Origin of the sequence: Bradyrhizobium sp. NAS80.1 (assembly GCF_001908205.1) — a bacterium.
In the GTDB taxonomy this organism is placed as follows: domain Bacteria; phylum Pseudomonadota; class Alphaproteobacteria; order Rhizobiales; family Xanthobacteraceae; genus Bradyrhizobium.
Genome location: NZ_LGHL01000074.1, coordinates 1 through 55,756 on the forward strand (window position 1 = coordinate 1; position 55,756 = coordinate 55,756).

55 protein-coding genes and 2 pseudogenes (1 of these 57 cut by a window edge) are annotated in these 55,756 nt (G+C 64.7%); 23 read left to right on the top strand and 34 right to left on the bottom strand.

Annotated features, from left to right (window positions below; all coding sequences use genetic code 11):
- On the bottom strand, positions 1-1,423 hold a 1,423-nt coding region (locus AC629_RS17995; protein WP_143199218.1), incomplete at its 3' end, for a heavy metal translocating P-type ATPase.
- Positions 1,424-1,512: 89 nt separating this feature from the next.
- On the opposite strand from AC629_RS17995, the gene AC629_RS18000 reads away from it, so the two are divergent.
- On the top strand, positions 1,513-1,755 hold the full coding sequence (locus AC629_RS18000) for a MerR family transcriptional regulator (RefSeq protein WP_245331909.1): 243 nt from the start codon (positions 1,513-1,515) through the stop codon (positions 1,753-1,755).
- Positions 1,756-1,828: 73 nt separating this feature from the next.
- On the opposite strand, the gene AC629_RS18005 is transcribed toward AC629_RS18000, so the two are convergent.
- Positions 1,829-2,113: a hypothetical protein gene (locus tag AC629_RS18005; RefSeq protein WP_084806380.1), complete on the bottom strand. Its 285-nt coding sequence runs from the start codon at positions 2,111-2,113 to the stop codon at positions 1,829-1,831.
- Positions 2,114-2,730: 617 nt separating this feature from the next.
- Between AC629_RS18005 and AC629_RS18010 the strand changes: the two genes are divergently transcribed.
- Both AC629_RS18010 and AC629_RS18015 read left to right on the top strand, forming a co-directional pair.
- Positions 2,731-3,033, top strand: a complete 303-nt coding sequence (locus tag AC629_RS18010) for a hypothetical protein (RefSeq protein ID WP_084806381.1) — start codon at positions 2,731-2,733, stop codon at positions 3,031-3,033.
- A 158-nt stretch (positions 3,034-3,191) separates the two neighbouring features.
- Positions 3,192-3,425, top strand: a complete 234-nt coding sequence (locus tag AC629_RS18015) for a hypothetical protein (RefSeq protein WP_084806382.1) — start codon at positions 3,192-3,194, stop codon at positions 3,423-3,425.
- Positions 3,426-3,484: 59 nt separating this feature from the next.
- Here the strand turns inward: AC629_RS18015 and AC629_RS18020 are convergent, their stop codons facing one another.
- From AC629_RS18020 to AC629_RS18035, 4 genes are all read right to left on the bottom strand, one after another.
- Entirely contained in the window at positions 3,485-4,117 is a 633-nt protein-coding gene (locus tag AC629_RS18020) for a hypothetical protein (RefSeq protein ID WP_084806383.1), read from the bottom strand.
- Positions 4,118-4,206: 89 nt separating this feature from the next.
- A complete protein-coding gene (locus AC629_RS18025; RefSeq protein WP_084806436.1) occupies positions 4,207-4,914 on the bottom strand; it encodes a hypothetical protein in 708 nt (235 codons plus the stop codon).
- 132 nt (positions 4,915-5,046) lie between these two features.
- Positions 5,047-5,295: a hypothetical protein gene (locus tag AC629_RS18030; protein ID WP_084806384.1), complete on the bottom strand. Its 249-nt coding sequence runs from the start codon at positions 5,293-5,295 to the stop codon at positions 5,047-5,049.
- A 275-nt stretch (positions 5,296-5,570) separates the two neighbouring features.
- The gene (locus AC629_RS18035) at positions 5,571-6,536 is read right to left on the bottom strand and encodes an NAD(P)H-dependent flavin oxidoreductase (RefSeq protein ID WP_084806437.1); all 966 of its coding nucleotides are present in this window, start codon (positions 6,534-6,536) and stop codon (positions 5,571-5,573) included.
- A 125-nt stretch (positions 6,537-6,661) separates the two neighbouring features.
- Between AC629_RS18035 and AC629_RS18040 the strand changes: the two genes are divergently transcribed.
- A complete protein-coding gene (locus tag AC629_RS18040) occupies positions 6,662-8,224 on the top strand; it encodes an AMP-binding protein (protein WP_084806385.1) in 1,563 nt (520 codons plus the stop codon).
- A 370-nt stretch (positions 8,225-8,594) separates the two neighbouring features.
- Here AC629_RS18040 and AC629_RS18045 read toward each other — a convergent pair whose 3' ends face one another.
- From AC629_RS18045 to AC629_RS18075, 7 genes are all read right to left on the bottom strand, one after another.
- A complete protein-coding gene (locus AC629_RS18045; RefSeq protein WP_084806386.1) occupies positions 8,595-9,368 on the bottom strand; it encodes a thioesterase family protein in 774 nt (257 codons plus the stop codon).
- Between the two features lie 177 nt (positions 9,369-9,545).
- Positions 9,546-10,514 (bottom strand): NAD(P)H-dependent flavin oxidoreductase, encoded by a 969-nt coding sequence (locus tag AC629_RS18050; RefSeq protein ID WP_084806387.1) that lies wholly within the window; start codon positions 10,512-10,514, stop codon positions 9,546-9,548.
- Positions 10,515-10,774: 260 nt separating this feature from the next.
- Positions 10,775-12,178 (bottom strand): aspartate ammonia-lyase, encoded by a 1,404-nt coding sequence (locus AC629_RS18055; RefSeq protein WP_084806388.1) that lies wholly within the window; start codon positions 12,176-12,178, stop codon positions 10,775-10,777.
- Positions 12,179-12,205: 27 nt separating this feature from the next.
- Positions 12,206-12,739, bottom strand: coding sequence for a hypothetical protein (locus AC629_RS18060; protein WP_084806389.1), 534 nt, complete (start codon positions 12,737-12,739; stop codon positions 12,206-12,208).
- Between the two features lie 105 nt (positions 12,740-12,844).
- Complete coding sequence (locus tag AC629_RS18065) at positions 12,845-13,447, bottom strand: YqaA family protein (protein ID WP_084806390.1); 603 nt, start codon at positions 13,445-13,447, stop codon at positions 12,845-12,847.
- A 168-nt stretch (positions 13,448-13,615) separates the two neighbouring features.
- Complete coding sequence (gene hisE / locus AC629_RS18070) at positions 13,616-14,020, bottom strand: phosphoribosyl-ATP diphosphatase (protein WP_084806391.1); 405 nt, start codon at positions 14,018-14,020, stop codon at positions 13,616-13,618.
- Between the two features lie 116 nt (positions 14,021-14,136).
- Positions 14,137-14,520 (bottom strand): hypothetical protein, encoded by a 384-nt coding sequence (locus AC629_RS18075; RefSeq protein WP_084806392.1) that lies wholly within the window; start codon positions 14,518-14,520, stop codon positions 14,137-14,139.
- A 228-nt stretch (positions 14,521-14,748) separates the two neighbouring features.
- On the opposite strand from AC629_RS18075, the gene AC629_RS18080 reads away from it, so the two are divergent.
- From AC629_RS18080 to AC629_RS18105, 6 genes are all read left to right on the top strand, one after another.
- Positions 14,749-15,798 (top strand): ABC transporter substrate-binding protein, encoded by a 1,050-nt coding sequence (locus AC629_RS18080; RefSeq protein WP_084806393.1) that lies wholly within the window; start codon positions 14,749-14,751, stop codon positions 15,796-15,798.
- 85 nt (positions 15,799-15,883) lie between these two features.
- On the top strand, positions 15,884-17,680 hold the full coding sequence (locus AC629_RS18085; protein WP_084806394.1) for a glucan ABC transporter ATP-binding protein/ permease: 1,797 nt from the start codon (positions 15,884-15,886) through the stop codon (positions 17,678-17,680).
- Positions 17,681-17,869: 189 nt separating this feature from the next.
- The gene (locus AC629_RS18090; RefSeq protein ID WP_084806395.1) at positions 17,870-19,342 is read left to right on the top strand and encodes a D-alanyl-D-alanine carboxypeptidase family protein; all 1,473 of its coding nucleotides are present in this window, start codon (positions 17,870-17,872) and stop codon (positions 19,340-19,342) included.
- A 184-nt stretch (positions 19,343-19,526) separates the two neighbouring features.
- Entirely contained in the window at positions 19,527-21,212 is a 1,686-nt protein-coding gene (locus AC629_RS18095) for a long-chain fatty acid--CoA ligase (protein ID WP_084806396.1), read from the top strand.
- A 16-nt stretch (positions 21,213-21,228) separates the two neighbouring features.
- Positions 21,229-21,783 (top strand): DUF924 family protein, encoded by a 555-nt coding sequence (locus tag AC629_RS18100; protein WP_084806397.1) that lies wholly within the window; start codon positions 21,229-21,231, stop codon positions 21,781-21,783.
- Positions 21,784-21,891: 108 nt separating this feature from the next.
- A complete protein-coding gene (locus tag AC629_RS18105; protein WP_035706686.1) occupies positions 21,892-22,377 on the top strand; it encodes a peroxiredoxin in 486 nt (161 codons plus the stop codon).
- Positions 22,378-22,537: 160 nt separating this feature from the next.
- Here AC629_RS18105 and rnhA read toward each other — a convergent pair whose 3' ends face one another.
- Genes rnhA through ispH form a run of 3 tightly spaced genes read right to left on the bottom strand, consistent with a single transcriptional unit; the run spans position 22,538 to position 24,957 of the window.
- Complete coding sequence (gene rnhA, locus AC629_RS18110; protein ID WP_084806398.1) at positions 22,538-23,002, bottom strand: ribonuclease HI; 465 nt, start codon at positions 23,000-23,002, stop codon at positions 22,538-22,540.
- Positions 22,999-23,982, bottom strand: a complete 984-nt coding sequence (locus AC629_RS18115; protein ID WP_084806399.1) for a homoserine kinase — start codon at positions 23,980-23,982, stop codon at positions 22,999-23,001. Before AC629_RS18115 ends, rnhA begins: the two co-directional genes overlap by 4 nt.
- Before the next feature lie 6 nt (positions 23,983-23,988).
- Positions 23,989-24,957 carry a 4-hydroxy-3-methylbut-2-enyl diphosphate reductase gene (ispH, locus tag AC629_RS18120; RefSeq protein ID WP_084806400.1) on the bottom strand — a complete coding sequence of 323 codons (969 nt, stop codon included), beginning with the start codon at positions 24,955-24,957 and terminating at the stop codon, positions 23,989-23,991.
- Between the two features lie 265 nt (positions 24,958-25,222).
- On the opposite strand from ispH, the gene AC629_RS18125 reads away from it, so the two are divergent.
- On the top strand, positions 25,223-25,918 hold the full coding sequence (locus AC629_RS18125; RefSeq protein ID WP_084806401.1) for a DUF1013 domain-containing protein: 696 nt from the start codon (positions 25,223-25,225) through the stop codon (positions 25,916-25,918).
- 106 nt (positions 25,919-26,024) lie between these two features.
- Here AC629_RS18125 and AC629_RS18130 read toward each other — a convergent pair whose 3' ends face one another.
- The 6 genes from AC629_RS18130 to AC629_RS18160 form a co-directional block, all read right to left on the bottom strand.
- Entirely contained in the window at positions 26,025-26,771 is a 747-nt protein-coding gene (locus tag AC629_RS18130) for an OmpW/AlkL family protein (RefSeq protein WP_084806402.1), read from the bottom strand.
- 285 nt (positions 26,772-27,056) lie between these two features.
- Positions 27,057-27,263 carry a DUF6494 family protein gene (locus tag AC629_RS18140; protein WP_063708629.1) on the bottom strand — a complete coding sequence of 69 codons (207 nt, stop codon included), beginning with the start codon at positions 27,261-27,263 and terminating at the stop codon, positions 27,057-27,059.
- A gap of 25 nt (positions 27,264-27,288) precedes the next feature.
- Positions 27,289-27,558, bottom strand: coding sequence for a hypothetical protein (locus AC629_RS18145; RefSeq protein WP_084806404.1), 270 nt, complete (start codon positions 27,556-27,558; stop codon positions 27,289-27,291).
- 257 nt (positions 27,559-27,815) lie between these two features.
- Positions 27,816-29,738 carry a propionyl-CoA synthetase gene (locus AC629_RS18150; RefSeq protein ID WP_084806405.1) on the bottom strand — a complete coding sequence of 641 codons (1,923 nt, stop codon included), beginning with the start codon at positions 29,736-29,738 and terminating at the stop codon, positions 27,816-27,818.
- A 395-nt stretch (positions 29,739-30,133) separates the two neighbouring features.
- A complete protein-coding gene (locus tag AC629_RS18155; protein ID WP_084806406.1) occupies positions 30,134-31,519 on the bottom strand; it encodes a tetratricopeptide repeat protein in 1,386 nt (461 codons plus the stop codon).
- A 249-nt stretch (positions 31,520-31,768) separates the two neighbouring features.
- Entirely contained in the window at positions 31,769-32,530 is a 762-nt protein-coding gene (locus tag AC629_RS18160; protein WP_084806407.1) for a tetratricopeptide repeat protein, read from the bottom strand.
- A gap of 101 nt (positions 32,531-32,631) precedes the next feature.
- Between AC629_RS18160 and AC629_RS18165 the strand changes: the two genes are divergently transcribed.
- Together AC629_RS18165 and AC629_RS18170 are read left to right on the top strand one after the other, a co-directional pair.
- Positions 32,632-34,176, top strand: coding sequence for a cation:proton antiporter (locus tag AC629_RS18165; RefSeq protein WP_084806408.1), 1,545 nt, complete (start codon positions 32,632-32,634; stop codon positions 34,174-34,176).
- A 285-nt stretch (positions 34,177-34,461) separates the two neighbouring features.
- Positions 34,462-35,232 carry a hypothetical protein gene (locus AC629_RS18170; protein WP_084806409.1) on the top strand — a complete coding sequence of 257 codons (771 nt, stop codon included), beginning with the start codon at positions 34,462-34,464 and terminating at the stop codon, positions 35,230-35,232.
- A gap of 180 nt (positions 35,233-35,412) precedes the next feature.
- On the opposite strand, the gene AC629_RS18175 is transcribed toward AC629_RS18170, so the two are convergent.
- The 5 genes from AC629_RS18175 to AC629_RS18195 all read right to left on the bottom strand — a co-directional run bounded on the left by AC629_RS18175 (position 35,413) and on the right by AC629_RS18195 (position 40,565).
- Complete coding sequence (locus AC629_RS18175; protein WP_084806410.1) at positions 35,413-36,219, bottom strand: SDR family NAD(P)-dependent oxidoreductase; 807 nt, start codon at positions 36,217-36,219, stop codon at positions 35,413-35,415.
- Positions 36,220-36,259: 40 nt separating this feature from the next.
- The gene (locus AC629_RS18180) at positions 36,260-36,637 is read right to left on the bottom strand and encodes a DUF1850 domain-containing protein (protein ID WP_245331910.1); all 378 of its coding nucleotides are present in this window, start codon (positions 36,635-36,637) and stop codon (positions 36,260-36,262) included.
- Entirely contained in the window at positions 36,634-38,745 is a 2,112-nt protein-coding gene (locus AC629_RS18185) for a TRAP transporter permease (protein WP_084806412.1), read from the bottom strand. The genes AC629_RS18180 and AC629_RS18185 overlap by 4 nt, the downstream gene beginning before the upstream one ends.
- Before the next feature lie 153 nt (positions 38,746-38,898).
- Complete coding sequence (locus AC629_RS18190) at positions 38,899-39,846, bottom strand: TAXI family TRAP transporter solute-binding subunit (RefSeq protein ID WP_084806413.1); 948 nt, start codon at positions 39,844-39,846, stop codon at positions 38,899-38,901.
- A 239-nt stretch (positions 39,847-40,085) separates the two neighbouring features.
- On the bottom strand, positions 40,086-40,565 hold the full coding sequence (locus tag AC629_RS18195; protein ID WP_084806438.1) for a hypothetical protein: 480 nt from the start codon (positions 40,563-40,565) through the stop codon (positions 40,086-40,088).
- A 195-nt stretch (positions 40,566-40,760) separates the two neighbouring features.
- Here AC629_RS18195 and AC629_RS18200 point away from each other — a divergent pair, with 195 nt between their 5' ends.
- The gene (locus AC629_RS18200; protein WP_084806439.1) at positions 40,761-41,069 is read left to right on the top strand and encodes a hypothetical protein; all 309 of its coding nucleotides are present in this window, start codon (positions 40,761-40,763) and stop codon (positions 41,067-41,069) included.
- 195 nt (positions 41,070-41,264) lie between these two features.
- On the opposite strand, the gene AC629_RS18205 is transcribed toward AC629_RS18200, so the two are convergent.
- Positions 41,265-42,494 (bottom strand): hypothetical protein, encoded by a 1,230-nt coding sequence (locus tag AC629_RS18205; RefSeq protein ID WP_084806414.1) that lies wholly within the window; start codon positions 42,492-42,494, stop codon positions 41,265-41,267.
- A gap of 56 nt (positions 42,495-42,550) precedes the next feature.
- The gene (locus AC629_RS18210) at positions 42,551-43,180 is read right to left on the bottom strand and encodes an NUDIX hydrolase (RefSeq protein ID WP_143199222.1); all 630 of its coding nucleotides are present in this window, start codon (positions 43,178-43,180) and stop codon (positions 42,551-42,553) included.
- Between the two features lie 67 nt (positions 43,181-43,247).
- Between AC629_RS18210 and AC629_RS18215 the strand changes: the two genes are divergently transcribed.
- The 4 genes from AC629_RS18215 (at position 43,248) to AC629_RS18230 (ending at position 47,067) form a co-directional block, all read left to right on the top strand.
- Positions 43,248-43,673: a PaaI family thioesterase gene (locus tag AC629_RS18215; protein WP_084806440.1), complete on the top strand. Its 426-nt coding sequence runs from the start codon at positions 43,248-43,250 to the stop codon at positions 43,671-43,673.
- 268 nt (positions 43,674-43,941) lie between these two features.
- Positions 43,942-44,964 (top strand): aldo/keto reductase, encoded by a 1,023-nt coding sequence (locus AC629_RS18220; protein WP_084806416.1) that lies wholly within the window; start codon positions 43,942-43,944, stop codon positions 44,962-44,964.
- Between the two features lie 15 nt (positions 44,965-44,979).
- Positions 44,980-46,293 (top strand): tetratricopeptide repeat protein, encoded by a 1,314-nt coding sequence (locus tag AC629_RS18225; protein ID WP_084806417.1) that lies wholly within the window; start codon positions 44,980-44,982, stop codon positions 46,291-46,293.
- A gap of 198 nt (positions 46,294-46,491) precedes the next feature.
- A complete protein-coding gene (locus AC629_RS18230) occupies positions 46,492-47,067 on the top strand; it encodes a hypothetical protein (protein WP_084806441.1) in 576 nt (191 codons plus the stop codon).
- Here AC629_RS18230 and AC629_RS18235 read toward each other — a convergent pair.
- Positions 47,060-48,889 (bottom strand): AMP-dependent synthetase/ligase, encoded by a 1,830-nt coding sequence (locus tag AC629_RS18235; RefSeq protein WP_084806418.1) that lies wholly within the window; start codon positions 48,887-48,889, stop codon positions 47,060-47,062. The genes AC629_RS18230 and AC629_RS18235 overlap by 8 nt on opposite strands.
- A gap of 112 nt (positions 48,890-49,001) precedes the next feature.
- On the opposite strand from AC629_RS18235, the gene AC629_RS18240 reads away from it, so the two are divergent.
- From AC629_RS18240 to AC629_RS18250, 3 genes are all read left to right on the top strand, one after another.
- On the top strand, positions 49,002-49,349 hold the full coding sequence (locus AC629_RS18240) for a DUF3088 domain-containing protein (RefSeq protein WP_084806419.1): 348 nt from the start codon (positions 49,002-49,004) through the stop codon (positions 49,347-49,349).
- Between the two features lie 295 nt (positions 49,350-49,644).
- Positions 49,645-50,220 carry a cysteine hydrolase family protein gene (locus tag AC629_RS18245; protein WP_084806420.1) on the top strand — a complete coding sequence of 192 codons (576 nt, stop codon included), beginning with the start codon at positions 49,645-49,647 and terminating at the stop codon, positions 50,218-50,220.
- Between the two features lie 129 nt (positions 50,221-50,349).
- Positions 50,350-50,667, top strand: coding sequence for a hypothetical protein (locus AC629_RS18250; protein ID WP_084806421.1), 318 nt, complete (start codon positions 50,350-50,352; stop codon positions 50,665-50,667).
- 33 nt (positions 50,668-50,700) lie between these two features.
- On the opposite strand, the pseudogene AC629_RS18255 reads toward AC629_RS18250, so the two are convergent.
- The 3 genes and pseudogenes from AC629_RS18255 to AC629_RS18265 all read right to left on the bottom strand — a co-directional run bounded on the left by AC629_RS18255 (position 50,701) and on the right by AC629_RS18265 (position 53,404).
- Positions 50,701-51,970: pseudogene (locus AC629_RS18255) on the bottom strand (flavin monoamine oxidase family protein).
- Between the two features lie 9 nt (positions 51,971-51,979).
- Positions 51,980-52,690: a RibD family protein gene (locus AC629_RS18260; protein ID WP_084806422.1), complete on the bottom strand. Its 711-nt coding sequence runs from the start codon at positions 52,688-52,690 to the stop codon at positions 51,980-51,982.
- 42 nt (positions 52,691-52,732) lie between these two features.
- On the bottom strand, positions 52,733-53,404 hold the full coding sequence (locus tag AC629_RS18265; RefSeq protein ID WP_084806423.1) for an FABP family protein: 672 nt from the start codon (positions 53,402-53,404) through the stop codon (positions 52,733-52,735).
- 164 nt (positions 53,405-53,568) lie between these two features.
- Here AC629_RS18265 and AC629_RS50595 point away from each other — a divergent pair, with 164 nt between their 5' ends.
- Together AC629_RS50595 and AC629_RS18270 are read left to right on the top strand one after the other, a co-directional pair.
- Positions 53,569-53,913, top strand: a complete 345-nt coding sequence (locus tag AC629_RS50595; protein WP_502693026.1) for a hypothetical protein — start codon at positions 53,569-53,571, stop codon at positions 53,911-53,913.
- A 49-nt stretch (positions 53,914-53,962) separates the two neighbouring features.
- Positions 53,963-55,628 (top strand): annotated as a pseudogene (locus AC629_RS18270) (hybrid sensor histidine kinase/response regulator); the annotation flags it as partial.
- A 57-nt stretch (positions 55,629-55,685) separates the two neighbouring features.
- Here AC629_RS18270 and AC629_RS18275 read toward each other — a convergent pair.
- Positions 55,686-55,756 carry the 3' end of a VOC family protein gene (locus tag AC629_RS18275; protein WP_210419062.1) on the bottom strand. It continues 799 nt past the right edge of the window, so the window shows 71 of its 870 coding nt (coding positions 800-870); its start codon lies off the right edge, out of view — the gene reads right to left on this strand; the stop codon is at positions 55,686-55,688.

Sequence of the window (55,756 nt, forward strand, 5' to 3'; positions counted from 1 at the left end):
CTTCCAGCGACAGTCCAAGCTCGCCGAGACCCAGCGCGACCGACCAGCCCAATTCGCTCATCAGTGCTCGGTTGCCAGCCACCACGACTTGTCCGTCTGCATTCCCTCGGATGCCGCGGCCGGGCAGAATCCGGACGTCGCCGATGACCACCGGGTCGAGGCCACGCGCTGCCGCCGCCTCCGTGATGGCATGGCCGAAGCCATGTTCGGAATGGCGCTCCAGCCCGGCAGCCCGTGCGAGCACCTTATCGGCCACCACGTCGTCGGTTTCTATCCTCACAACATGTGCTCTGCCCGACGTGAGCGTGCCCGTTTTGTCGAAAGCAACCAGGCGCGTGCGGGCAAGTTCTTCGAGCGCGCCAGGCTCTCGGACCAGGCAGCCTCGCCGCGCCAGCCGCCCGATGCCGAGCGAGGTCGCAAGCGGGGCGGCAAGGCCTACAGCACACGGGCAGGCGATCACGAGCACGGAAAGACCGATGAGCAATGCCCGATCGAACGGCAGCCACTGCGCCCAGTAGAGCACCGTCAGCACGCCGAGGGACAGAACCAGAGGGACGAAGACGCCGACGACGCGGTCGGCAAGGCGTTGGGTCGGACTGCGCCGGCTCAGCGCGTCCCGCACCGATCGGCAAATCTGGGCCCATCGGGTCTCCGTCCCCGCACGATTGCTCCGGATCAAGAGCGGGCCGTCCATATTGATGGTGCCGGCGATGACCGGGGATCCGACGCCCTTCGGCACGAGGCGATTTTCTCCCGTTATCACAGCTTCGTCCGCGTGGGATTCGCCCTCCATCACCGTGCCATCGAGGGGAATGCGCTCCCCTGGTCGCACCCGCACCAGCGTGCCGATGCCAACCTCCCGCACCGGACGGCGCGTCTCCAAGCTGCCTTCGACCACGGTCGCGCACTCGCTCTCCGCGGCCAGCAGCGGTTCGAGGTTGCGGGCGGCTCGGGCGCGGCCTGCCGCCTCGAGATAGCGGCCTACGGTGAACAGCATCAGCACCATAGCAGCGGTATCAAAGTAGACGTGCGGGCCACGCTCGAGGACGGCAAATGCCGAATAGAGATAGGCGGTACCAACGCCAAGCACGATGAGCGCAGCGGACGTCACGTGCCCGTCGCGGGCCTCACGCCAAGTTTCTGCAAAGAATGGTCCGCCGAGAATAATGACAGCCGGCGTGGCGAACACCCAGAGAAGAAGATGAATCCAAGGAAGCAGCCTCGCATCGGCACCCGTAAACGCCCCTGCATATAGCAGCAGGCTGAACAGCATGATGTTCATGGACAGAAAAGCGCCCACACCGAGCCTGATGAGGAGCCACGCGGCTTCCCATTCCTCGCTCTTGCCGTTCTTCACCTGAAACGCGATGCAACAGCCATAGCAGCAGAATGCATGGCTCTCACCGTTCACTGTGCGCTGCATCGCCCGTATGCCGACGGGAAGCAGGCAATGGCTGCACAGGATGCCGCCGTTGGAGATGCCGATCTCGCTCAGCAGGGCTTGATCCGATTATGGCGGAGATCATCGAAGCACATGCAGGAACCATGGTTGACAATGATAACAACAAGCGGCGTCGGCTCATCGAGTTCAAGGACGGTTGCCGCTATGGCAAATTCGGAAAGACTAAGGCTTATGAGCTGATCGCCCACGATAGGATCAGGGCCTACAAGATGGGCGGCAAGACCATGATCGACCTCGACAGCGTGGATGAATATCACGCTTCGCTGCCGAGAGTCGAAACGAGAGCAAGCTAGGCCGCCGATCTGTGCAGCGAGACGGCGGGCGCACCGTCGCGCAGGCTGTCGAGGCGGCCAGACCAATGCTGAATTAAACGCTTGCGTTCGGCTCAATAGGCAGCACGGTTATAGATGCTGCGAATCTTGTTCTTGTCGTCATTGCCAAGCTGGCGCCGCACCACCTCGTCGCATCGCCGGTGCTTTTTTTCTTCGTGTCGCGGGCGAGTTGGGCTTCCATTACATCGCCGTCAAACGCGCCCTCCTCATTAAGCAGGGTCGACGCGGTCGAGCGGAAACCGTGCGTGCAGTGGTCGCCGCCGGAGCCAGTATCGCGGGCCATGATCCGCAGCGCCATGTCCAGTGTGTTGTCGGACATTGGCACGCCATTGTCATTGGAAGTCCAGCAGATCGTGGATCAGCGTCGCGCGATTGGCGCTTTCGGCGTCGGTCTCGCGCGAAGCGAACCAAGTCGCCCCCGAAGTCGTCCAGCTCGAGGTTTCGCTCGGCATCGTAGATGCACGATGAATGGGGTACCCATAACTCTCCCCTGACCTCGCGATATTATGCTCGGTCGAATTCGCCGGGATTTCGAGTAAGAGCTGGGTTCGATTCCGGTCGGAGCGATTGTGGAGATCTGAATGGCATGGGGCGGGCCTGCTGCCGCGGAGCCTGTTGTTGAATTTTTCTAGTTAGTGGCGTGCGTCAGCTTGTTGGTATTTCTGTTGGTATCGACAGCAATAAGCGACAAAAATTATTGCAAATTCAATTGGTTGTAGTACTAGGCGATTGTCGGCCAGGGGCACCAGCCTTCGCTGCTTCGCAGCTACGGCTGGGCAAGCCAGGCGCAATTCTATCGATGCGAAGCAGCGAAGGCTGTCCCGCCGAAGCCTTGGCGAAGGCGGACTGGTTCAACGATGAACCGTCCCCTCCCTAGCAATCGTTACATCCGCACTGTATGAGCCCTTAGCTTCTTCACTCACAGAAGAGGCTCACATGAACGACCTGCACGCGTGGCTTTCCGAACAGCACCACGGTTTGCGGACCTTCCGGATCTTTCAGCAAAAGCTCGAGACGCTCGGCCGGGACGATCCCGCCCAGCGCGGCCTGTGCCGCCTGTTGAGCGGTCTCGTCGGCAGCTATGTCGAGGCCTTCGACGAGGCCCCGCTGCCGGTCGAAATTGCTGACGGCGCCTATCACCGCCTGCTGACGCTGGTCGAGAGCATCGACTTCAAGGGTGATGCAAATCGCCGGCTCGCCGATATCAATCGCGTGGCAGGGAGCGAGCTCTGGCAGTGACGCCGAGGCGCCGTCATGTGGCGGAGGCCGGCGCGCCGGATACGCCGTGCGGCACACGTCGCGCGCTTGCCGGCCCGGACCACCGCCAAGGCCTTCGACTTCACCGAGCCGGTACCTATATCCCGCAGTAACGCGTATCGATGCAGTGAGCAGCCTTGATGGCCAGGAGACACACGACGGAAGCGGACGCCGACGACCTCCCCCGCTATTTCGTCTGGGTCCGAGGCCTCGAAGGCCCCGAGCCGCAGAAATGGATGGCGATGGATTTCGGCGTCGGTGACTGGAAGCGGCGGCTTGTACTGGCCTTTCTGGAGCTGCCGGAGGACGAACGGCGCCTGTCGCTGTCGATGCTGGCACGGCGCTATCCGCCGCCGAGGGAAGACGTTTTGTAACACACCCCACGACAGGGCGGGATGATCGCGCGCGCCACGGCGAATAGAGGTTATCGGGGCTAGTTGTTATCGGAGCCAAACAGCATCATCCGCGGGAAGCCGCCGCGCGGGCGGCTGGCGACATACCGCGAATCGGAATCTTCGCGGATATTGCGCCCAACGTCATCCCAATCGGTGCCGTCGCGCATCCAGTGTTGCTCGCGGGAATCGTAACGGTGACGCTCGGCCCAGCGCTCGCGGCGCTCCGCCCGGCGCCGTTCGGACGCGGCACGCTTCACGTCGGAATCCTTGGCCCTGGCAATGGCATTGTCAGGTGAGGACACCGGCTCAGTCGAAGCCTGCTGTTCAGCGGGTGTTGCGGCCTGCAGGGGCGATGCTGGTGCCGGCTTGAACTGCTCCTTGGGCGGCTCGACCACGGCCGCTTGCGAAGGCTGCGGCGCTGGCGATTCAGCGCTAGCCTGAGTGGTCTGCGTGCCCGGCCTTGCTTCGCCCTGTGCCTGGGCGGGCGCGGCAATCATTGCGCCGAAGGCTTGCGAGCCGGTGAGATATTGCACGCGCTCGGACGGCGCGGCGGCGTCAGTGCGCCACTCGATCCTGCTAGTATCGGTGCCCTGCTTGGGCGCGATCGGATTCATGATATTGCCGGCGACGATTGTTCCGGCACCGACGAAATAGGCTGTCGAGGCGTGCATTGGTCCACTCCCTGTCTGGAGCGGGCAACGCCTGGGGATTGGCGGATGTTCCCGATGTGGAGCGGGGAGTCGCGGAAGGAGACCGCGGGTCAGATTTGCTGCGCGACCTTCTCCAACCCGATGATGCGGGCGAGCTTGCGCACTTCCTCTTTCTGGTCGTCACGCAGCTGGAACAGCAGCGGCATCGCGGCCGACTTCAACTGCTGGACCTCGTCGCAGTTCGGATCGATCGGCACGCCCGGCGCATTCGGATTGGAGAGCTTGTTTGCCGAGATCTTGCGGACAACATTGCGCAGCGCGGTCTCGACCGAGGGCCAGTAATATTCTTGCGACGACGACAGCTTCAGGCGATCCCTGATGCCCGAGATCTGTGCGTCCGATAGCAGCGAATAGGATTTCTGCGGCTGCGGCTTGGCGACGACCTTCGGCTTGGCCGGGACTTCGACGGCGGGAACCTCTGCGGCAGCGGGCGCCTCAGACGCACTTGCTTTCGGCATCGGAAGATCGGCGGGCGTCGCGGCGGCAAAGGCCTGGCGCAGCGGCTCGGTCAGCGCCGGCGCCTGTGCAAGCTGGTCGGCGGGCACCTGCCCCGGCTCGATTGCCGCCGAGGCCAGTGCCAACGCCGGAACCAGACGGTCGGCCTTGGCGGCGCGGTTGGTCGCGAGCGGCTTCGGCGGGGCCTGCGTGATCATATCGGCGCTGACGCTGGGCACGCTGTCGCGGCCGAGAATGGCGGTGGCGGCGGCGCCGAGAACGAGGAAACAGGTCAGCGCGATGATGGTGATGGCTCTGGACAAACGTCTCTCCGCGCCCAACTTCAAGTCCATGTGATCACTGCCCGGAAACTGGGCGATAATTAAGGCTGTACCGTGCTATTGCGGCGGCAATCGCGCGGACCACGGCGACATCGCCCGGAAAAATCAACCAAATCAGGCGGCTAGCGCCAGGTCGTAGGCATCCTGGATGTCGGCGACGATCTCGGAGGCTTCCCAGACCGCGCGCGGCTCGACCGATTGCAGCGTCACAGTCCAGTTGCCGCCCCGGCGGGTGCGGGGGACGCTGACGATGTCGAAGCGGACGTTGCGGCACAACGGATGACGGGCCAGCGCATGGGCGACGCGGACGCGGATTTCGTCCAGCGATGCCGCCGTCTTGGTGTTGAGAAACTCGAAGTCCATCGCCTGTCCCTCTCGGCCCCGATTGGCGGCCTCAAGGGGGATTCTTGGCGGGCGTTGGTTAATCTGCCGTTAAGTGCGGTGGACCGCGGGAGTGCGGGATTAACTGTGAACGGGATGACGGCGCCTCCTCTCCCTCTCCCCGTTCTGACGGAGAGAGGGCGGGGTGAGGGGCTGTCTCGGCAATCACAACAACAGTTTGACTCGCGGAGGCCCCCCTCACCCGCCGCGCGTTCCGCGCGTCGGCCTCTCCCCGCAGGCGGGGAGAGGCGAAGAACCTACCGCCCACCTGCCTCGCGATATTCCGCGAGGGTCCGCGCGACGAGATCGTCTACGGCAGGCACGTCCGTCACCCCCGACGTCGAGTGGCCGCCGCTCCAGATATCGCGCCAGCGCTTCGGGCGGTTCTCACGTGCGGTAACGTCGATGTCCTTGGCGATGTCGATCGCGCCACGCGCCGGCAGGTCGTCGGGATCGAGACCGGCAGCCACGATAGACGGCTTGAGCATGCTGGTCTGCAAGCCCGTGAACGCCGTGGTGAGCAAAATGTCGTCGGCGCTGCTGTCGACCAGCATCCGCTTGTAGCGCTCGTCGGCCATGCTCTCGCGCGTGGCGATGAATTTGGTGCCCATATAGGCGAGATCGCAGCCAAGCACTTCGGCGGCAAGCAGCGCGCGACCGTCGCTGATGCCGCCCGCGAGCACGATGATGCCATCATAGAACGCGCGCACGGCGCGGACGAAGGCGAACGGGTTGAGCCAGCCGGTCTGGCCGCCGGCCCCCGCGGTGAGCAGCACGAGCCCGTCGGCACCTGCTTCCGCCGCGCGCTCGGCATGGCGGATCGAGGCAACGTCGGCCAGCACCAGCGCGCCGGCATCGTGCAGCGGCTTCAACACCGGCGCGGGCGAACCGACCGAGGTGATCACGATCTCCGGTCTGTGCTGCAGCAGCACGGCGAGATCCTGTTCCAGCCGCGCATTGGAGCGGTGCACGATCAGGTTCGGGCAGAGCTGCGCCGCCTTGCGGCCGGTATGCTCTTCGTGCTGCCGCAGCCGCGTTTCGATCTCGGTGAGCCACGCATGCAGTTGTTCCGTGCTGCGGCAATTGGCGGTGGGGAAGCTGCCGATCACGCCGTTGCGACAGGCCGCAACCATGAGTTCGACGCCCGACACCAGAAACATCGGCGCCGCGATCAAGGGCAGAGCGAGACGATCGCGGAAATGTTGCAATCGATCGGATGTCACCCAAGCCTCCCTGTCACTCATGCCTCCCTGCGCGGGCTTTGTCGTTCCATCCCGCATTCTCTGTGCTAGCGTTGCGCGCAAACATTGGCACGCTAGACGCCGATGACAAAGCAACGAGGAAACATATGTCCGATCCGCTCCACGCATCGTCCCCGGCTTGCGCGCAGACGCTACGGGCGCTATCGCGCTATCCTGGCCGCACCGCGTTCGCGTGGCCCGGCGGATCGCTGAGCTATCAGGGCACCATCGACCTGATCGGGCGCATCCAAGGTGTGTTCATTCGGCTCGGATTGCAGCCCGGCGCACGCGTCGCCTTCCTCACCGCCAACCGTGCCGACACCTGGTGCGCCGGCGTTGCGGCGCAATTGTCGCGGCTCTGCATCACCTGGCTGCATCCTCTGGGATCGCAGTCGGACCAGCTGTTCCAGCTCGAGGATTCCGAAGCCGAGGTGCTGGTGGTCGATGCAACCGCCTTCCGCGATCGCGGTGGCGAGCTCGCCGCGAGGGCGGGCCAGCTCAAGGCGGTCTTCACCATGGGCCCGGCCGACTATGGCGTCGACCTCTTGCAGGCGATCGAGATCGAAGGCCACGCCAGCGCGCTGTGCCTCGCCGGCCCTGACGATCTCGCCACGCTGAACTACACCGGCGGTACGACCGGCAAATCCAAGGGCGCATTGCGCTACCACCGGGAAAACGCTGGAGCTGCCGGCGCGATCCTCGCCGACTTCGAGATTCCGGAAGGAGCGCGCTATCTCACGGTCGCGCCGATTAGCCACGTCGCCGGCACGAAAGTGCTGCCGACCCTGATGCGCGGCGGCACCGTGCACATGCTCAAAGGCTTCGATCCCGAGGCGGTGCTGGCCACGAGCGCGCGCGAGCGCATCAACTTCACGCTGTTCGTGCCGACCATGATCTACGTGCTGCTCGATCATCCCGCATTGAGCAAGACCGACCTCTCCTCGCTCGAGCTGGTGCTCTATGGTGCATCCGCGATGTCGCCGAGCCGGCTGATCGAGGGCATCGAGCGCATCGGCCCGGTGTTCTCGCAGCTCTATGGCCAGACCGAATGCTATCCCATCTCGGTGCTGCGCAAGGCGGATCACGATCCCAAAACGCCGGAGCTCTTCCTGTCCTGCGGCTTCCCGATCTCGGCCTGCGAGGTCAAGATCCTCGACGACAACGACCAGGAGGTGAAGACGGGCGAAGCCGGCGAGATCTGCGTGCGCGCTCCGCATGTCATGGCGGAATATTGGAAGCGGCCTGACATCACCGCCGAGACGCTGAAGAATGGCTGGGTCCACACCGGCGACATCGCGCGCAAGGACGAACGCGGCTACATGTTCATCCTCGACCGCAAGAAAGACATGATCGTCTCCGGCGGCTTCAACATCTTTCCGCGCGAGGTCGAGGACGTGCTGTCGCAGCACGCGGATGTCGCGATGGTCGCGGTCGTCGGCATCCCCGACGAGAAATGGGGCGAGGCGGTAACCGCGATCATCGTGCCGCGCGAGGGAACTCAACCCGACCCCGACGAGCTGATCAATCTCGTGAAAGCGCGAAAGGGCTCAGCGCATACGCCCAAGCAGATCCAGTTCGTCAAGCAATTGCCGATGACCGGGGTCGGCAAGGTCGACAAGAAGGTGCTGCGCGCGAGCTTCTGGAGCGGGCGGGACCGGATGGTGGGGTAACCCCCCGGGATTTTACGGTGTCGATGTTGCCGCCGGACAACAGCGTCCAACGGAGTGCGCGCCCGCGATGGCCGCGCAATTGCAGGCGAATCAGGGAATCAACTAGACCGGTAGCGGGGCTGGGAAGCGGAGACTGAAATGAGAGTCGCTTCCCTGGAAAGTGCGTTGGCTGCGATCACGTTGATCACGGCTATCATCGTTGTGCTGTGGGAGATCAAGATCTTCTACGGCGTGTGAACAGGCAGGATGCCTGCGTCGAACAAGAGACCTCCGGACAAGAAGAGGCTCGCGACCAAGCATCCCTTCCGCGGCGGCGGAAGCCCTGCCGTTCAATCGGTTCAACGACCGATCGCGGCGCTTGTGGTCAAGCTCACCGCTTCTCGATCACCAAACTCTGCACCGCGCGGCCGAAATAACCCTGCCGGTCGCCCAGCCGCGACATCGCGAGGCCCGCACCGTCGGGGCCGATCGAGGATTCGCCGTCGAGCAATATCCACTCGCCGACCGGCTGGCGCGCGAGGCTGATGGTGAGGTCGGCGTTGATGTAGGTCCAGGCGCGGAAGTCGAGCGTCGAGGCAGTGCCGTTGGAAAAGTCGGCGGCGACCACGGCGCGCATCGCCTGCGAGATCGCTTCGCCTTCGATCAGGGGATGGTCGACGCGAAACCAGACCGCGCCCGCGCCGGCCTGGCCGAAGCGGCCGCGCGCGGCACGCATCGAGACCATGGCCGCGAAAGGACTGGTCGCGGCGTGACCGTCCTCGACGAGCGAATCCTCGGGCGACGGTAGAGTGACCGGCAGATCCTTGACGTCGTCGGGCAGCGGCAGCGATCGCTGCTTGATCTTGAGCACGGTGGCGCCGACGACCTGCACACCCTCGGCCAATAGCTTCACTTCGCAGAGCTGGATCTTGCGACCCTCGCGCAAAATCTCGGTAGCGATCGTGAGTGGCGCAACCGGGACCGGGCGCATCAGATCGATGGTGACGCGCGCGATGTTCATCGGCACCGGCGTCGGGATGCGCTCAGCCGCCCACGTCACCAGCGAGGCCGGCGCCGAGCCGTGCTGCATGCGCCTGTCCCACGGGCCTGCGGCGTCCGGGCTGGTGACGACGCTGCTGCCGTCGACACGGTAGATGGCGGTCATGCTTCACTCGATCTAGGCTGGCGTTCCCCGGACGCAGCGCAGTTCCATAAGCGCGTTCAAGCGCGCTTTTGACCGTTACGGCGGTGCGCTGCCGATCGGAGGTCTATGTTGCGGGAATGGGTCCCGGCTCTGCGGCGCGGCATTTCATGCCGCACCGCGTCCGGGACATGAGAGCGATCAGAGCGGCGGATCGATCGCTTCGTCGTATTCCTTCTTGAAGCGCGCGATCAGTTCGGCGGCGGGCACGACGCCTTCGATGCTGCCGATGCCCTGGCCCGAGCCCCAGATCTCCTTCCAGGCCTTCGGCTTGGCGCGCTCGCCGGAGGCGTCGGTGCCGAAATTCATCTTCGATGGATCGGAGGTCGGCAGGTTTTCCGGATCCATGCCGGCCGCAAGGATCGAGGGCTTCAGATAGTTGCCGTGCACGCCGGTGAAGAGGTTGGAATAGACGATGTCGTCGGCCGTCGAGCCCGCGATCATCTCCTTGTACTTCTCGACCGCGTTGGCTTCCTTCGTCGCAATGAAGGCCGAGCCGATATAGGCGAAGTCGGCACCGAGAATGCGCGCGGCGCGGATCGCCTTGCCGTTGCCGATGGCACCCGACAGCGCGATCGGGCCGTCGAACCACTTGCGCGTCTCGGCGACGAAAGCGAGCGGCGAGATGGTGCCGGCATGGCCGCCGGCGCCGGCCGCGACCAGGATCAGGCCGTCGGCGCCCTTCTCGATCGCCTTGTGTGCGAATTTCTGATTGATCACGTCGTGGAAGACGATGCCGCCCCAGCCGTGCACGGCCTGATTGAGCTCCTCGCGCGCGCCGAGCGAGGAGATGATCATCGGCACCTTGTACTTGGCACAGAGCTGCATGTCGTGGTCGAGCCGGTTGTTCGACTTGTGCACGATCTGGTTGACCGCGAACGGCGCCGACGGCTTGTCGGGATGCGCGCGGTCATAGGCCGCGAGCTCTTCGGTGATCCGCGCCAGCCATTCGTCGAGCAGTTCCGGCGGCCGCGCGTTCAGCGACGGGAACGAGCCAACCACACCCGCCTTGCACTGAGCGATCACGAGATCGGGCACCGAGATGATGAAGAGCGGCGAACCGATCACGGGGATCGACAGACGCCCCTTGAACAAGGCAGGCATGGACATTGCGGAACGATCCTCTATTGGCCGGTCAAACGAAGGTTGGGTGTCATACCAACAAGGCAATCTTTCCACTGTCAAGTATTGCGTTTTGACGCCATGGCGGACGCCGTTATCGCAATTCCAAGCCGCGGAATACCTTCCCCCGTCATTCCGGGGCGCGCCGAGAGGCGCGAGCCCGGAATCCATCATGCGTCAGCGTGAATGTCGACATGGATTCCGGGTTCGCGCTCCGCGCGCCCCGGAATGACGGGGACGACGAACGATCACCCAATCAAATCCGGATTGATCAGCCGCTCGAACGAGAACATCTCGTCCCACTTCTCCCGTGTCAGCAATTTGCGCTCGACCACGACGATCTGGTGCAGCGACTTGCCGCTCTTGTAGCCCTCGCGCGCGATCTCGGCGCATTGCTTGTAGCCGAGCAGCGGCTTCAGCACGGTAACGATGCCGAGCGAGTTGAGCACCATGTTGCGGGTGTGCTCCTCGTTGGCGGTGATGCCGACCACACAGTTTTCGCGCAGGCTGTTGACCGCACGCTCCATGGTGCGGATCGAGAAGAACAGCGCGAACGAGATCACCGGCTCCATCACGTTGAGCTGAAGCTGGCCGGCGGAGGCCGCAAGCGTCACCGTGGTGTCAAGGCCGATGACGAGGAAGCTGGTCTGGTTGACGACCTCGGGGATCACAGGATTGACCTTGCCCGGCATAATCGACGAGCCTGGCTGAAGCTGCGGCAGGTTGATCTCGTTCAGCCCGGCGCGCGGGCCGGAAGCCAGCAGGCGGATGTCGTTGCAGATCTTGGTGAGCTTGCTCGCCGTGCGCTTGAGCACGCCGGAGAGCTGCACATAGGCGCCGGTGTCCGAGGTCGCCTCGACGAGATCGCCGGCGAGCACGAAGTCGACGCCGGTCAGCGCGCTCAGGTGCCTGACGGCGAGCTTAGGATAGCCGACCGCGGCGGTGACCGACGTGCCGATCGCGGTGGTGGCGCCGAGATTGATCTCGCGCAGCAGTGCGCGTGCTTCCGAGATGCGTTCGACTTCCTCGCCGATCGTGGTGCCCCAGCCCCGGAATTCGGCCCCGAGCGACATCGGCACCGCATCCTGCAAATGCGTGCGTCCCATCTTCAGCACGCGGTCGAATTCGCGGCCCTTGGTGAAGAAGGCCTCCTGGAGCTGGCGTAGCGCCGTCATGTAGCTCTCCAGCCGCAGGATCAGCGCGAGGCGGAAGGCTGTCGGATAGGTGTCGTTGGTCGACTGCCCGTAATTGACGTGGTCGTTCGGGCTGACGTGCTGGTAATCGCCTTTGGCAAAGCCGAGCGATTCCAGCGCGAGGTTGGCGATCACCTCGTTGGCGTTCATGTTGGTTGAGGTGCCGGCGCCGCCCTGGATGAAGTCGGTGACGAACTGATCCATCATGTCGCCGGCGATGACGCGGTCGCAACCGAGGATGATCGCGTCCGCGACCTTGGCGTCGATCACGCCGAGATCGCGGTTGGCCATGGCGGCGGCCTTCTTCACGTAGCCAAGCGCCTTCACGAAGTAAGGCTCCTGGCTCATCGGAATGCCGGTGATGTGGAAGTTCTCCTTCCCGCGGATGGTCTGGACGCCGTAGTAGATGTCGTCGGCGATCTCACGCTGTCCGAGGAAGTCCTGTTCCGTACGGCTCATGGGCGCTCCTTTGTTCGCGCGGCGACCTCAGTTCTGGCACAGCGCGCTGGTGACGAAGGTGTCGGTACGACAGTCATCCGGTTTGCGTTGCCTGCCCGGGATCAGGACCTTGGCCGAGCATTTCTCGGCGGAGTCGGCGTTCAGGCTTTTGCCTTCCTTGTAACCCTTGCTCTGGCAAAGCTGGTCGGCGGCCTGCTTGCAGTCGGGCGCGCCGTTCGAGGAGACCGGACAAGCAATACGCCCCGACACCATGGAGGACGGCTTCGCCAGCCGCGACAGATCGTTCATGGCCTCGCTCGGGCTTTTGATCGGCGGCAGGATCGAGGGCAGCTTGTCGAACAGCTTGCCCATTTCGTTGATCAGTCCGGGATTATCCTCGCGGGCCGGCGGCGCTGAAGGCGCGGGCGTCGCGGGCGGCAGCGCAGGTCCCTGCTCCTGCACGCCGAGCGCCGGCGGCGCGGATTGCGGCCATCCGGTCCCGGCGGCACAGAGCAGGAGCAGCACCACTGCTGAAATCAGAGTCCCGAGCCCTACGGCCGGATTGCCGGATCGAACCATCATGACCGCAACCGTAGCCGAAGCCGGCGCGGCGGCAAAGCGCGGCGGCGATCTATTGATTGAGCATGATCTACTCGGAAAACCGCTCCACACTTTTCCGGATCTTGCCTAGACCAGCTTGATCGCCACCACGAAGCCGAGCACCAGCACGGCGGCGCCGATCGCGACCCACAATCCGAGGTGACGCTCGATCCTGACCCGGATCCAGTCGCCATAGCGGTTGAGCAGGATCGCGGCGATGAAGAAGCGTCCGCCACGCGCAATGATCGAGCACAGGATGAACAGTCCGATGTTGTAGCCGGCGAAGCCCGACGTGATGGTGACAAGCTTGTAGGGGATCGGCGTCAGCCCCTTGAGCAGGATGATCACTGCGCCCCACTCGGCATAGGAGGCGCGGAAGGCATCGACCTTGTCGCCGAGACCATAGACCTGGATCAGCCAGTGACCGACCGAGTCAAACAGCAGCGCGCCGATGGCATAGCCCAACAGGCCGCCGAGCACCGAGGTGACGGTACAGACCGTCGCATAGACCCAGGCGCGCTGCGGGCGCGCCAGCGACATCGGGACCAGCATCACATCCGGCGGAACCGGAAAGAAGGAGCTTTCAGCGAAAGCCACGGCCCCCATGATCCAGAGCGCATAGGGCTTGTGGGCGGCGTCGATGCACCAATCGTAGATACGTTTCAGCATGGCGCCGCGATGAAGCACCATGGGACGGATTTGTCCATGGCGAGTTTTGTGACGTTTCTAAAGCGTGATCCGGTCCCGAAGGGCCAGTGTGCAGCGGTTTTGCCTCGCAACAAACGCAGAACGCGTTTGCGCGGGGATCACGCGCAAACAATAAAGCGCGATGACGCTTCGTTCCAATCTCATCGCGCTTTAGTGGCGCTTGCGCGCCACCCGGCCCTCGAGCGCGGCAATTGGCCGCCTGGCGGCAACGCGGGCTGATGTAACTTTGGGCAGCTTCATCAGCGACTTCGGCAATTTCTCGGCGATGCCGAGCATGTCCTCCCGCCGCGCCATTTCGCGCCAGACGTCCTCTGGACGCACGCCGGCCGAGGCCCAGAGCACCGTGAGATTGTAGAGCAGATCGGCACTTTCCCGGATCACGGCTACGCTATAGCCGTTGACCGCGTCGATCGCGACCTCGATGGCCTCTTCCGCCAGTTTCTTCGCGATTTTGGAGGGCCCACGCTGAAACAGCCGGGCCGTACGGGATGTTGCCGGATCAAGATCTCGGGCCGCGAGCACAGCCAGATATAGCCGCTCAAGCGAATCACTCATGGTGCCGAAATTACTCTAAATCAATGGCGAGCGTGTTAACGCACCGCAGTACAAGCAAAAAACCGGCCGCCGCGGCAGGTGCGATGGCCGGTCGTGGTCAACCGTTGGTAGCCAAGTTAGTAGCAGTTGGTCATGTACCCTTGGCCGCACGCTGCAGCCGGACTGTCTCCGCCGAAGCGCTGATACTCGTAGTTCGGACCCGGACCGTAATAGGGGCCGTAGGCGGGGCCGCCGTAATAGGCAGGACCGCCGTAATAGACGGGACCGCCATAATAGCCCGGACCGTAATCATACGCGTACGCGTCGCGGCTCGCGGCGATCGCAAGGCCGGTGCCGACGATGCCGGCAATGGCTGCGGCAGCCGCCGCGCCGCCGCCACCACGATGCCAGTGACGGCCACCTGCGTACGAAGCGGTCGGGGCAACCGCGGTCAGCGCCAGCACCGCGGCGGTGGCAAGAACGGCCTTGCGGCCGCCAAATTTCGAAAATCTGTCAAACATGTCCTGGACCCTCCTTGGGACCTCCAACGGTGCCTGCAGACAGGCTCATGTCTCTCAAACACCCGCATCCCATGTTGGGTTCCGGAACCCCAACACAAGCTGAACGGGGGTTGCGTAATCGTGACGCAACCGCCGCTCATCCGCCGTTCATGTTGGCGCTGAAAGACTGAACGCCTGCCGGCGCTGCGAGCGTCACGAAACCACAACAATGCGGGACCGGCGCGGCCGATGTTCGGATTCAAGACGATCGCCTTTCGCTGCCTGCTGGGTCTCTCGATCTCGGTTGCCGCGCTGGCCGCACGCGACGTCAGCGCGGCCGAGACCGCCGCGCCGTCCGTTGCGATCCATTTCACCTTCGACCGCCCGATCGATGCAAGCATGGCACCGTTCTTCATCGCGGCGAAGGACGGCAAGTTCGGCGCCGAACGTCTCAACGTGTCCTTCAACAGCGCGGCCGGATCAACCGAGGCGCTCGCGCGTGTCGCGAAAGGCGACAGCGAGCTCGCACTCGTCGACATCAACGAGCTGATCCGCTTTCGCGACAAGGACGATGCCGCGCCGGTCAAGGCGGTGTTCGTGCTGTTCAACCGCGCGCCCTATGCCATCATCGCGCGCCGGAGCCGCGGCATCCACCTGCTGCCCGATCTCGACGGCAAGACCGTCGGCGTTGCCGACGGTGACCTGTCGATGCGGCTGTGGCCGGCGCTGGCGCAGCAGAACGGCATCAACGCATCGCGCGTGAAATTCCACAAGATCAGCGCCGCGGTCCGCGAGCCGATCCTCTCCGCGGGACAGGTCGATGCGGTCGCGGGCTTCAGCTATCTCTCGGCGGTGAACCTGCGCAACCGCGGCGTGCCCGGAAGCGATCTCGTCGTGCTGCGCTATGCCGACTATGGCTGCGAAGCCTACGGCTTTGCCGTGGTGGCCAATCCCGCTTTCGCCGCGGCGAAGCCTGATGCGGTGAAAGGCTTCGTCCGCGCATTGATCGCCGGCATCGACGCGACCGTCAAAGAGCCGGCGCGTGCAGCGGACGAGGCAACAAGCCGGATCGACAATGGCGACCGCGACCTCGAGCTGGAACGTCTACGCACGGTACTCGTCGACTACATCCTGACCGACGAGGTCAAGCGCAACGGCCTCGGTGGCATCGACCCGGCGCGCCTGGAGCGCTCGATCGACCAGATCGCGCAAGATTTCAAATTCCGCAAACGGCCGGCGGCCGCCGACATCTTCGACGGCGGGTTCCTGCCGCCGGTCGAAAGCCGACTCATCAATTGAGCACAACCGAAAGCTTCCGCTGTATCTCAAGGGCGATCCCGGCTTAGAATATGAGCTCCATTGTCCGCCCGAGTTGCTCGCCCGCATGTCTATGCTCCGTCTCTACACCCGTGTTCTCGAACTGCTCGGCAAGGAGGCGCGGCTTGGCTGGCTGCTCGCGGTTGCCAATCTCCTGCTGGCGGCCTCGCAATTCGCCGAGCCCGTGCTGTTCGGCCGGATCGTCGACGTGCTCTCCGGCAAGACGGTGGCCGGGTCGAATTCGGCCTGGCCGTTCCTGATGGCCTGGGTGGCGTTCGGGCTGTTCACCATCGCCTGCAGTGCGCTTGTGGCGCTGCAGGCCGACCGGCTCTCCCACCGCCAGCGCCAGGCGGTGCTGACGAGCTATTTCGAGCACATCCTGCAACTGCCCCTGACCTTCCACTCCGGCACCCATTCGGGGCGGCTGATGAAGGTGATGCTCAACGGCACCGATGCGCTGTGGCGGCTGTGGCTCGGCTTCTTCCGCGAGCATTTTGCGGCGATCCTCTCGGTCGTGGTGCTGCTGCCGCTGTCGATGTACCTGAACTGGCGGCTCGCTATCCTGCTGTTCGTGCTGTGCATCGTGTTCACGGCACTGACGACCTTCGTCGTGCGCAGGACCTTCGGCATGCAGATGGCGGTCGAGGAGCACTACAGCGAACTCTCCGCGCGTGCCTCCGACGCGCTCGGTAACGTCGCGCTGGTGCAGAGCTTCGTACGCGTCGAATCCGAGGTGCAGGGCTTGCGCTCCGTCGCCGACCAGTTGCTCGCCGCGCAAATGCCGGTGCTGTCGTGGTGGGCGCTCGTCACCGTCATCACCCGCGCCTCCACCACCATCACGGTGCTCGCGATCTTTACCCTCGGCATCGCGCTGCACGACCAGGGGCTCACCTCGGTCGGCGAGATCGTGATGTTCGTGAGCTTCGCGACCTTGCTGATCCAAAAGCTCGAGCAGGTCGTGAGCTTCATCAACAACGTCTTCATGGAAGCGCCGCGCCTGCGCGAATTCTTCAACGTGCTCGACGCCGTGCCAGCCGTTCACGACCGCCCCGACGCGATCGATGCCGGCCGGCTGTCCGGCCTGGTCGAGTTCCACGACGTCACCTTCTCCTATGACGGCAAACGGCCGGCGATCGAGGACCTCACCTTCACCGCGCTGCCCGGCCAGACCATTGCGCTGGTCGGCCCGACCGGCGCCGGCAAGTCGACTGCGATCGCGCTCCTGCATCGCGCCTTCGATCCGCAATCCGGCTTCATCAAGATCGACGGCATGGACGTGCGCGGCGTGACGCTGACATCGCTGCGGCGGAACATCGGTGTCGTGTTCCAGGAAGCGCTGCTGTTCAACCGCTCGATCGCGGAAAATCTGCGCGTCGGCAAGCCGGATGCGACCGAAGCCGAGATGCGCAAGGCGGCCGAGCGTGCGCAGGCACTCGAATTCATCGAACGCAGCGGCGGCTTCGAGACCAATGCCGGCGAACGTGGCCGCATGCTCTCCGGCGGCGAGCGGCAACGGTTGTCGATCGCCCGCGCGCTGCTGAAGGATCCGCCGATCCTGATTCTCGACGAGGCGACCAGTGCGCTCGACGCCGTCACCGAGGCCAAGGTGAATGCCGCTCTCGACGAAGTGATGAAGGGCCGCACCACCTTCGTGATCGCCCACCGCCTCTCCACCATCCGCAATGCCACGCGGATCCTTGTGTTCGACAATGGGCGCGTGATCGAAAGCGGAACTTTCGATGAACTCGTGGCCAAAGGCGGCCATTTTGCCGAGCTCGCCAGGGCTCAGTTCATGGTTCAGGAAAGCCCACGGACCAGCGTGACGGCCGCCGAGGCTGCCGCGACTGCTGCCAAGTCCCCATAGCAAGTCCCGATAGCATCGTCGAAATTCAGCCTACTTCATTGCGGAATACCCCAATGATGCCCCTATTCTCGACGCACGAGCCGGTATAGGTTTGCGACGCCGCAAGCGGCGGCGCTGGATTTCAGAACCGACCATCAGATCACGAGAGCCGTCCGGAACCGGCGGGTCTCCAACGACCGGAATCGGATAGTGCACGCCATTCGCCCGCTGCTTCGCAACTCCCTGTTCAACCTGGTCGCTGCGATACTCGCATGCGCCGCGCTGCTGGCACCGCGCGCGGCGAGCGCCGAAGCGCTGCTCCTCATCGAAGCTAACAGCGGCAAGGTGTTGCAGGCGGATAACGCGACCATTCCCTGGTATCCCGCGTCCGTCACCAAGATCATGACCGCCTATGTGACGTTGAAGGCGGTGAAGGACGGCAAGCTCACACTCGACACTCTGCTTACGGTGTCGCCCACGGCCGCCTCGCAATCGCCGTCGAAGATGGGGTTCCGTCCGGGAACGCAGCTCACCGTCGACAACGCGCTGAAGATGATGATGGTCAAGTCGGCGAACGACATGGCTGTGGTGCTCGCCGAAGGCGTCGGCGGTTCGATCGACGGCTTCTCCGTGATGATGAACGACACCGCGAAGAAGCTCGGCATGACGCAGACGAGCTACGTCAATCCGAACGGCCTGCCTGCCGACGGCCAGATCACCTCGGCGCGCGACCTCGGCATTCTCGCGCGCTCGTTCCTGCGTGACCTGCCGGAATACGAGTACTTCGTGCACATCCCGGCGATCCGCTTCGGCAAGCGCATCACCGGCAATTTCAACAAGCTGATCGGCCGCTATCCCGGCGCCGACGGCTTCAAGACCGGCTTCATCTGCGCCTCCGGTTACAACCTCGTCGCCTCCGCCACGCGCAACGGCCGGCGGCTGATTGCAGTGGTGCTCGGTGCCAATTCCGGCACCGCGCGCGCGGTGAAGGCGGCGCAGCTCCTCGAGCGTGGCTTCTCGCAGGACAACCTCTCCTGGCTGCGCCCCTCGCTCGGCACCGTCGACAACCTCGTGCCGGTCGACGCCTCGCCGCCGAACCTGCGCGACGAAATGTGCGGCGGCCACCGCAAGCGGCCGGCCAGTGACGATGACGATGCGCTGATCGCAACCAGTGGCGGCACAAGCGGATCGGCTTCAGCTACCGGCGGCGAAGCCCAGGTCACCTTCTTCACCGCCGGCCTGCAGCCGCCCGTGATGAAGGCCTCCGAGCTGATGGCCTCGGCCCCGGCGGCAGCCGAGCCGGTGCTGGTCTATACCGGCCCGACCCGAACCGGCACAGCTCTGATTGCGGCGGTCGCGGCCGATGCCGACCAGCAGACGGTAGCAAAGCCGCGTGGCAAGAAGTCGCGCGTCGCGAAGAAGCCTGACGCGGCCGACAAGCCGAAAGACGCTGGCACCAAGACGGCGGCGGCAAAGCCGGCAGCGGCGAAGCCGGATGCCAAGCCCGACGCCAAGGGCGACACCAAGGGTGACGCCAAGACCGCAGCCAAGCCCGCCGGGACCAAGCACGCTGCCGCGAAACCGGCGGAGAAGCCCGCAGCACACGCTGATCAGGCGGCGAAGCCCGCCAAGCCCAAGGCCGCGACCAAGCCGCCTGCCGCAAAGCCGGCCAACAACAGTTAACGGCCCCTCAGGGCAAGACCGCGCTTCGCACCTGCAGCGGCGCGTTTTGCGACGATTCCAGTAGCCACTCCCCGGCCTTTGCCCTAAGCCTCGACGGCTTGCCACCGGTTCCGGCAGGCTCGATACTGCCGGCAATGAGGCAAGCTCGAGACACAACGGGCTCAGGCAAATGAGGGGAATTCCCATGGAGCGCATCTGGCTCAAGCAATATCCGCCCGGCGTGCCCGCTGATATCGAGCCGACGCAATACGCATCGCTGGTCGACCTCCTGGAGGAGAGCTTCACCAAGTTCGCCGACCGCAAGGCGTTCATCTGCATGGACAAGGCGATCAGCTATCGCGACCTCGACCAGATGTCGGTCGCGCTTGCCGCCTACCTGCAAGGCCGCGGCCTGCAACGTGGTGCCCGCGTCGCGATCATGATGCCGAACGTACTGCAATACCCGGTCGCCACCGCTGCCGTGCTGCGCGCCGGTTACGCAGTTGTCAACGTCAACCCACTCTACACCCCGCGCGAGCTCGAGCATCAGCTCAAGGATTCCGGCGCCGAAGCCATCATCGTGCTGGAGAATTTCGCCCACACCGTCGAGCAGGTGATCGCCAAGACGCCGGTGAAGCATGTCATCGTCGGCAGCATGGGCGATCTGCTCGGCTTCAAGGGCGTGATCGTCAATCTCGTCGTCCGCCGCGTCAAGAAGATGGTGCCGGCCTGGTCGCTGCCGGGTGCGGTGTCCTTCAACGACGCGATGTCGGCCGGCCGCGGCCTGACCTTCAACAAGCCGAAGCTCTCGCCCGGCGACGTCGCCTTCCTGCAATATACCGGCGGCACCACCGGCGTCTCCAAGGGCGCCACCCTGCTCCACCGCAACATCGTCGCCAACGTCCTGCAGAACGACGCCTGGCTCCAGCCGGCGATGGCCGCGCCTCCGCATGTCGATCAGCTCATGATCGTCTGTGCGCTGCCGCTGTATCACATCTTCGCGCTGACGGCCTGCTACCTGCTCGCGGTGCGCGCCGGCGGCTGCAATCTGCTGATCCCCAATCCGCGCGACATCGCCGGCTTCGTCAAGGAGCTGGCGAAGTACCAGGTCAACAGCTTCCCGGCCGTGAACACGCTCTACAACGGCCTGATGCATCATCCCGACTTCAAGAAGCTCGATTTCTCCAAGCTGAAGATCTCCAACGGCGGCGGCATGGCGGTGCAGCGCCCGGTCGCCGAGCAGTGGAAGGCGGTGACCGGCTGCTTCATCGCCGAAGGCTACGGCCTGTCGGAGACCTCGCCGACGCTGACCTGTAATCCGGCGACCACGACCGAGTTCTCCGGCTCGATCGGCCTCCCGGTGCCCTCGACTTACATTTCGATCCGCGACGACGACGGCAACGAGGTGCCGCTCGGCCAGGCCGGCGAGATCTGCGCCAAGGGCCCGCAGGTGATGTCGGGCTACTGGAACAGGCCGGAAGAGACCGCCAAGGTCATGACATCCGACGGCTACTTCCGCACCGGCGACATCGGCGTGATGGATGACAAGGGTTACACCAAGATCGTCGACCGCAAGAAGGATATGATCCTGGTCTCCGGCTTCAATGTCTATCCGAACGAGATCGAGGAAGTGATTGCGAGCCATCCGGGCGTGCTCGAATGCGCCGTGATCGGCATGCCCGATTCCAAGTCGGGCGAGGCAGTGAAGGCGTTCGTGGTCAAGAAGGATCCGAACCTCACGGCCGAGGACGTGATCAAGTTCTGCCAGCAGCAACTCACCGGCTACAAGGTGCCCAAGCACATCGAATTCCGCACCGACCTGCCGAAGACCAATGTCGGCAAGATCCTGCGCCGGCAGCTGCGCGACGAGAAGAAGGCCGAGGCGGCGTGAGGCAGGCCATTCGTTGATGGCTCACGGCGGCGACATCAGCCCGGCCGGCATTCTCGCCTTCTGGCGCGAGGCCGGCCGCGAGCGCTGGTACAAGCACAGCGAGGCTTTCGACGCGGAAGTCCGGCGCCGCTTTCTGGCGCTGTGGCAGAAGGCCGTCGCCAGCGACCTCGCATCATGGGAGGCAAGCGACGAGGGCGCACTCGCGCTCGTCATCGTGCTCGACCAGTTTCCCCGGAACATGTTTCGCGACACGCCGGAAGCCTTTGCGAGCGACGCGCTCGCGCGCGACGTCGCCCGCCGCGCCATCGACCGGGGCGCAGATCAAAGGGTCGATCCCGTCCTGCTCGAATTTCTCTACGTGCCCTTCATGCATTCCGAGCACCTGTCCGACCAGCTGCACTGCGTCGCGCTGTTTCAAAACAGCCCCAATACCGAGAACCTGAAATACGCCCGGGAGCACGCCGACATCATCCGCAGATTCGGCCGCTTTCCCCACCGCAACCGCCTGCTCGGCCGCGACACCACCGAGGAAGAGCAGGCTTTCCTCGACAGCGGCGGCTTCGCCGGTTGATGACATAACGGTGATGGGCCGCCGCCCTCACCGCTTCGCCCTCCGGCAATATTGTGCAGGCCCGCGCCACGGTCTAAAAAGCGGGACCGATTTTCAGGGAGACTGACGATGGCGATCCAGACTGGCGACAAGCTGCCCGAGGCGAAATTCCGCGTGATGACGGCGGAAGGCCCGCAGGTGAAGACCACCGACGATATTTTCAAGGGCAAGAAAGTGGCGCTGTTCGCAGTGCCCGGCGCCTACACCGGCACCTGCCACAAGATGCATCTGCCGAGCATCTTCCTCAACGCCTACGCCATGAAGGACAAGGGCGTCGACACCATCGCGATCGTCTCCGTCAACGACGCCTTCGTCATGAATGCCTGGAAGCGCGACACCGACCAGCGCGACGAGGCGATCTTCCTCGCCGACGGCAATGCCGACTTCGCCAAGGCGATCGGCATGGAGCTCGATGCTTCCGCCAACGGCCTCGGCATCCGCTCCAAGCGCTATTCGATGCTGGTCGAGGACGGCGTCGTGAAGAAGCTGAACCTCGAGGCGATGCCCGGCAAGGTCGAGGTGTCCGGCGGCGATACGCTGCTGGGGCAACTGTAAGGCGACCACTGCTTTCAGCCACATATGACGCTGTCATGCCCCGCGAAATCGGGGCATCCAGTACGCCGCAGCCTCTCGGCTCAATCACAACCGTCTCTGGAATACTGGATCGCCCAATCAAGCCGGGCGATGACAGTTGAGAATGGAGCGACGGAGCGCCCTACTCCGCCACCCTCTGCTGCAACCGCGCCTTCGCGATGCCATCGCGCGCAAGCTGGTCGGCGCGCTCGTTCTCGGGGTGGCCGGCATGGCCCTTGACCCAATGCCAGCGAACCTGGTGCTGCTTCAGCGCGGCATCGAGGCGCTGCCATAGCTCGACATTCTTGACCGGCTTCTTGTCGGCGGTGCGCCAGCCGTTGCGCTTCCAGCCATGGATCCAGCCGGTGATGCCCTGCCGCACATACTGACTGTCGGTGTAGAGATCGACGGTGCACGGTTTCTTCAGCGCTTCGAGCGCGGAGATCGCCGCCATCAACTCCATCTGGTTGTTGGTGGTGTGGCGCTCGCCGCCGTTCAGCTCCTTCTCCTTGTCGCCGAACTTCAGGATCGCGCCCCAGCCGCCGGGCCCGGGATTCCCCGAGCAGGCGCCGTCGGTATAGATCGTCACCTTGGGAAGCTCGCTCACGCGACCAGTCCTGACGGCATCAGCCCGTAGTCGCGCACGCTGGAAACGCTCTGGTGGAAGCGTAGCTTGCGAAAATACTCCAGCGGATCCTTTGGCTTGACCAGCGCGCCCGGCGGCACGTTGAGCCAGTCGACCAGCCGAGTCAGCAGGAAGCGGATCGCGGCGCCGCGCGCCAGGAGCGGCAGCGCGGCCTCTTCCGCCTCGGAGAGTTTTCGCACCCGGCCATAGGCATTGAGGAAAGCACGCGCCTTGGTGACGTTGAAGGAATGATCCGGCTCGAAGCACCAGGCGTTGAGGCAGATCGCGACGTCATAGGCCAGCATGTCGTTGCAGGCGAAGGTGAAGTCGATCATTCCCGAGAGCTTGTCGCCGAGGAAGAAGACGTTGTCGTTGAACAGGTCGGCGTGGATCACGCCTTCGGGCAGATTGGTCGGCCAGACGCCGCTCGAGAGATAGTCGAGCTCGGCGGCGAGGAACGCGCGCAGGCCCGGCTGCACTTCGTCGGCTCGGCTCGCCGCCACATCGAACAGCGGTCGCCAGCCCGGGACCGAGAGCGAATTGACGCGTTTGATCGCGAAATTTGCACCGGCCAGATGCATCCTGGCCAGCCCGTCGCCGACGCCGGCGCAATGGGTTGCGTTCGGCTTGCGCGGCCAGACGCCCTCGAGAAAGGTGATGATCGCGGCCGGTCGGCCCGACAGCTCGCGCAGCGCCTCGCCGTCCCTTCCCTTCACCGGCAATGGGCAGTTGATGCCGTGCTCGGCGAGATGCGTCATCAGCGCGAGGAAGAACGGCAGATCGTTCTTCGCCACGCGCTTCTCATAGAGCGTGAGGATGAACGAGCCTTTGCTCGTGTGCAGTAGGAAGTTGGAATTCTCGACGCCCTCGGCGATGCCCTTGTAGGAGAGCAATTCGCCGAGATCGTATTGCTTCAGGAAATCCGCAAGCTCGTCGGCGGCAACGTCGGTGTAGACCGCCATGCAACACTACTCGGCGGCGGCTTCGGGGCGCACCGAGCGCGGCAGCGGGAAGAATTCGTTCTCTTCCGCGGCTGAGACCGTCTCCACATGCAGCGTGTAGCGCTCGGCGAACGCGTCCATGATCTCTTCGACGATCACTTCAGGCGCGGACGCGCCCGCAGTGATGCCGAGGCTCGTGATGTTGCCGAACTTGTCCCAGTCGATGTCGGCGGCGCGCTGTGCCAGCACGGCGATCCTGCAGCCCTCGCGCTCGGCGACCTCGCGCAGACGCTGCGAGTTCGACGAGTTCGGGGCGCCGACCACGATCAGGGCGTCGACCACCGGCGCCACCTTCTTCACCGCGAGCTGGCGGTTGGTGGTGGCGTAGCAGATGTCTTCCTTGTGCGGCCCGTTGATGTTCGGGAAGCGCTCCTTGAGCAGCGCCACGATCTCCGCGGTGTCGTCGATCGACAGCGTGGTCTGGGTCACGAAGGCGAGGTTGTCGGGATCCTTCGGTGCGATGGTCTTGGCGTCCTCGGCGGTCTCGATCAGGGTCACGGCGCCCGCCGGAAGCTGGCCGAGCGTGCCGACCACTTCGGGGTGATGGGAGTGGCCGATCAGGAATATCTCGCGGCCGCGCTTGAAGTGGATCGCGGCCTCGCGGTGCACCTTGGTCACCAGCGGGCAGGTCGCATCCAGCGAGAACAGGTTGCGGGACGTGGCGTCGGCCGGAACCGACTTCGGCACGCCATGGGCCGAGAAAACGACCGGCGCGGTGGTGTTTTCCGGGATCTCGGCGAGCTCTTCGACGAAGATGGCGCCCTTCTTCTTCAACCCATCGACGACATATTTGTTGTGCACAATCTCGTGGCGAACATAGACGGGAGCGCCATACTTATCGAGCGCCCGTTCCACTGTGTCGATCGCCCGGACCACCCCGGCGCAGAAGCCGCGGGGAGAACAAAGCACGATCTTGAGGTCTGGTTTGGCTGACATTGAGTGATCTCGGGACCGAATCACCCATTCGCCTTCTGGCAGGGGACGGTCAATGGATGGAAAAGGGCCTAAAACGGTCTGCTTGGACTTTACGGGGACCTGAAAGGGAATTGGGCCCCCTTTCGGGCGCTGTCAAGGCACTATCTATAGCAGAACCATTGCGTGGCTACCCCCTCCGGGCTTATATAGCGCGAATTCCCTGTCATCGCTGATGACCACCGGTTTCGCCTCCAGAGGGGTGGGCGAAGCACAAAGGAGATTTGCCATGAGCAACGCACCTCTGATGCCCAAGGCGACCGCCGTCTGGCTGCTCGACAACACCGCACTGACCTTCGATCAGGTCGCCGATTTCACCAAGATGCACCCCCTCGAGGTCCGCGCGATCGCCGACGGCGACGCCGCCCAGGGCATCAAGGGCATGGATCCCCTCTCCAACGGCCAGCTGACCCGCGAAGAGATCGAGAAGGGCGAGAAGAACCCGGACTACCGGCTTCGCCTCCAGGAGAGCAAGGTGGTGCTGCCGCCGCAGCCGAAGCGCAAGGGCCCGCGCTACACCCCGGTGTCGCGCCGGCACGAGCGCCCGAGCGCCATCCTCTGGCTGCTGCGCAGCCATCCGGAGCTCAAGGACGCCCAGGTCATGCGTCTGGTCGGCACCACCAAGAGCACGATCGCCAGCGTCCGCGACCGCACCCACTGGAACACCTCCCAGCTGACCCCGATCGACCCGGTCACGCTGGGCCTCTGCTCGCAGATCGAACTCGATTTCGAAGTGGCGCGCGCCGCCAAGGAAAAGCCGATCGACGCAGCCTATGGCGGCGCCACCCTGCTGCCGGCCTCCGAGACCACCAAGAAGGACGAGTTCGAGCCGGCCGAGAAGTCGAGCGACGACCTCAACGTCGACGCCGTGTTCGCCAAGCTCAAGACGCTCGGCGGCAAGAAGCAGGACGACGAGGAGGAGTAAGGCTCCTCTCCCGGTTTGCTATCGAATGCAATTTGAACGCGGCGGGGAAACCTGCCGCGTTTTTGTTTGGTGAGCGTCGAGGCACAGCGTGCTTCTGCTCCGCCCGTCAGAACTTGTAGGTCACACCGCCGCCGACCAGCCAGGGATCGATATGCGCGGTACCGGTGACCGGCAGGCCGGAGACGGTTGCGGTGTAATCCGGCCGCAGCCAGAGCTTCTTGACGTCGACGTTGAGGCCCCAGTGCCGGTCGAGCATGTAGTCGAAGCCGAACTGCACAGCGCCGCCGAAAGCGTTGCTGACGTGCAGGCTGGTGGTGGTGGCGACGATCGCGGGCGGTCCGGCGATGGCGGCCGGCGCATTGGCAGCGGAATTGTTGAAGAACACGGTGTAGTTCACGCCGGCGCCGATATAGGGCTTGAACGCGCCGAAATTGTCGAAGTGATATTGCAGCGTCAGCGTCGGCGGCAGCAGCGTGGTCTTGCCGATCGGCAAGTTCGCGAGCGAGCCGGTGCCGCTGATCGAATGCCTGGTGACACCCAGGATCAGTTCGGCCGCGATGTTCTTCGTGAAGAAATAGCTGATGTCGAGCTCTGGCACGACCTGGTCGCTGATCGCGAGGCCGGAATTCGGCGACGACAGCGAGGGCACGCCCGCGACATTGACGGTGCTGCCGCCGGCATCCGGCAGCACGCCGAGCACGCGCAGGCGCACCATCCACGGATTGAAACTGTCAGCCGGCGGCGGCGCCTTCTTGTAAACCGGCAAATCGGCAGCCTGCACCGAGGCAAAAGTCCCCGCGAGCATCGCGCCAAAAGTCGCGAGCCGCGCCAAGTTTCTTATCGTTCTCTGCATTGCATTCCCCTTCAGCCATATCGCGCGTCGTTGCGCGACATCAGCGTCAGAGCAGAAAGGGGATGGAGCAGGATTTGATGCCGATCAAATCAAGCGCCGCGCGCCACAATTCGGCCGCAGCGTTGCAGATGTGTCACGACGAACGCGAATGCGAGCGAATGACGCGGCAAGATAATTCCGCGCCTTTGCGTCACGGCCGCTCCGGATGGTTCAGTGTATTCGCCGAGATCCCGCTGGCGGCGGTCGGCACGGAGCCGTCAACGTGCGGTTCGCGCTAACGACGAATCAGCCCAGCTCGATCGTGTCGTTGACCTCGTGGACGAGTCCGACGCTGTCGATCGTCAGCACCATCTTCGCGTTGAGCTTCTCATGGCCCTTGATCCGGCCCGCCGCGATCGCGTCGCGCACAGCCTTCTCGATCTCGCGCTGCGAGGTGACGCCTACTTGCTTCAGAAATTTACGCAGGCTGGTGTTGAACTGGTCCTCGTTCATGACGGCCTCCGTGGACTGGGGCGGCTTACGGCCGCTCCGGATGGTTCAGCATGTATTCGCCGAGATCGCGCTGGCGGCGATCGGCGCGGGCGGTGGCGGCGCTGCGCTGGACGTCGCGGTCCTTGCGGCAGGCCACGTATTCGGGTGAGCCCTGGGCGTAGCCGCGGCTCTGGCAGACCGCGTCGTCATCATCGCCGCCCATCGCCACCGGCGTCTGGTAGCGCGCGGAGCAGGCCGAGAGAGCGATGGCAAGCAGGGCGGCTGCAAGCAGGCGCGGCGCGGCGGCGAGTGGCATACGAGATCCCCTATTGGCCGGCCCTGTTTAGCGCGGAATGAGGAGAATGTAAGTCCGCAGGACTCAGTTTCTGTTCTAGGTCACGCCCCACGAAGGCGGGGCATCCAGTACTCCGCGGCTATAGTCCTGTGAACGAATGACCGCCGCAGAGTACTGGATCGCCCGCCCCAGTGCGCAAGTGCGCACAAGGCGGGCGATGACAGTGGAGTTCGGAGCAGCGGCCTAGGCGCCCGCTGATAGGACGACCGGAGATCGCCTCACACCCTCCCCTTCAGCGCCGCGCCGATCTCGTCGAGCACCTTGGGGTCCTCGATCGTGGCCGGCATGGTCCAGGATTCGCCGTCGGCGATCTTCTTGATGGTGCCGCGCAGGATCTTTCCGGAGCGCGTCTTGGGCAGACGGCCGACGGTGATGGCGAGCTTGAAGGCGGCGACAGGGCCGAGCTTGTCGCGCACCAGCGCGATGATCTCCTTCTCGATCTCCGCAGGCGGGCGTCCCACTCCGGCCTTCAGCACCAGGAAACCGCAGGGTACCTCGCCCTTGATCGCGTCCTTGACGCCAAGCACGGCGCATTCGGCAACATCCGGGTGCGAGGCCAAAATCTCCTCCATGCCGCCGGTGGAGAGGCGATGGCCGGCGACGTTGATGATGTCGTCGGTCCGGCCCATGACGAAGACATAGCCGTCCTCGTCCTTGTAGCCGGCATCCGACGTCTTGTAGTAGCCGGGGAATTCGCTGAGGTAGGATTCCCTAAAGCGCTCATCCTGATTCCACAGCGTCGGCAGGCAGCCGGGCGGCATCGGCAACTTGATGACGATCGAGCCCATCGTGTTGGGGCCGACCGGCTTTGCGGCTTCATCCACCACATCGACCTGATAGCCCGGCATCGGCACGGTCGGCGAACCGTGCTTCACCGGCAGCTGGCCAAGGCCGACCGGATTGCCGGCGATGCACCAGCCGGTCTCGGTCTGCCACCAATGGTCGATCACCGGCACCTTCAACTGCTGCTCCGCCCATTCCACCGTCGGCGGATCGGCGCGCTCGCCGGCAAGGAACAGCGTGCGGAATTTCGACAGGTCGTATCGCCGGATGAACTTTCCTTCCGGATCCTCTTTCCGGATCGCGCGGAACGCGGTCGGCGCGGTGAAGAATGCGACCGCCTTGTGCTCGCTGATCACACGCCAGAACGCGCCGGCGTCGGGCGTGCCGACCGGCTTACCCTCATACATGATCGAGGTCGCGCCATGCAGCAGCGGGCCGTAGATGATGTAGCTGTGCCCCACCACCCAGCCGATGTCCGAGCCGCACCACCAGACCTCGCCTGGCTTGACGCCATAGAGGTTGAACATCGACCATTTCACCGCAACCAGATGGCCACCATTGTCGCGCACGACACCCTTGGGAATCCCGGTCGTGCCTGATGTATACAGGATGTAGAGCGGATCGGTGGCGGCGACCGGCACGCAAGCAGCTTTCTTGCCGTCATTCATCGCCTTGCGGCGCAGGCTCGCCCAATCATAGTCGCGGCCGGGCGAGAGATCGCAGATCAGCTGCGGACGCTGCAGCACGATGCAGGCCTTCGGCTTACTGCTCGCAAGCTTGATCGCCTCGTCGAGCAGCGGCTTGTACTGCACGATGCGTCCGGGCTCGATGCCGCAACTCGCGGAGAGAATGAGTTTCGGCTGCGCATCGTCGATGCGGCTGGCGAGCTCCTTCGCGGCAAAGCCGCCGAATACCACCGAGTGCACCGCGCCGATGCGCGCACAGGCGAGCATCGCGACCAGGGCCTCCGGCACCATCGGCATATAGAGGATGACGCGGTCGCCTTTCGTCACGCCGAAATCGTGCATGATGGCGCCAAGTGCCTGCACCTCGCTCAGGAGTTCCGCGTAGGTGAACTTGGTGATGCTGTTCGTCAGTGGCGAATCATGGATCAGCGCGACCTGGTCGGCGCGGCCGCGTTCGACATGACGGTCGAGCGCGTTGTAGCAGGTGTTGACGACGCCGCCGCTGAACCAGCGGCCGTAGACGCCCTGCGAGGCATCGAAGATCTTCTTCGGCGGCTCGATCCAGTCGATCTCCTTGGCCGCCTCGGCCCAAAAGCCCTCGGGATCAGCCAGCGAGCGCGCATAGACCTCGTGATAACTGCTCTTACCGTCGACGTTTCCTCGGACGTTCATTCCCGCGCTCCCGTTCCCTTTATTCGCCTGGCCTCGACCTTGCGGCAGGACGGAAGTCCCGCCATGACACGGATCAAGTGCCGGCCTTTGAGGGCTATTTTCCCGGGAACGGGCGGCGGTTCAAGCTGAAAAGAATGGGTCTTTTGGAGGAGGGAGCGCTTGTCTCGACGAAATGGATAGCTCTGCTGCCGCGTCGGTGGTGCTCCCCCACGCCCCGCTTGCGAGGTGGAGACGAGCTACGCTCGCTCCGAGAGGGTTGGGGTGAGGGGGAGTCTCCCCGGGGACGGTAAGAGTTGGACTCGCAGAGAGTCCCCCTCACCCGGAATTTGCTACGCAAATTCCGGCCTCTCCCCGCAGGCGGGGAGAGGCGAAGAGCACGAGCATCTCGCGGCTTCTCAGCCCTCCATCGCATTGAGCCGCTGCAGCCTTTCCTGCATGACTTGCCTCAGATCATAACCCGGACGGCCGAAGCTGGTGTTGCGGGTGACGAGGAAATCGCGCTGGGTCTTGCGCAGGTCGTTCGCCGACCGCTTGTTTGCGGATTTCAGCACGCGCACGTAGGTCTCTGCGATCTGGCGGTCGAGCATACCGAGTTGCGGATCGGCACAGATCACCTTCTCCACCTCGCGCTTCGCGGTAGCGCAATCAAATGACGGACCGTTGCCAGAATTCGCTGCCAGCGGACGCAGCGGCTCGGCACCGAACTTCGCGATCTCCGCAATCATGGTGCGGCGGCCGGCAGCCGCGTTCTCATTGCCGGGATCGAGCTTCAGCGCGGTCTCGTAATCGGCCAGCGCCTTCCTGCGCTCGCCCATCTTCTTGTAGAGCACCGCGCGGTTGTTGTAGGTCTGCGCGAAATTCGGATCGATCTTCAGCGCGGCCTCGTAGTCGTTCAGCGCCGCGCCGAGTTCGCCCTTGAGCTGGTAGGAATCGCCGCGGTTGGTGAAGAAATTGGGCCGTGGCGCCAGCCGCAGTGCCTGGTCGTAATCGGCGATTGCCTTGTCGTACTCGCCCATCTCGGCCAGCGACAGGCCGCGATTGTCGTAATATTCCGGTACCTTCGGATCGAGTCTGATCGCCTCGCCGTCGTCGGCGACCGACTTGTCGAGCTGGCCGAGCTTCTTGTAGGCCGCGCCGCGGTTGGTGTAGCTGCGCGGCCGGTTCGGATCGAGCCGCAGCGCCTCGCTGAGATCGCGGACCGCCTTCTCGTTGTCGCCGCCGAGATAATAGGTCACGCCGCGGTCGGACCAGGCCTGCGCATCGTCCGGCTTCAGCTTGATCGCCTGGTCGTAATCGGCGAGCGCACGGTCGAGCCGGCGCTGGTTGGTGTAGACGACGCCGCGCAGCTCGTAGGCCTCCGCATCCTGCGGATCCAGCTCGATCGCCTTGCTGAGGTCAGCCGCGGCGCGATTGAGATCGCCGCCGGCCTCGCGCAAGAGATCACCGCGCAGGCGCCAGGCCTTTGCATTCTTGCCGTCGAGCGCGATGGCGCGGTCGATGTCCCGCAGCGCCTGTGTGAGGCCGCCCGAGGTCCGCGCGTTGGCGTCCGCACGAACCAGCAGGGCCGCGGCGCGGTCGGAGGATGGATTTGAGGCCTGGTCGATGATGGCGCTGCACGCCGTGATTAGCTCGGCCGGAGCGGCCTTGCTGCCCGACACGCAATCAGTGCCGGCCGAGGCCGGGGCAGCGAGGAGGAGGCTGATCGCCGCGCTGAGGAGGAAGGCGCGAAGCGATATTTTGGCAAACGGGAACATTTGCGCGGAAGAACACGTGCCGCACATCAGGAAGGCTCCGTGACATCAGGTTCTCACCATTGTCGCGGCGGGCAAAGAATGGGTTCAAATCGGGCCCGTTGTCAGGAGCGCACCGGCGCCCGTACTCCCTCGCCCCGCACGCGGGGGGGAGGGTGGGGTGAGGGGGAGTCTCCACAGGGACGGCAACAGTGAGACTCGTGGAGACTCCCCCTCACCCGGAATTCAAGCTTCGCTAGAATTCCGGCCTCTCCCCGCACGCGGGGAGAGGCGAAGAACTCAATACCCATCTACCCCGTTGAGCCGTTGCAGCCGCTCCTGCATTGCCTTCTTCAGATCATAGCCGGGCCGGCCGAAGGCGGCGTTGCGACGCGCGATGAACTCATCCTGCTCGCGCTGAAGCGCCCTGGCCTCGCCCGTATTGCGAGCTTCCCGGATCACGCGGGCATTCGACGCAAAGACCTCGCGGTCGAGATCGGCGAGCTCGCGGTTGGCGCAGATCGCCTTCTCCACGGCGCGGGCCGCGCGGGCGCAATTGAAGCTGGGCTTGCCGGCGACCGCCATCTGCGCGCCGATCCGTTCGAGCTCGCGTGCCATTGCCTTGTGATTGGCCTTGGCCTTCTCATGGTTCGGATCGATCCTCAGCGCGGCGCCGAAATCCTGCACCGCCTTGGGCTTATCGCCCTTCTTCAGCCAGAGCTCGCCGCGTGCGTTGAAGAGATCGGCCAGCGTGGGATCGAGCTGCAAGGCGCGGCTGTCGTCGGCGATCGCACGATCGATCTGGTCGTGCCGTGCCAGAAGCGCGCCACGCGCGACGAGCGCCTTGACCAGATCTGGCTTGGCCGTCTTCTCGTTGTCGATCACGGCCCCGCAGGCGGAATTCGCCTTGTCCATATCGTCGGCCGCGGCGGCAGCGAGGCACGGCGCTATATCGACCTGCGGCCCAGCAGCCGGCTCCCCGCCGGTCGCAGCATGGGCCGCGCCGAGCACGAGCGCATAGATCAGCGCCGCAGCCGACGATTGAATCAGAAAAGATCGCATTGTCGTTACAGTCGGAAAGCTCGCCTTGGGACCGGATTGTCCGCTATACGCCGGATTGATGCTGGCCTGTCGCATCGCTCAAATCGCCTTCGGGAACTCTCGTGTCGACATTCGAATGGATCATCGCGTTGCTGCTCGGCGCCGTTGCCTTATCGGCGCTGGCGCGGCGGATCAAGGTCCCCTACCCGACCTTTCTCGCCATCGGCGGCGCGCTGATCGCTTTCGTGCCGAAGAGCCCGACATGGACACTCGAGCCGGACCTGGCCTTGGCGCTTTTTGTCGCACCGGTGCTGCTGGACGCCGCTTACGACACCTCGCTGCGCGATCTCCGCAACAACTGGATTCCAGTCTCGACGCTCGTGGTGGCGGCGGTCGGCCTGACCACGGCCGGCGTGGCCTACGTCGCCCACCGGCTCGTGCCCGATATGCCCTGGGCCGCGGCGATCGCGCTCGGCGCCATCGTGGCGCCCCCGGATGCCGCGGCGGCGGTCGCGATCCTGAGCCAGGTCAAGTTGCCTCACCGCATGGTGAAGGTGCTTGAAGGCGAGAGCCTGCTCAACGACGCCAGCGCGCTATTGATCTATCGCATCGCGGTCGGCGCGGTCGCCGCGGAGCATTTGAAATGGAGCGAGGTCGCGCCGACGATTGCGCTCGCGCTGGTCGGCAGTGTCCTCGCCGGTCTTCTCGCCGCACGCGTCATCCCGCCCATCATGGAGCGCGTGAAGGAGGTGCCGAGCGCGATCATCCTGCAGTTCGCCACCACCTTCATGATCTGGATCACCGCCGAGCATCTCGGCCTCTCCGGCATCCTCACCATCGTAATCTACGCCATCGCGGTCGCGCGCACCGCGCCGGCGCGCATCCCGGCGCGGCTGCGGGTGCCGTCCTATGCGGTCTGGGAAACAATGGTGTTCGTGCTCAACGTGCTCGCCTTCATGCTGATCGGCATGCAGATGCGGCCGATCTGGTCGCGGTTAGACGCGGACGTGCGCTGGGAATATTGCGTGGCCGCGGCCTGGATCCTGCTCACGGTGGTCCTGGTGCGGCTGTTCTGGGTGACTTTCTACCGCACGACGCTGCGCGTCCTGATCCTGCGCGGGCTCTATCATCCCAAGGATCCCGAGGCCGTCGCCTCGCCGAAGGGCGGCCTCATCATCTCCTGGTGCGGCATGCGCGGCCTCGTCACGCTCGCCACCGCCTTTGCCCTGCCGGAGAACTTTCCCCAACGCGACTTCATCGTCTTCATCGCCTTCGCGGTGGTGCTGGGATCGCTCATCATCCAGGGCCTGACGCTGCGGCCGCTGATCCTGGCCTTCGCCCTCAAGGACGACGATCCCGTCGGCGTCGAGGTCGCGCGCGGCCGTGCCGTCGCCTATCGCGCGGCGCTCGATGCGATCGAAAACGATCCGTCGGAAGAGGCCGAAATCCTGCGACTCGAATATCTCGCCGTCCTGATGCAGGCCGAGAACGATCCGAACGGCGGTATCGCCAGCGGCGAGATGCCGGCCGATCCCCTGCGCCGCCGCGCCATCGAAGCCGCGCGCAAATCGATCTTCGAACTGCGCGCCACCGAAGTGATCGGCGACGACGCCTTCCATCGCCTCGAGGAGGAGTTAGACCGCGCGGAATTGAGCGCGGGCGGTTGAACCAGCAGATTCCGCTGTCATCCCGGACAAGCGAAGCACAGATCCGGGATCCCCGCGCGAGCGCTTGCGCTCGTCGCGATAACCACAAGAAGAGATTTGCGAAGACTCGGAGTTACCGATCTCGCGTCACCCTATGGCCTGTGGTTATGGGTCCCGGGCTCGCGCTACGCGCGCCCCGGGACGACAATCGAGATTGAGGCAATATTGCGATTGAACAACGTGCGCTAGACCACACAGGACAATGCCGGCGTTGAACCAAACGCCGCCGTCCCAGACTCATCCCTCATGACCACCCTGATCGACGACCGTCGTGTCCGCGCGCGTGATGCGTCGCCTGCACGATATTTTTATCTCCATATGTCCCTGGCCTGCGCGGCCACCGCGTTTCTCGGCTTCGCACCGACCTATTGGGTGCCGCTCGCCAACCGGACATTGTCCGCGAGCCCGGTGATTCATTTTCACGGCCTCTTGTTCTTCACCTGGTCAGTCTATTTCGTGATCCAGATCTGGCTCGCCGCCTCAGGCCGCGTGGCCAATCATCGCTCGCTCGGCATCGTCGGTGTCTCGCTCGCGACCGCGATGACGATCTTCGGTTTCCTCGCCTCCGTACATGTGATGAAGCATTCCGCGGCGCTCGGGCAGCAAGATGCCGGGATCGGCTTCTCGATCGTGCCGATGAGCGGGATCGCGTTCTTCGCGGTGGTGTTCGTGCTCGCGATCATGAACACGCGCAAGCCCGAGATTCACAAGCGCCTGTTGCTGCTCGCCGCGGTCTCGCTTCTCGATGCCCCGATCGCACGCTGGTTCATGACCTTCCTCGCGCCTCCCGGACCACCCGGCCCGCCGCCGGTGTCGGTGACGATCGCGCCGGCGGTGGTTGCCTCGCTCCTGCTCGTCGTCGCCATTGTGCGCGACTGGCGCACCGAGGGCCGCGTGCATCCGGTCTATATCTACGGCACGCTCGCGCTGCTGGCGCTGAAGGTACTGAATTGGCCGATCAGCGAGACTGCGGCTTGGCACGCATTCGCTGGCGGGATTCTGGCGCTGGCGCAGTAGAAGGCAGCCACAACCTCCGCTGTCGTCCCGGACGAGCGAAGCGAAGATCCGGGACCCATAGCCACAGGACGTGGTTTGGCGAAGACTCGCGGTTACCAGCTCACGCTGCAACTTCTCCCTGTGGTTATGGGTCCCGGGCTCGCGCTGCGCGCGCCCCGGGATGACAGTGGAGGTTGGAGCTTACGCCCCCGCCTTGCACGTGATCCCGCCGTCCACCACCAGCTCGATTCCCGTTACATATTTCGACTCGTCCGACGCCAGGAATAGCGCGGCGTTGGCGACGTCCCAGGCGTCGCCCATGTGACCCATCGGCACCTGGGCGTCGCGGGCACGCCACATCGCTTCGACATCGCCCTTGGCATAGCTGCTCGCGAGGCCTGCGGAATGCGCGACCATCGGCGTCTTCATCAGGCCGGGCAGGATCGCATTCACCCGGACATGATGGCGCGCGAACTCGATCGCGGTCGTGCGCGTCATCTGGTTCATCGCGGCCTTCGAGGTGCCGTAGGTGACGTAGGAGATGCCCATGTGGCGAATCGAGGCGATCGAGGAGATGTTGATGATCGAACCGCCGCCCTGCTTCATCATGACCGGAATGACATGCTTCATGGCGAAATAGGCGCTCTTGAGGTTGACGCTGAAGACGCGGTCCCAGCTCTCCTCGGTCACCTCGACCACGCTGCCCATCTCGGCGATGCCGACATTGTTATCCAGCACGTCGATGCGGCCATAGGCCTTCAGGCACGCCGCCACCATCGCCTCGATCTCGCTCGCGCGCGAGACATCGGCCGTGAACGCCGTCGCCTTGCCGCCCTCATCGTTGATGATCTTCGCGGTCTCCTCGGCAGCCGCGCCGTTGCGATCGACGCAAAACACCTGCGCGCCCTCGCGCGCGAAGGTCACCGCGGTCGCCTTGCCGTTGCCCCAGCCAGGTCCGATCGAGCCGGCGCCCACCACCATCGCAACCTTGCCCTTGAGCCGATCCATCGCGTTTCTCCGTGTTGTTGATTGTAGCCCGGATGCCAGGCTACGGATCGTTGCAGACCTTCATCTTGGTGACGTTAGCACCGATGGGATGGCCGACAATCTCCGAAAGCGTCTGGCACTTTCCGTCATGGCACAACCACCATTCACCCGCCGCGCCGGAATTGCCGAGCACGACCTCCTGCATCGGCGCACGCTTCGGCTGCCACTGAAACCAGCCGTCGACGAGCCGCGCTTCGGGCGGCGGCTCCATGCCGGGACCGGTGCCCTTGACACGTGCCCGCACCAGTTCGAGGCCGGCGGGGGTGACGCGCCAGTCTTCCTGCCAATCGACCTTCGCAATCGAATGCGTCCACACCAGCGTGAAGGCGGAAAGCGCCAGCGCCTTCACGCCTGAAGCTGTTGCGAAGCAGAGGCTCACACCGCCTCGACCGTTGCCGGCGGGCGCTGCCGCCACTGCCACAGCACGAGCGCGGCGGAGAGCACAAAGCCGGCAGTGTCGCTGAACGGGAAGTCGCCGAGCAGGCAGAGCGCGGCGCCCAGCGCCACCACGCGTTCCATGAATGTCAGCCGCGTGAACAGGAAGCCGATCGCCACCATGCCGAACAGGCCGATCGCCACCAGCGCCTTGAAGGTCGCGAGCGCCACCGCGCCGTAGAAGCCGAGCTTGGCCGCCATGGGATCGCCGGCCTGGAGCATCAGCGCCGGCGAGTAGACGAAGATGAAGGGGATGACATAGCCGGCGAGCGCGATGCGCATCGCCTCCCAGCCGATCTTGTCCGGATTCTCCTTCGCGATCGGTGCGGCCGCGAGTGCGGCCAGCGCAACCGGCGGCGAGAGATCGGCCATGATGCCGTAATAGAACGCGAACATGTGGCTCGCGATCAGGGGCACGCCGAGCTTCGCCAGCGCGGGCGCGGCGAGCGCGGCAGTGATGATGTAGGTCGGGATGGTCGGAATGCCGGTGCCGAGCAGGATCGACAGCAGCATGGTCATGATCAGCGCCAGGAACAGGCTCTTTTCGCCGAGACCGATCACCCAGCTGCCGAAGATGGTGCCGACGCCGGTCTGCGACATCATGCCGATGATGACGCCGACGATGGCGCAGGCCATGCCGACGGTGATGGCGGATTTGGCGCTTTCGGCGAGGGAGTCGCGGCAGGAACGCAGCGCCGGGAGGCCACCACGAACGAACGCCGTGATCACGATCAGACCGACCACGACGCTCGCGACCGGCACGATCTGCAGGCCATCGCGCGACAGCGCAGCGACGACGAGCGCGAGCCCGATCCAGAAAATGTAGCGGATCACATTCGAGGAGGCACCGGCCGTGATGCTGGCGCCTAGGATCAGCGTCACGGTGAGCGCGAGACCCATGCTGCCGGCATAGAGCGGCGTAAAGCCTTCGAACAGCATGTAGACCAGCGCCGCGAGCGGCAGCACGAGATACCAGCGCGTCACCAGCGCCTTCCAGGCGCTCGGGATCTCGGAGCGCTTCATGCCGGTGAGGCCGTGCTTGCCGGCTTCCAGATGCACCATCCAGAAGGCGGAGGCGAAGTAAAGCACCGCGGGGATTGCGGCCGCTTTGACGATCTCCGAATATTGAACGCCGAGCGTCTCCGCCATGATGAAGGCGACGGCGCCCATCACCGGCGGCATGATCTGGCCGCCCATCGAGGCGGTGGCCTCGACACCGGCGGCGAAGGCGCGGCGATAGCCGAACCTGATCATCAGCGGAATCGTGAACTGGCCGACGGTGACGACGTTGGCGACGCCCGAGCCGGAGATCGTGCCCATCATGCCCGAGGCAAACACCGCGACTTTGGCCGGGCCGCCTCGGGTGCGGCCGAACAGGCCGAGCGAGACGTCGGTGAAAAGCTGGATCATGCCGGCGCGCTCCAGGAACGAGCCGAACAGGATGAACAGGAAGATGTAGGTCGCCGAGACGTAGATCGGCACGCCGTAGAAGCCCTCGGTGCCGAACGACAGGTGCGTGACGATCTGGTCGAAGTCATAGCCGCGATGGTTGAGCGGCGACGGCAGGTACTGCCCGAAGAACCAGTAGAGCAAGCACGCGCCGCACATCAGCGGCAGCGCCGCGCCCATCAGCCGCCGCGTGCCCTCGAAGATCAGCACCGCGAGCACCGTGCCGACCGCAAGATCGAGCCTGGTCGGATCGCCGTCGCGCGCGATCAGATCGGCATAGAAAATCCACTGATAGAGGCCGCAGAAGAAGCCGGCGGCGCCGATCACCCAGCCCAGCGCACGGCCGAAATCGCTCTTCGCGGTGAAATTGGCGATCAGGCCAAAGGTGAGCAGGACCAGGAAGCCAACATGGACGCCGCGCACCACCTGACTCGGCAGATAGTTGAAGGCCGCGACATAGAGCTGGAAGGTGGCAAAGGCGATGCCGATCCAGTAGGCGAGATGGCCCCACCGGCCCGGGCCGAACCCTTCCGGGAAACCGTGCTCGAAATTGTCGAACTCGACCTTGATGGGCGCTTCGGTGCCCTCTGCCTTTTCCAACATCTCAATCGCCCCAGTCGATTCACTTTATAGCAGTAACGCGGTCCAATCGGATCGTCATGGCCGGGCTTGTCCCGGCCATCCACGGCTTACAGCACTTCCAAGAACGTGGATGCCCGGGACAAGCCCGGGCATGACGTCGACGGATGAAGCGCCTTACTTGATCAGCCCCTTTTCCTTGTAATAGCGGATCGCGCCGGGATGCAGCGGAACCGGGCTGCCACTAGCCGCCGTCTCGAGCTTGATCTCCTTGCCGGCCGCGTGCGCGTTGGCGAGTTCGGGCAGCGACTCGTAGACCAGCTTGGTCATTTGATAGGCGAGGTCATCCGACACTGCCGAGTTGGTCACGAGGTAGTTGACCACGGCCGCCGTCGGCACGTCCTTGTCCTGGCCCGTATAGGTGTTCGCTGGAATGATCGCCGAGATGAAGGGGGGGCCGATCTTGTCGACGGTCTCCTTCGGCACCGACACCACCGTGATCGAGGCCGAGGTGGACAGATCCTTCAGCGAGGCGACGCCGAGGCCGGCCGATTGCAGGGTCGCCCCCAACTGGCGGTTCTTCATGAGGTCGACGGATTCGGCAAACGGCAGATATTCGACCTTGCCGAGGTCCTTGTAGCTCATGCCGGCGGCCGCGAGGATCGCGCGCGAATTGAGCTCGGTGCCCGACTTCGGCGCGCCGACCGAAAGGCTCTTGCCCTTGAGGTCGGCCAGCGTCTTGATGCCGCTCTCGGCGGTCGCGACGATCTGGATGTAGTTCGGATAGATCGCGCCGATGGTCCTGAGCTTGTCGAGCTTGTTCTTGAAGCCGGCTTCCTCGTCGCCCTCCCAGGCGGCCTTCAGCGAGTCACCCAGCGTGAACGCCAGTTCGCCGCGGCCCTGCTGCAGCAGGATCAGGTTCTCGACCGACGCCTTGGTGGCCTGCACCTGCGTCTTCACGTTCGGAATCTTGTCGCCGTAGATCTTCCCGATCGCGACCCCGAGCGGATAGTAGACGCCGGAGGTGCCCCCGGTCAGCACGTTGATGAAGGATTGCGCATGTGCGCAAGGTGCCGACGCCGCCAGAGCAAGAGCCGCGGCCACGCCGAAAAACTTCAATTTCATGATTTTTGAACTCCCCAAACCGGCCGGGAAATTGGCCGGATGAGAGCAGCGGGTCAACCCATCCAAAAGGCAAAACAGGACTGCGGTAAACGGCCGATACGGCTCGACTTTTCGCGGAACCCGACGGGTGCGGCGACGTGGCGCAGCCCGGCCATTTGAAATGCGCCCGAACGCATCAGGTCCGGGCGCGCAATGGGATCACTGGCAAGCGGTCACTGGCAAGCCATCACTGGCAAGTCCTACTGGAACGTCATGTCCAGGCACTTGGAGATGTCGGAGCCGAGGCCCGAGGAGATCGTGATGCAGCCGCGCACCTTCTGCGCAGCCGTGTCGGCGGCCCAGATCGAATAACCGCCGGGGCCGAAGAACGAGTTGGTGTTCGGCGGCTCGGTCTCGGTCGCGTCGAAATCATAGCGGCCGTCGGTCTCGAAGATGCGCGGCTTCTTGGTGCAGCCGCCGTCGGTCTGGACGTTGATGACTTCCTTGTTGTCGCGGGTCAGCGCCAGGGAGACCTGGCAGCGGAAATATTCCGAGGTCTTGGTATTGAAGAGGTAGGTGTAGGACTTGCAGGTCGCGGTGTTCAGCTTGCCCGGGGCAAGGCCGCGGCTGCAGGAAATCCTCTGGTTGTGGCTGAGCTGGTAGTCATCGGCCCGAGCGGCCGGTGCCACCGCCGTCAGCGACAATGCAGCAGCCCAGCAAATTTTAATCACATGGTGCATCCGAATCATCCCCACCAATAATTTTGTCGAATTGCGTTCTAGACGGAAAGCGGAACATAGTCGCGCGGGGGCGAAGGGAAAATCACAAACTGCTCGGCGGGACGTGATGCGCTGCGGCGCTTTCGCGAATTGACCCGGAAATGTCGTTCGTGATTTGTTCAATTGGTCAACCCAAGAAACGGGGAGGATGGGATGATGGCATTTTCAACGAAGACATTTGCACTTGCTTCGCTTGCACTTGTAACCGCGTTCGCTGAGCCGGCATGCGCACAGACCGCGGCAACGCCGTGGGAGCTCAAGTCCGACACCGGCTATGCCTATGACAAGGAAGGCAAGACCTTCTCCTACAAGATGGGCACCAGCAATGCCGGCGAACTCCTGAAGGGCGCCAAAAAGGTGCCGAAGGGCACGCTGTTCTTCATTGGCCAAAATGGCCAGCTCTACATGCGCAGCGGCCCCTATCTCGAAGGCGACGGCAAGTTCAAGTTCGGACCGGAGCGGTAGGGGACGCGACGACGGTGCGCTCCCTCGCCCCGTTCTTACGGGGAGAGGGTTGGGGTGAGGGGCTGCCTCCGCAAATGCGGTGAGAGCTGGAGTCGCTGAGAGTCCCCCTCACCCGGATTGCTTCGGACGATGCTTCGCATCGCCGAGCGCAATCCGACCTCTCCCCGCAAGCGGGGCGAGGTGAAGCGATGCCCTCTAAAACGCCGCCGCCAATTCCCTTGCGCCGGCGTTGCTGCTGTTCGAATCCATCCGCGAATCCGTCACGGCGAGCAGCTTGGCCACGGTGTTGTGGCGGATCGCGACCGGGTTGCGCTCGTAGCCGCCGCGCTGGAAGAAGTTCGAGGTCGGCACCTGCTCGCGCATCGCCTGTGGCATCGTCACCATGTCGAGGCCGGTGCCGTCGCCGGTGAGGTTCATCATCTCGAGCTCGGCCGCGGTGAGCGGGCGGTTGTAGCCCTTGGCACGCGCGAACAGCACCGAGGTGAGCAACTTGTGGGTCTGCAGCATCGGCCCGACATCGACGTCGAGCACCATCGCGTGCATGGCCCAGCCCTGTGCGGTATTGCCGATCTTGTCGTGCTCCGACCAGGTGTCGGGCACCGACTTCGCATACGCCACCATTTTCTTCAGCACGACGAGCTTGTGCTCCAGCGCCTTGCGGGCCGGGCCCGAGGTCTGCGCCACTTTGGCACCCATCGCACGAATGAACTCATCGCCCTGCTCGGCGAGCAGCTCGACGCTGTTGGTCGTCAGCAACTGGTTGTAGCCGATCGCGGTCGAGATCGCGCGCTTGCCGCCATGCTCAATTCCCGCTTGCACGTCGAAACTGCCGGTGCCGCCGGTCTCGAACGAATAGACCCGCACCGCCTGCTCGCGCGTGAGGCCGGAGGCGACCGCGTAGCGCGCATAGGCGCGCTTGAACTCGGCCTCGTTGGCCGGGCGCTGCGGCATGAACTGGTAGAGCTCCTGCGCCGCGCGCAGGAAATCGGCAACCACTGGAATTGGCTTTCGGGCGGGACGCTCCGGCGTCTCCTCGGGCTCCGGGTTCACCGGCCGCTTCGGCCCGCTATAGAGCGGCGGATGCTCCAGCACGTAGTCATCTAACGTGACCTGCTGCCCGCTGCGCCGCTTGGCGTTGCGGGTGCGGCGCTTCTCGGAGATCTGGCTCCAATAGGCGCCGGCCTCCTCGTCGAAGGCAGCCCGCGCCGCCTGATACTCCCCGAGCTTGCGGCGATATTCGAGCACGGCAGGTGAGGCGCCGCCTTGCCCAAAGAACTGCGACAGGAGCTGGGCTTTGGCATTGCTGACGGCGGGCGGCAGCGCGTCGGCCTCGCCGCCACGCGCGGCAGGCGCAAGGAGGACGAGTGCGAGTGGAACCAGTGCCAGAGGAACCAGTGTGAGGGGTTTTCGAATCGAAAAATGCATTCCGCCCTCTTAGCAGGCATCCGGTAACCGTCACGTTAACGTGCCGTTTACCATCGTCACTTCCAGGCGAAAACCGGCTGTTCCAGGTCGGTGACACGGGTGTGCCGTCCCGCCAGCACCTCGCGGAACTGGTAGATCAGCGCCGCCGTCGGCGCGTGGATCAGGCTCATCTGGTGATGGAAGCGGATCACGCGGCGCGCGCTCTCGGGGATCGCGACGAAGTCGAAGGCCTCTTCGCGCTCGATCGTCGCAAGCGCGATGCGATGGACGGATGCGACCTCATCCGGGTTCGGCCGGATCGCGGCGCTGTCCGGGGCCCAAACCACGACCGGCGTGATCAGATAGCCGGAGCGGGTCGGATAATCATCGAGCGTGCCCAGCACCGCGTCGGCTGTCAGCTTGAGCGCGAGCTCCTCGTCGAGCTCGCGCAGCGCCGCCTCGACCGGCGTCTCGCCGGCATCGCAGCGGCCGCCCGGCAGCGCCCACTGGCCACGATGAGCGCGCAGGCTCGATGCGCGCTTGGTGAGCAGGAAGGCGGTGTCGTCGCCGTCACTTGATTCGGTCAGCGCCATCACCACCGCGGCGCGCTTCAGCGCCGACGGCGCGGTTTCATTCGGCAGCCGCGCGAATGCCGCGCAGGCCTCTGCGATATTCCGTCTGGTGGCATCGTCGAAAGCTCTCATGATGCTTGACTACACCAGGACTGCGCTCGATGAAACGAGGAGAGATACGCGCGCGAGGATGGACCGGAAGATGACGAGCAATGCCGCAGCAAGGCTGAAATCAGACGGCTGGACCATCCTCGAGACCACGGGCTTCATGCACCTGATCGGCCCCTTGTGGCAGCGCAAGGTCGACGGCCATTACGAATTCGCACTCGCCACCGAGGACAAGCACCACAATCGCCGCGGCATGGTCCAGGGCGGCGTGATGATGACATTCGCCGACCGCACCTGCGGCATGACCGCCCGCTACGTCTCGGGCAAGGAGTACATGGCGACGGTGCAGCTCGACACCCATTTCGTTGAAGCCGGCCAGATCGACGACATCCTGATTTCCCGGCCGCGCGTGGTGCGCTCGACGCGCAGCCTCATCTTCATGAGCACCGAAGTCACCGTCGACGACCGCTGCATCGTGATGGCCAATGGCGTGTTCAAGATTTTGAAGGGGCCGGCGTAGGGGAAGCAGTCAGGCTGTCACCGCTGCGCACTACACACTCTCCTGTCGTCCCTGCGAACGCAGGGACCCATAACCCCAGGGAGTAGTTGTAGCGCAAAGCTGTAACTCCGAGCCTTCGCCAAACGACTTCCTGTGGTTATGGGTCCCGGATCTGCGCTTCGCTTGTCCGGGACGACGAAGCGGCGACATTTCTGGATTGCTTCGCTACGCTCGCAATGACGGAACCGGGCGGCTATGCTGCGTCCCAGCGAAGCGTGAGGACCCGCCCATGCAATACCGCCAGCTCGGCCGCAGTGGCCTGAAAGTGTCGCCGATCTGTTTGGGCACGATGATGTTCGGCGGCCCGACGGACGAGGCCGCCTCGAAGCGGATTGTCGCAAAAGCACACGAGGCCGGGATCAACTTCATCGACACCGCGGATGCTTATTCGAAAGGCGCATCCGAAGAAGTCGTGGGCCGCGCGATCGGCAACAACCGTCAGGCCTGGGTGCTCGCGACCAAGCTCGCCAATCCCATGAACACTGGCATGGGCAGCGATCCCAATCGTGCAGGCCTGTCGCGGCGCTGGGTGTTGCAGGCGGCCGACGAAAGCCTGAAGCGGCTCGGCACCGATCACATCGACGTCTACTATTTGCACAAGGAAGACCATGCGACGCCGCTGGAGGAGACGGTGCGCGCGATGGGCGACCTGATCCGATCAGGCAAGGTGCGCTATTTCGGCGTCTCCAACTATCGCGCCTGGCGCGTCGCCGAGATCTGCAACATCTGCGACCGGCTCGGCATCGACCGGCCCGCAGTGAGCCAGCCCTATTACAATGCCATGAACCGCATGCCCGAGGTCGAGCACTTTCCGGCCTGCTCCTATTATGGCCTCGGCATCGTGCCTTATAGCCCGCTGGCGCGCGGCGTGCTCACCGGCAAGTACAAGCCCGACGCGGCTCCGGACAAGGAGACGCGTGCGGGCCGCAACGACACCCGCATGATGCAGACGGAATGGCGGCCGGAGTCGCTCCAGCTCGCGCAGGAGATCAAGACCCACGCCGAAAAGAAAGGCATCACCGCCGGCCAGTTCGCCGTCGCCTGGGTGCTCAACTCCGCCTTCGTCTCCTCGATCGTCGCGGGCCCGCGCACCGAGGAGCAGTGGGACGACTACATCCGCGCGCTCGACTACCGCTTCACAGCGGAGGACGAAGCTCTGATGGACCGCCTGGTGACGCCGGGCCATCCCTCGACGCCGGGCTATAATGACCCGGCCTATCCGATCGAGGGCCGCCGCGCGCGGACGGCTTGAGAGCAGGAGGCGACGATGTCCCTTGAAGACCGCTACGGCCTTTCACTCTCCACCACCTCGCAAGAGGCGGCATCCGCCTATCGCAAAGGCGTCGACCTCATGCTCGCAGGCTGGACCGGCACGGCGGAGACGTTGGAGCGCGCGATTGCGGCCGATCCGGAGTTCGCGCTTCCCCACATCGCCCGCGCCCGCCTGCACGCCTTCTATCAGCAGGGCGATCTCGCGCGGCAGAAGGCGGCTGTGGCACGCGAGCTCGTGGCCAAGCGCGGCTCGATGCGCGAGCGCTCGCATGTCGAGACGCTGGCGCTCGCGATCGAGGGACGGCTGCCGGAGGCGCTGGCATCGACGCTGAAGCATATCGACTTGTGGCCGCGCGATGCCGTGGTGCTGTCGCTGCCGCTCGGCGCGTTCGGCCTGTTCGCCTTCTCCGGCATGGCCGACCACGACCGCGCCCGACAGGAGCTCTGCGAGAGCGTCGCGCAGCACTATGGCGAGGACTGGTGGTTTCTCACCATGTATGGCTGGGCGATGACTGAGAACGGCGACGTTGCCCGCGGCCGCGGCATCACCGAGCGCGGCTTCGGCCTGCGCCGGGCGAACGCCCACGCCGCTCATGCCGTGCTGCATGCGATGTTCGAGGCCGGCTCGATCGAGGCGGCCGATCGCCTCGTCGACGACTGGATTCCGACTTACGACCGCGCCGGAATTTTGCACGGCCATATCCGCTGGCACCAGGCGCTCGGCGCGCTGGAGCATGGCGATGCGGCGCGCGCACTTGCGATCTATACCGAGGTGATCCAGCCCAGCGTCACGCAGGCGCCGCCGCTGAACGTCATCACCGATGGCGCCTCGCTGCTCTGGCGCCTGTCAGCTTACGGCCACGCCGTGCCCAAGGCGCTTTGGCTTGATGCCGACGCCGCCGCGCAAAAACTGTTTCCCAGATCGGGCCTGCCCTTCGCCGACGTCCACATGGCGCTGTTCGCCGCGGCAACGCAAAATCGCGAGGCGCTCGCCGCGCGGCTGGCCGTGATCGAGCAGCGGCTCACTGAAGGCAAGCTGCCGGCCGGCCCCGTGGTGCCGGCGATCTGCCACGCGCTCGCCGCCTTTGCCGATGAGGACCATGCGGCCTGCGTGCAAACGCTCGCGCCCGTCCTCGGCGAAGTCGTGCGCATCGGCGGCAGCCACGCCCAGCGCGAACTGATCGAGGACACTTTCATCGTTGCGCTGATCCGCAGCGGCGAGCTGCCCCGCGCCCGCACCCTGCTCGATGCCCGCCTCCACCGCCGCCCGTCCTTGCGCGATACGCGCTGGCAGGCGGCGACGGGGTAAGCTCTGCCACGAAAAAAACACCGGTCTGGCGGCAAGTGCCTGCCAGGACGGGTTGGAGCGATCCAGGGGGAATCGCCGATGGGTGGCGCGGTGGTATTCCAGGCGGGCTTGACTGAACAAACGGGATCGCAACCAATTTGCGGTTCGATGGTTGTTGGGCGGAACTTTTCCGTGGTTCCCTGGCATATGAGCCTCACGATGCGCCTCTCCCGACCGGTCCTCATTGCGACCCTTGTCGCCCTGACAAGCCCTTGTTTTGCTGAGACTTCCAGGCCGATTCCCGTCAACAATCCGCAGCAGCAGAGCTCCATCATCGACCTGCTGGCCCTGATGTCCGGCCACTGCAAGACGCTGAAGGTCGCCGGGCGCACCTTCGCCTGCAAGACGGTGGCCTACGCCCATGGCGACAAGGGCCGGGTCAATTTCGCGGTCGCCGTCGACGACCCCACCGACAAGAACCACGTCGTGTCGTTCTCCGGCGCGAACGGCAAGCGCGCTGACGACAATTCCTACGAGTTGCCGATCGACCGTATGCTGCTCAACTCCAAGGACCGGCCCAGGATCGACGGCCTGCCGGTGCCGGCAGAGCAGGTCTCTACCGGGGTCTGCCGCCAGACCGGGAATTTCGCCGCCAAGAAGGTGAAGGACGTCACCTGCTCTGCCACCGACAGCGAGGGCCGCAGCTACGAGCTGCTGTTCGTATCCGACGGCACGCCGGTGAGCGTGCGCCGCATCCGGCAGTCCGCACCGTCGATCCAGGATCCGTTCAAGTAGGACGCGACACCGCCGGCGGCTTCTTCGCGTAGATGTGCGCGATCTCATCGGCAAAGCGATGCTCGAGCGCCGGACGCTTGTTCTTCAAGGTCGGCGTGAGCAGTCCCGCGGCGATGGTCCATGGTTCCAGCGTCCACCACACCGCGCGCGGCGTTGCGTAGGACGGATAGGCTTTCACGGCCGCCGCGATTCTCGCCAGCAAAGCGGCGCGCTCCGCCGCCTCGCCTTGCTTGCCGCTCGCCGCGAGCTTCTGCTTCTCCTCCGCCCAGGCCTTTGCGTTGAGCACGACCAGAGCCGTGAGAAACGGGCGCTGCTCGCCGACCACCAGCGCCTGGTCGAACAGGGGATCGGCGAGGATCGCGGTCTCCAGATCGACCGGCGCAATCTTCTCACCGGTGGAGGTGACGAGAATATCCTTGATGCGGCCGGTGATGGTGATGCGCCCGTTCTCGATGCGCGCCTGATCGCCGGTGTGCAGCCAGCCGTCGGCATCCTTCACGCGGCGGGTCTCGTCAGGCCTGTGCCAGTAGCCGAGCATCACGCTGGGTCCGCGCACCAGCAGCTCGTCGTTCTCGCCGAGCTTGACCTCGATGCCATCGAGGACGTGGCCGACCGAATGCGGGTCGTTGTCCTCCGCGGTGTTGACGGAGACCACCGGCGAGGTCTCGGTCATGCCGTAGCCCTGGAGGATGTCGAGCCCGAGCGCGAGAAACAGGCGAATGACGGGCTCGGCGATCGGCGCGCCGCCGGAGACCGCCACGCGCAGGCGGCCGCCGAACTGCGCCAGCACCTTGTCGGCGACGAGCCGCTTGAGCAGTGGCCACGCCAGCCGGTCGAGCAGCGACAGCGCGCCTCGTCCCTGCCGGGCATCGAAACGCCGGCCGCCGACGGCGAGCGTCAGATCGAGCAGCGCACGCTCGACGCCGCCGGCCGCCGCGCGGTGCTGCATGATCAGCGCGTAGACGCGTTCATAGATCCGCGGCACCGAGACCAGCACGGTCGGCCGCACATGCTTCAGGTCTTCCGACAAGAGCGGCACCGAGCGCGCATAGGCGACGCAGGCCCCGGCCGCGATCGGATAGTAATAGCCGCCGGTCCGCTCGAAGGTGTGCGAGAGCGGCAGGAAGGACAGGAACAAATCGTGCGTCTGGGCGGCGATGCGCCGCGCCACCGCCTTCACATTGGCGACGATGTTGCCATGCGACAGCATCACGCCCTTCGGCCGCCCGGTCGTACCAGAGGTATAGACGATGGTGGCAAGATCGTCCGGCTGCACCGCGACGTCAGGCAGCGGCGCGGTCGCGCCCGGTGCCGTCACGAGCCAGCGATCGAGCCCCACGATGCGTGCATCCGCCGCAGTGAGCCCAGTCGCATCCGCACAGACGATGCGCTTGAGATGGTCGAGCGGCTGGCCGGTGGCCAGGATCGCCTGCCAGCGCTCCAGCGAATCCACGAACAGCAGCAGGGCGCCGGAGTCTGCGAGGATGTAGGCGATGCTGTCGGGGTTGTCGACCGCATGCATCGGCACCGGCACCAGGCCGCGCGACAGCGCGCCCTGGTCCATCGCGATATGCGGAATGCCGTTCGGCATCAGGATCGCGACGCGTTCGCCAGGCGCGAAATCCTCCGCGGCCAGCGCCCGCCGCCATCGTTCGAATTCCGCGTCTATCTCCTGCCAGGACTGGCTGACCCAGCGCCGCGCAGCCGCATCGAAATGGCGATAAGCCTCCGCCGCCGGCGTCGCCTTGATGCGCCAGCGCAAGAGCTCCGGCAGCGTCCTGACTTCGGCTAGCGCCTGTGGTTGACTGATCGGCCCCGGCATGGCGTCCTTTCGCAATCTTCTCGATCCCTCATCAATCTGGGGCCTCGATACTAGGCCGGCCAGTCCTTACCGTCTTGATCCTCAGCAAGGCGGCCATGCTTCGGAGCGACCCATGACGCGCGACCGCCTGTTTCTGCTGCGCCCCGGTTTCGAGGACCCGGCCTTTCCAGGCCGCCGTTTCTATTGCTGGCATTGCGCGCTGATCGAGGGCGTCCTCGCCTCGTTTCCGGCGCTCGCCGAGAAACTCGACGTAGAACGCATCGCATGGCCGCGGCCGCGGCAGGCCGTCATCGCGCTGGTCGGCGAGGAGAACCAGTCGTTGCCGCTGCTCGTATTAGCCGACGGAGCGACATCGCCGCACCAGACCGGCAGCCATCATGGCCGCGCCTTCATCGCCGACAAGGACGCGATCCTCGCCGCGCTCTCCGAACGCCACGGCTTTCCCGACCCGCATCCGTAAGGGGATGTCCGCAGCCCGCGCAATCGCACTCTCGTGTCCCGCACGCGGCGCAGCGCATCCAAAAGCGCGTTCACGCGCGTCTTCGACACGCTACGGCGCTGCTCCGCAGAGCCGGGACCCATGGAGCGCAGACACACCTGGAAGCGTGGGCCCCGGCTCTGCAGCGCACCGTCGAAGAGACGCTGCGCTGCGTCCGGGGCACGAGCCGTCCCGAAATGAGGGAAAATCGACATTGCTTACCGCCTCCGTCGCCTCGCATACTTAGCACAGTAAGCAAGTCTGAAAGTCGCTCTCCATGACCAGCCCCCTCCCCGCCCTCATCGTCGTCGATGTCCAGCGCGCATTCGACGAATGGGAGGCGGCGGGCAAGCGGCGCAACAATCCGGATGCGGTGGCGCGCATCGCCGATCTCCTGAAAGCGTTCAGGGCGAGCGACGCGCCGATCTTCCACATCCGCCACGAAGGCACCAAGCCCAACTCCTCGTTCCTGCCATCAGGCACCGGCTACGCGGTCAAGGACGAGGCCCGCGAGGCGCCGGGCGAAGCGGTGATCGTCAAGCGCGTCAACAGCGCCTTCATCGGTACCGACCTCGAGAAGCGACTGCGCGCGGGCAGCATCGCCACGCTCGTCATCTGCGGCGCCACCACCAATCATTGTGTGGAGACGACGACACGGATGGCCGGCAATCTCGGCTTTGACGCGCAGCTCGTGCGCGATGCGACCTGGACGTTCGACCGGATCGGTCCCGATGGCGATGCCCATTCGGCCGAGGACATCCATGCGATGACGCTGTCGAATCTCAACCGCGAATTCGCGCGGATCGTTACCACCGACGACGTGATCGCGTCGCTTGAAGCGGTGCGACAATAGACCGCGCGACGTTCGTTCATTCACACAGCGTTAACCGGAACCGACAACTGCGTCGTTTCGACGCCCGCACTGGCCGGAACGCACCTGACACCCATCTGTTGTCACACGACGTTCAACTGGAGTGATGACATGAAGTATCTCTTTGTCGCGATGGCTGTCGGTGCTGCTGCGCTCGCAGGTGCATCTACAGCCAACGCGGCCGGCAAGGCCAGTGCGAAGCAGAACGCGCGAGCCAGTCAATCGACCGACATCAGCGCGCAACACAGGCATCACCATCACGGCTACCGCCACCACCACGGGCATCATCACCACCACGGCTATTATCGCCCGCATTACCAGAGCTACGGCTATTACCCGCGGCACCACGGTTACTACGGCGGCCGGCCCCACGGCTATTACGGCGGCGGCCCCGGCGTGACGTTCAGCTTCGGCTCAGGCGGCTGGTGAAACGAAAGGCCCGCAAGTGTGCGGGCCTTTTTCTTACCCCCGCAAAATCATCCCCGCCGTCTCCAGCCCGCTCGCCAGCGCCGCCTCGACCGTGCCCATGTCGCGGCCACGATAGAGCGCTTCGCCCGAGAACAGCACCGGGCCGTCGGCACGCGCGAGGATCGTTTGCGCCGCGCGCGACCGCGGCGTAGCCCAGGAATAGGCGCCGCGGGCAAAGCGATCGTGCGCCCAGTTCGCCGCCGCGGATGCAAGGAGATCGCGCGCGAGGTCCTCGCGCGGCCGGTTGAAGATGGCGGCGAGCGAGTCGAGCCCGGCATCAACCAGCCCCTGCGGATCGAGGTGCGACAGCGCTGCCGTCCGCGGACCGCCGAACCAGCCGGTGAGCACGGCATGCTGGTCCGGATACCGAGTCCACCACACCGGAATCGTCTCGTCCGACAGCAGGAAGATCATGTCGGCGAGCTCTTCCCTCCGCTCGCGCCACCATGGCCGCGCGAAGCGCAACAGGATTTTGATCACGCTGCCGAAGCCGATATCGTCGGCGGCCGCGGCCTTCGCGCGTACGGCTGCCGGCAGTGCGATCTCACGCAGCAGCGGCAGCGGCGCGGTGAGGATCACGCGACCGCAGCTCTGCACATCGCCGCTTGCGGAGCGGACGGCCACCGCGCCGCCGGCCTCCTCGATGGCCGACACCACGCAGCCAAAGTGGATCACAACGCCCAGCCTGCGGCACTCCGCCGCCAGGAATTCGATCAGCCCGCCATAGCCGCCGACAATGCGCGCCTGCGTCGCGTGCCCGCCATTCATCCACTCCTCGCGCAGCGCCAGCGTAGAGGCGCGCTCGGGGTCGGCCGCATCATAGCCCTCGACCATCCGTTCGACCGCATGCCGCAAACGGTCGTGCTCCGGTCCGGCAAAATGACGGCGCAGGAAATCGGCGACGGCGATCTTCCGTCAGGTCATTCAGCGCGGCATGAAGTGCTTCGTCGTACGGATCACGCGGGCTCTCGCGCGAGAACCCCACTCCGTCAAAACTCCATTGCGCGCCTCCGATGACCCGCACTGGCAGCCCGGCCTCGCGCGCGAGGCCGCGCGTCACCGGCGCCTCGCCATGGACGAATTCGGCGCCGAGATCAGCGGAGTAGCCGAACTCTGACACCGGCCGCGGACGGATTCGTCCGCCGCAGCGCTCGCGCGCCTCCAGGATTGTCACCTTCTTGCCGGCGCGTGCCAGCTCGCGCGCCGCGATCAGCCCGGCCGCGCCGGCGCCGACGATGACGATGTGCTCCGATCTTCCCGACATGAGGATGCTTTATTGGCGCGCGGCTTGCGGTTCGTTCTCGATCAGATAGCGCAGCAACAAAACACCGCCGCCGAGCTGCCGCGTGCTCTCCAGCGTCATCGCGGTCAGCGGCGCGCGCTGGTCGCTCTCGGCATCCGTCGAGTCGAACACGAAGGCTGCGCCCTTGGCGCCATCGATCGCGGGACTGAGGATCAAATTGAATTCGTCGATCAGACCGGCGCGAAGGAATGCGCCATTGGCGACGCCTCCGCCCTCCACCAGCAAGCGCTTCACGCCGAGCTCGCGATTGAGAATGGCGAGCGTCAGCGCTAGGTCGATCTTGGACTTGCCGGCGAAGATATAGGACACGCCCTCGCCGCGGAGCCCGGCCAGATGCGAATCCGGCACGCTCTCCGTCAGCACCGCGACGATCGGATCGCCACCAATATCCGAACGGCCCCAGCCGATCTTGCCATGCGCATCGAGCACGACGCCGTAGGTTTTGGCATCGCGCCGCGCGAACCAGTTTTCGCGGGGAAATCTCTCGCTCGACGTCTCGGGATAGGGCTTGCCCCTGGCGAACTCCGAACCGGTGACGCGACCGATGACCCAGGCATCGCCGCCAAGCTCGTCATGAATCTTCTCAAACCAGTCGGTGCCTGCGCCCTTCGGACGCCAGCGACTGGGATGCGTACGGCCATCCAGGCTGGAGTGCATCAGATAGATGACGTAAGGCTTCATGCAAGTTCTCCGGGCTGCTTCTCAGGCGGGCTTTTCGCCACCCTAGTCGCGATCGTTCTTCCCGAGATCGTTCTTGTCGCGATCGTTCACGATCACTGCCAGCGGATTGAGCTTTGGCGGCGCCACAAGCTTGAGCGTGTTGCTGTCGTGATGATTGAACGGCGCGCCGCGCACGAAAAGCTCGGTCTGGATCAGATAGGTCCAGCTTCCGTCGTCGTTGAAGGTGATGTCACAGCGGTAACTGTCGGTTCGGAACGCTTGTTCCAGAAAATCGGTCGAGCAGATGCCGTAGGCGGTGTCGCCGCGCTTCGCCGTGACGGAGATTGTCCTGTCATCCGGCTTGGCCTTGCCCGAGGCCAGCAGCACCTGGCCGCGCGGAATCGCCAGCGTCTGCATGATCAGGCCGGTCGCCGGCTCCCACAGCCAGTAGCCGACCTGGTCGTGAAAGGTGATGTCCTCTTCGGGCGTGTTGATATGGATGTGATAGCGCAGCCCGTAGAACAGCTGTGGCCCGTTGGCCTGCGGATCGATCGGGTCCATGCGGATGTGCTCGATGAACACCCGCCGCTCCGGCCCCTCCGCCTTCGGATTGATGTCGATGCCCTTGTCCGCCTGCCAGACGCCGGCAAGACGGCGGAGCGGGCCGAGATTGGCAAGCCCGTCGGGCGAGACGTTCTCGGGTTCGGTGAAGATGTCGACGGGAATGGGGAGCATGGGACCCTCACATCGTTGCGGAAAGAAGCAATAGCACAAGGGCGGCGCGAAACTACCGAATTGGAACCAACGCCCGCATCACGAGTTGTCGGCCCTTGAATCCGAGCCCTCGAAATCCGGGCTCGAATGGGCGGAATGCCCATGTCACGCGTCGCGGGGGTCAGGTGCAGTCTGAGAAAGCCGCTCGGCAGTCGACTGATCAGGGATTCCTCGCCGGCGGAGGCGAGGTCGGCGCGATGATGCGCGCCTTCAACTGGTCGGAGTCGCCGCTCGGTCAGCCCGGCCATTGGTCCCGGGCCCTGAAAACGACGGTCGGCATGCTGCTGGCCACACAAGCCCAGATCGTTCTGTTCTGGGGGCCCGATTTTGTCGCGCTCTACAATGACGCCTACGTGTCCAGTATCGGCGCCAAGCACCCCCGCGCCCTCGGCCGGCCCGCGATCGAGAACTGGGGGGGAGCTGTTGGACGATCTCGAACCGCTCCTTGCCGGGGTCCGTCACACGAGTGAAACATTCGCTGCCAAGGATCGCTCCTTCTACATCGAGCGTCATGGCTACGGCGAGACCAGCTATTGGGACGTCTCCTACTCGGCCGTGCCTGATGACGACGGCTCTGTCGGCGGCGTGCTTTGCATCGTGTCCGATACGACCGAACGCGTGCTCGGCGAGACGCGGCTGCGGGCGAGCGAAGCGCGCTACAGGGAGTTGACCGCAACGCTCGAGCAGCGCGTTGCCGAACGCGCCGCCGAACGTCACCTGCTCGCCACGATCGTGGAAACTACCGACGGACAGATTCAGGCCCTCGATCTCGACTATCGCTGGCTCGCCATCAACACGGCCTGCGCCGATGCCTATGAGCGCATCTATGGCAAGCGGCCGAAGGTCGGAGGTTCCCTGCACGAATTCCTGGCCGACCGGCCCGAGCATCTTGCGGCGACAATGGCCGTCTGGGGCCGCGCGTTGGGAGGCGAAGCCTTCACCAACATCGAGGAGTTCGGCGATCCGCAATTCGACCGCCGGGTCTACGAAATGAAGTTCGAGGCGCTGCGCGCCGCGGACGGCAGGCGCATCGGCGCGTTCCTCACCGGGCTCGACGTGACGGATCGCCTGGAGGAGCAGGTGCGGCTCGCACAGGCGGAAGAAGCCCTCCGCCAGGCCCAGAAGATGGAGGCCATGGGCCAGCTCACGGGAGGCGTCGCGCACGACTTCAACAATCTGCAGACGCATCGGCGGCGAGCGCGAGCATCGCCTGATCGCCGGCGCAGCGCAGGCGGCCGAACGCGCAAAAACTCTGGTTCAGCGTCTCCTCGCCTTCGCGCGCCGGCAGCCGCTTCAGGCCGTTCCAGTCAACATCGGCCGGCTCGTCACCGACATGGGCGAGCTGGTCTCGAGCACGACAGGACCGCAGATCGAGGTGACGGTGGACACCGCTGAAGACCTTCCTGAGGCGATGGCCGATCCCAACCAGATCGAGATGGCGATCCTGAACCTCAGCGTGAATGCGCGGGATGCCATGCCTGACGGAGGCAAGTTGCACATCTCGGCCAAGGCCCGGACGGCCCAGAGCACGCACAGGTCGGGATTGGCGCCGGGCACTTATGTCTGCATTTCGGTCGCGGATACAGGCATCGGCATGGACGAGACGACGCTGGCTCACGCCGTCGAACCGTTCTTCTCGACCAAGGGCGTGGGACAAGGGACCGGTCTCGGTCTCTCCATGGTTCACGGCCTTGCGTCACAGCTCGGCGGCGCGCTGACAATCACGAGCGCTGTGGGCTCCGGGACCAATGTGGAGTTATGGCTGCCGGTCAGCCACGCGGCCACGGGGCCGAGCGACGCCGTCCCGCAACCGAAGCTGCGGCCGCTCGCCGCCGGCACGGCCCTGCTGGTGGATGACGAACCGCTGGTTCGCATGAGCACCGCCGAGATGCTGGGCGAGCTCGGCTACAGCGTCGTCGAAGCAGGCTCGGCGGAGGATGCGCTTCAACGTGTCAGCGAAGGACTTCGGCCGACCCTGCTCATCACGGACCATTTGATGCCGGGCATGAACGGAACGGACCTCGGCCTTGCGCTGCGCAAGCAATATCCCGAGCTTCAGGTTCTCGTCGTATCAGGCTACGCCAACAACGAAGGCATCACGCCGGACCTGTCGCGGCTGACCAAACCCTTCCGAAGCGATGAGCTGGCGGCGAGTCTTGCGAACCTGGCGAAGGTGGGGCGTTAGGTGGCAAGCAGCCCGGATGAGCGAAACGCGCGGGCAATGACCGCGAGAGGTCCCCGCCTAGCGCTTCGTCTTGGGAAGCACCACTCTGCCCCGTGAAGCAATCCCGCCCCATTTGGCGGACCAGCTGA

Bases quoted from the DNA above. Each gene is read 5' to 3' on its own strand.
- AC629_RS18080 (WP_084806393.1), top strand. From the start codon at position 14,749: ATGTTCGGATTCAAGACGATCGCCTTTCGCTGCCTGCTGGGTCTCTCG.
- AC629_RS18215 (WP_084806440.1), top strand. From the start codon at position 43,248: ATGACGAGCAATGCCGCAGCAAGGCTGAAATCAGACGGCTGGACCATC.
- hisE (WP_084806391.1), bottom strand. From the start codon at position 14,020: ATGAGTGATTCGCTTGAGCGGCTATATCTGGCTGTGCTCGCGGCCCGA.
- AC629_RS18075 (WP_084806392.1), bottom strand. From the start codon at position 14,520: ATGTTTGACAGATTTTCGAAATTTGGCGGCCGCAAGGCCGTTCTTGCC.
- AC629_RS18140 (WP_063708629.1), bottom strand. From the start codon at position 27,263: ATGAACGAGGACCAGTTCAACACCAGCCTGCGTAAATTTCTGAAGCAA.
- AC629_RS18060 (WP_084806389.1), bottom strand. From the start codon at position 12,739: ATGATGGTTCGATCCGGCAATCCGGCCGTAGGGCTCGGGACTCTGATT.
- AC629_RS18155 (WP_084806406.1), bottom strand. From the start codon at position 31,519: ATGTGCGGCACGTGTTCTTCCGCGCAAATGTTCCCGTTTGCCAAAATA.
- AC629_RS18240 (WP_084806419.1), top strand. From the start codon at position 49,002: ATGACGCGCGACCGCCTGTTTCTGCTGCGCCCCGGTTTCGAGGACCCG.
- AC629_RS18175 (WP_084806410.1), bottom strand. From the start codon at position 36,219: ATGGATCGGCTCAAGGGCAAGGTTGCGATGGTGGTGGGCGCCGGCTCG.
- AC629_RS18205 (WP_084806414.1), bottom strand. From the start codon at position 42,494: ATGCATTTTTCGATTCGAAAACCCCTCACACTGGTTCCTCTGGCACTG.
- AC629_RS18020 (WP_084806383.1), bottom strand. From the start codon at position 4,117: ATGCACGCCTCGACAGCCTATTTCGTCGGTGCCGGAACAATCGTCGCC.
- AC629_RS18265 (WP_084806423.1), bottom strand. From the start codon at position 53,404: ATGCTCCCCATTCCCGTCGACATCTTCACCGAACCCGAGAACGTCTCG.
- AC629_RS18000 (WP_245331909.1), top strand. From the start codon at position 1,513: ATGGCGGAGATCATCGAAGCACATGCAGGAACCATGGTTGACAATGAT.
- AC629_RS18250 (WP_084806421.1), top strand. From the start codon at position 50,350: ATGAAGTATCTCTTTGTCGCGATGGCTGTCGGTGCTGCTGCGCTCGCA.
- AC629_RS18100 (WP_084806397.1), top strand. From the start codon at position 21,229: ATGGCTCACGGCGGCGACATCAGCCCGGCCGGCATTCTCGCCTTCTGG.
- AC629_RS18145 (WP_084806404.1), bottom strand. From the start codon at position 27,558: ATGCCACTCGCCGCCGCGCCGCGCCTGCTTGCAGCCGCCCTGCTTGCC.
- AC629_RS18095 (WP_084806396.1), top strand. From the start codon at position 19,527: ATGGAGCGCATCTGGCTCAAGCAATATCCGCCCGGCGTGCCCGCTGAT.
- AC629_RS18005 (WP_084806380.1), bottom strand. From the start codon at position 2,113: ATGTCCGACAACACACTGGACATGGCGCTGCGGATCATGGCCCGCGAT.
- AC629_RS18230 (WP_084806441.1), top strand. From the start codon at position 46,492: ATGCGCCTCTCCCGACCGGTCCTCATTGCGACCCTTGTCGCCCTGACA.
- AC629_RS18245 (WP_084806420.1), top strand. From the start codon at position 49,645: ATGACCAGCCCCCTCCCCGCCCTCATCGTCGTCGATGTCCAGCGCGCA.
- AC629_RS18225 (WP_084806417.1), top strand. From the start codon at position 44,980: ATGTCCCTTGAAGACCGCTACGGCCTTTCACTCTCCACCACCTCGCAA.
- AC629_RS18150 (WP_084806405.1), bottom strand. From the start codon at position 29,738: ATGAACGTCCGAGGAAACGTCGACGGTAAGAGCAGTTATCACGAGGTC.
- AC629_RS18220 (WP_084806416.1), top strand. From the start codon at position 43,942: ATGCAATACCGCCAGCTCGGCCGCAGTGGCCTGAAAGTGTCGCCGATC.
- AC629_RS18170 (WP_084806409.1), top strand. From the start codon at position 34,462: ATGACCACCCTGATCGACGACCGTCGTGTCCGCGCGCGTGATGCGTCG.
- AC629_RS18125 (WP_084806401.1), top strand. From the start codon at position 25,223: ATGAGCAACGCACCTCTGATGCCCAAGGCGACCGCCGTCTGGCTGCTC.
- AC629_RS18130 (WP_084806402.1), bottom strand. From the start codon at position 26,771: ATGCAGAGAACGATAAGAAACTTGGCGCGGCTCGCGACTTTTGGCGCG.
- AC629_RS18045 (WP_084806386.1), bottom strand. From the start codon at position 9,368: ATGACCGCCATCTACCGTGTCGACGGCAGCAGCGTCGTCACCAGCCCG.
- AC629_RS18040 (WP_084806385.1), top strand. From the start codon at position 6,662: ATGTCCGATCCGCTCCACGCATCGTCCCCGGCTTGCGCGCAGACGCTA.
- AC629_RS18010 (WP_084806381.1), top strand. From the start codon at position 2,731: ATGAACGACCTGCACGCGTGGCTTTCCGAACAGCACCACGGTTTGCGG.
- AC629_RS18160 (WP_084806407.1), bottom strand. From the start codon at position 32,530: ATGCGATCTTTTCTGATTCAATCGTCGGCTGCGGCGCTGATCTATGCG.
- AC629_RS18195 (WP_084806438.1), bottom strand. From the start codon at position 40,565: ATGCACCATGTGATTAAAATTTGCTGGGCTGCTGCATTGTCGCTGACG.
- AC629_RS18115 (WP_084806399.1), bottom strand. From the start codon at position 23,982: ATGGCGGTCTACACCGACGTTGCCGCCGACGAGCTTGCGGATTTCCTG.
- AC629_RS18065 (WP_084806390.1), bottom strand. From the start codon at position 13,447: ATGGTGCTTCATCGCGGCGCCATGCTGAAACGTATCTACGATTGGTGC.
- AC629_RS18235 (WP_084806418.1), bottom strand. From the start codon at position 48,889: ATGCCGGGGCCGATCAGTCAACCACAGGCGCTAGCCGAAGTCAGGACG.
- AC629_RS18200 (WP_084806439.1), top strand. From the start codon at position 40,761: ATGGCATTTTCAACGAAGACATTTGCACTTGCTTCGCTTGCACTTGTA.
- AC629_RS18260 (WP_084806422.1), bottom strand. From the start codon at position 52,690: ATGAAGCCTTACGTCATCTATCTGATGCACTCCAGCCTGGATGGCCGT.
- AC629_RS18050 (WP_084806387.1), bottom strand. From the start codon at position 10,514: ATGTCCATGCCTGCCTTGTTCAAGGGGCGTCTGTCGATCCCCGTGATC.
- AC629_RS18015 (WP_084806382.1), top strand. From the start codon at position 3,192: ATGGCCAGGAGACACACGACGGAAGCGGACGCCGACGACCTCCCCCGC.
- AC629_RS18030 (WP_084806384.1), bottom strand. From the start codon at position 5,295: ATGGACTTCGAGTTTCTCAACACCAAGACGGCGGCATCGCTGGACGAA.
- AC629_RS18085 (WP_084806394.1), top strand. From the start codon at position 15,884: ATGTCTATGCTCCGTCTCTACACCCGTGTTCTCGAACTGCTCGGCAAG.
- AC629_RS18105 (WP_035706686.1), top strand. From the start codon at position 21,892: ATGGCGATCCAGACTGGCGACAAGCTGCCCGAGGCGAAATTCCGCGTG.
- AC629_RS18190 (WP_084806413.1), bottom strand. From the start codon at position 39,846: ATGAAATTGAAGTTTTTCGGCGTGGCCGCGGCTCTTGCTCTGGCGGCG.
- ispH (WP_084806400.1), bottom strand. From the start codon at position 24,957: ATGTCAGCCAAACCAGACCTCAAGATCGTGCTTTGTTCTCCCCGCGGC.
- AC629_RS18185 (WP_084806412.1), bottom strand. From the start codon at position 38,745: ATGTTGGAAAAGGCAGAGGGCACCGAAGCGCCCATCAAGGTCGAGTTC.
- AC629_RS18055 (WP_084806388.1), bottom strand. From the start codon at position 12,178: ATGAGCCGTACGGAACAGGACTTCCTCGGACAGCGTGAGATCGCCGAC.